This is a genomic window from Aequorivita sp. KMM 9714 (assembly GCF_011065475.1).
Classification (GTDB): domain Bacteria; phylum Bacteroidota; class Bacteroidia; order Flavobacteriales; family Flavobacteriaceae; genus Aequorivita; species Aequorivita sinensis.
Genome location: NZ_JAAGRO010000001.1, coordinates 1 through 57671, shown reverse-complemented (window position 1 = coordinate 57671; position 57671 = coordinate 1). Strand labels below are relative to the sequence as shown.

Below are 57671 nucleotides of genomic sequence, written 5' to 3'. Positions count from 1 at the left end.
AATGTTGGTCTGTCATTACCCATAGAACATCTGGGCCATTTCCAAACTCAGCTTCTGGTTCTTGTGTGTAAAAACCAATTAAACTTCCGATTTCTGCCAAAGCATTTTCAAATTTAGTATGCGGTATATCCTGACTAAAACTAAGATTTTCGAAAAGACTTTCAATATACATTTTAAAGTCTTGTGATGTTTCAAAGCGTTTAACAAAGTGAAGTATCTGTATAGCCTGTCCTTCGTTAGCTGTAATCTTGGTATAGCTATGTCCATTTTTAGATTGAAGCATATGGGAAGTTGTCTGCGCTGCTTTTAACTGTAAATCATTCGATTTAGGAGCGTTGTCAAGAAATAGATAATTTGCGGACTTCTCAAAATACCAACCGCGCTGTTTGGAAGTTAAATCAACCGAGTCAACAATATCATTTAAAATAAGATTGCTCGCACCCTCATAATCCCTTCTTCTAAATTGGTCGATAGCTCTTGATTCTACATCAGCAATTTCCAAATTTTTCAAAATACGGTCATCTGTTTTATCAACTTCGATTTTTGATAGAATATCTGAATGGTATTCTCGCCAACTCATATCTTGCACCAAGCATAGACTTGCTGTTTCTTTAATTGTTTTTAGAGCATTGTCCTTCGATTCTTCATCTAAAAGAGAAAGCCCCAATTTAAGCTGTTCTCTAGTAACAGGAGTGAAGTACTGAAGATTGGATTTGTTACCTACAAATTGCAATAAGTCTTTACCCATTAGAAAGACAGTACAGTAATCACTTCCAGACCTTACCGCCCTACCTAATCCTTGTTCTATTATCTGTGCTTTTAGTGATGCTTTTACAGATTCCAAACGTAGTTCTGCATATAGTTGTTCATAGGAGCTGAATGTCGGATAACCATCTAGAATAAGTACTCGACACATATCCCCGTTCAAATCAACGCCATCATACCTGTTTATTAATACATAAAACAGTCCCTTCTTTTTCTTTAACTTACCAATATCTTTATTTATACTTTCATTTTCGATTATTTCAGCACCGATATCTTTCCATTTGGTCGCCCTTTCTGAAGATGGTGTTAGTACCATAACATTGATTCCTGATTCAGAATATTCTTTTGCTAAGGCCATTATTTGCTCATCAGTTATTCTGGAATCGAATCTCTGTGGTGCAAGCACTAATCGTTGACCTACATCTTTACGGTCTCTAGGTATCAGGGCATTTTTAATACTATCTTTATCAATACCCAAATCTTTAATCAAATCAATTTGATCCTCAAATGTGGCTGAAAGAATATATCTATGTTTTGCTTCATTAAAAGCTCTTACATTGTGAAATGGTACATAAGATGGTGCGATTTCTATACCCCTAGGCCCTACATAGCAATCGTACGATTTTAGGTCGTCGGCAATTAATCCCCATTTAAAAAATAATTCGTTATCGTCGCTAAACTCGCCAATGAGCTCAATTAATTCCTCATTTCTTGAAAGCCAAGACCAATAAGGAACTTTCAATATTTTGGCATAGGGGTCACCTTGTATCAATCTGTGATAAGTACCGGGCGCTTGATATTTTAAATCCCCTTTAAATAATTTCAGTAATCTTTTGGCTAAATCGTGACCAAAGGGAATTAATAATGTTGTCGCATCCCTTGCTTTATCTAAGCACACGTGTGCATCATCAAGAACAATAGAACCTACGTCAATATTGTCCCTTTCAAAAATCGAACGCGAATTGAATAACTTTTGAAAAGTACATAGAAGTATTGCTTTTGAGTTTAAGAAGTCATTAGGAAATATACTTCGTTGTCCTGCATATTCTATTTCGCAAACAGGTATTCCATATAAATCTGCTTGAATTTTTGCTTGTTCTAAGAGTTGCTTATCAGGACATAAATATAAACTAGGTCCAACACCTTCAATCATTTTTGAATACAACATTAAAAGGCTAACTAACGTTTTTCCAGAACCCGTATTCATTTTGCAAAGTACATCACGCTGGTTTCTAATAGTATGCCAAGAATTTAAAACTTCTTCCTGTATTCCACGTAAATAAGCATATCCTTCTTTATGAAACAATGTTTGAAAAAGTTCTGTTGGTTCAAAATTGAGCTGTTTTGGAGTTGTATCTTCTAATTTTTTCTTAAATATATTCATTAACTGAGCGATTATTTATTGATTAACAAAATACTAAAATTTAATCAATGCTTATAAGTTATTTTAACATAAATATTTGCATAGTTAAATTAGGAATGAAATATTTAATTATCACTTTACACTATAGTAGACAAGTATATTCTATTTCATAACCCGTTCAGCCCATTCCCCTACATTTCGCGAAAGGCTCTATTTTCGGGAAAAGAGCTTCTCTAAATAGGTCTTGGACACCATCCCCAATTTCTACTTTCCATTCCGCTAACCCGATCCGCTGCGCTGGAACGGGACGCTTCATTTCATATCCGAAATCGTGAACGGAGTCCGCCAAATCGGAATTCCATTTAATCATTTGGTACCACTTCCAATGTTATTGTACTTCACAAAAGTCTTTAGAAATACTTCCGCACCCTCGCTGCCCTAACCTTTTTTTGCCAGCAAAATACCAACATTTTGAACTTGAACAGACTGCATAAACCGTTCTCGCTGCGCTTCACTTTTTATAAGTCCTTATCAATTCAAAATCTTGAAAATGTATCAGCAACAAAAAAAGGTAACAGCGAGGGCGCTATGGGAAGTAAATCTAAAATGAAACTTATGAAATCTTACAAAAACATAAAAAAGGAAGCGGCACCAAAAAAAACAAAAAAGGAAAACGCTCAAGATATAATAAGTAAATCACTTCAAAAAAATATAAACGCAAACTGTCTGAATGGTTCGGATAGCATTTTAATTAATCTTTAAATATTTTATTATGAGTACTTTAAAAAATCACGTACAGTTAATCGGAAACGTTGGACAAGAGCCAACCATTACAAACCTTGAAAGCGGTAAAAAAGTAGCCCGTTTTTCACTTGCAACTAACGAGTATTACAAGGATGCCAAAGGCGAAAAGCAAACAGAAACTAATTGGCATACAGTTGTAGCTTGGGGCAAGACTGCCGAAATCATTGAAAAATATGTTGATAAAGGCAAGGAAGTAGGTGTTACGGGAAAATTGAAATCCCGAAGCTACGAGGACAAAGAGGGTATCAAGCGATATGTTACCGAAATCGAAGCAAATGAAATCCTTTTACTTGGTAGTAAAGACAAGTAGAACTTAAAATGGAAGAGGGCGTTCCTCTTGAAAGTTACGCCCTCTTTTTCATTATTAACTCTTTAAAATCAAATTAAAATGAAAGCACAAGTTAACGAAATCAAAGAAGGATTGCAACATTTTCACGGTACGGAAATGTTCTATCAAATCCCATTATTAAGAACACGTTTTACGGACGGAATAAAATATCTTGCTAATGTGGCAGATTGTTTTTGGCTAATTACGGACACTTCCGTAATTGCAAAAAGTCTGATGAACCGAAGCGAATTTATAACCATAGATTTTAAAAGATTGTCCGAAGAAAAACAGGATTATTCGGGTTATGAAGCCGAGATAATTTACAGCGATGGCAACGACAATATTTTGGAAAAACACGGCTATCGGGCGACCGATTTTCCGCTCGATGAACTGCGGTTATTTTTTGTAAATGATACGCTGATGTTACCAAGTGAATACTAAAATTTAAAGCTATGGTTTATCTCAATTTTACAGACTTGAGCGAGAAGGCTCAAAACCGTCTTTTGGAAGATTCCAAAAAGGATGTGGAACGAAAATTTGGCGACGATATTCGCAAATACGTAAGAGAAAATTATACCTGTTTTGAAACGATGATAGAGGAAGAAGCATTACGAAATTTATATTCCTATACGTTTATTTTCAACATCTAATTTTCTAAACTTTATAGTCAAGCACCTCTAAATTTTTGGAGGTGTTTTTGTATACAATTAATTTCAAGTCGAGAAAAAAGCGTATCTTTATTTCGCTGTAATTCGGCACACATAAATTCATATAGTTATCCCATTTTTAACTTTCGCTGATAGCTGTATCCATCTATAATTTACATATAGGAATTTTCGAATTCCTAAAAGGGCAATTGGCTTTTTAGCCAGATTGTATGAAATTTTTGTCACGCTATGGCGTGACGAAAAGGAATAGCAAGAGGGTAACGGGCAGAGCCACGTTACATATTCCTTTTAACGCATAAACCCTTGAATTTCAAGCACTTGAAAATTATCGGATTATATAAATTTCTTCGATTTGCGTCAAATGCCTCCAAAGAGCCTGTAAACAGGGATGGATTTACGTCAAACACAAAAAAAAAGCGAAAGAAAATGGATTCATTCATCACCATCAGGTTCAAAAGGAAAACTGCCAAACGTTTTCAAGAATTTTCGAAAAAGCACTTCAAGACACATACGGAAACTATGGAGGCCATTCTTGATTTTTTCTTCTACAATGAGATATCGCCAAAAGAAAAATTAGGTCCGACAGGGCGAACCATAGAATCCAAGTTACTCAAAAGAATAAATGCAGTAATTGCTATAATGAGGGATGTTGAAAAGACCCAAACCAAGCCCACAGTTGCAATGTTGGAATCACTTTTTCAGATGGAAGAACCGAAAAAGAAAACGTTGATTTTGGAAAAGAAATTCGTGGAAGAAAAAAAGGAAGTGCGCTTTCGCGAAAAGCAAAATCTTAATAACGACCTCAAAAATTTTTAGCGATGTACATAACAATAACACCTCAAAAAATGGGAGGCAATTATTCTAAAAGTTCGGCTGATTTTGTTGGTTATCTGGAGAAGGAAAACCGGGGATTGGAACAGCAGGATATGGAACATTTCTTTAACCAATATGGCGACGAGATTTCAGCAGAAGAAGTGGTCAGGGAGATAGATGGTAATACTGCAAAACTTGAAAAGCACGAACCACGGTTTTATTCCATTACCGTAAGCCCATCTAAATACGAACTGAAACGTTTGCAGAATCATAGTCAAGATTTGCAAAAATACACCCGTGAAATTATGAAGGATTATGTGGCTTCATTTAATCGCGAAATCAATGGACGACCCATTACAATCGATGACATAAAATACTATGCAAAAATTGAACACCAAAGAACCTTCAAAGGAACGGACTTTCAGATAAAAGAAAACCAACCGTATGCCACAAAAATACTTCAGCTTAAAACTGAAATCCGAAATGTGCAAGATGGGCGAGCGGAAGGGAATGTGAAAAAATTGGAAAAAGAAATTGTGAAACTCGAAAGAGAAGCACCGCACCAACAGAACGGAAAACGAATTGTACAAGGAATGCCAAAAGCTGGAAACCAAAGTCATATCCATATTATTGTGAGCCGTAAGGATGCTTCCAATAAATTCAGCTTGTCCCCAGGAAGTAAATACAAAGCTTCTGATGTTGAATTAAATGGTAAAACCGTAAAACGGGGATTTGATAGAGATAGATTTTTTACAAGTGCAGAAAAGACGTTTGACAAGACTTTTGGCTATCAAAGAAACTTCGCCGAAACCTACAAGGCAAGAAAGGATTTCATCAAAAATCCGAAAATCTATTTTGCTTCACTAATGAAACTGCCCACCAACGAAAAAGCATTGGCGTTCAAAATAATGGGAAAAAGTGGCATCCCGATGATGCCAAGTATTCCTGTTACACAGGCACAATTGGCAATGAAAATTTTTAATAGGCTACGACGAGGTGCGGGAGTGGCCATAAAATCGAGTTCCATCGGAATCTAATTTAAAATTATGCAAATGGACAATCTCGTAACTGTACTTTTTATTATTGGTTTGGCCAGTAGTGCTTTCTATGGAATATTTCGGGTTAGCAGATATGCATTTGTCTTCAATTTTCTATTGATTGGCGCTTTTGTGTATTATTTAAATGAACAATTACCATTGGTGCAAATAGCACTTTATTTTGTTTGTCCTCTGATATTAATTAATATAGGATTGTATGTTTACCTTCATAAAACCGAAAGCCCAAAAAATGGCGATAGCAAGTATCAGGTCAACTTTGCAACGACCAAAGGAAACTTTAAACTCGACAACATCAAACGTGGAGCATCAATTATTGGTTCTGCCGGAAGCGGAAAGACCGAGAGTGTTGTGTATGGATTCCTGAAACATTTCCAAAAAGAAGGATTTTGTGGCATCATTCACGATTACAAAGATTTTGAACTGACCGAAATGGCTTATCCACTCTTTAAAGATGGAGGAATTCCATTTAAGGTCATTTCCTTCGATAAAATCATCCATAGGGTAAATCCTATAGCACCTCGCTATTTAGAGAACGAGGAAAGCGTAAATGAGGTTTCAAGGGTGGTAATCGAAAACCTTTTGGAGCAACGGGAATCTGGAACAACCGGAACAACAAAATTCTTCAATGATGCGGCTGAAGGATTGATAGGTGGGTTGATCTGGAAACTGAAAACTACATATCCAGAATTCTGTACGCTACCGCATTTAATAGCTATTTATCAGTATCTCGATACCGACAGTCTTATCAAGTTTTTGGAAACCAATACCACATCAAGAGCTATGGCAGATGCTTTTATTAGTGGCAAGGATTCTGAAAGGCAGACAGCGGGGGTAAAAAGTACCTTAGCGAATGCGCTTAAACGAATTAGTACACAGCGTATTTTTATGGCATTGTCCGCAGATGAAGTGCCACTCAATATAAATAGTCCAGAAAATCCTTGTGTAATTTCAATTGTAAATAATCCGAAATTTGAAACATCTTATTCGCCCGTTATCGCTACGATCATACATACTATAACTAAACAAATGAGTGTTCGAAATAGCAAACCATCTTTTCTATTGATGGAAGAAGCTCCGACTATTCGCTTATTGAATATGCACCGCATTCCTGCAACTCTCCGAAGCTATAATATTTCTACGATTTATGTGATGCAGGATAAGATACAAAATGATATGATGTATGGAGATAAAGCAAGTAAAGCGATATTAAGCAATCTTTCTTATCAATTTTTTGGAAAAGTCAACGATCCAGATACTGCAAAATATTATGAACGCTTTTTTGAAATTATTAAGGATCCTACCAAGAGTATAAGTCGAGGACATAACCTTGATTTTGATACCCGAATTACAATTGGAGAAAAGGAAAATCCAAAAATAAGGGCTGATGTTTTCTTTCGATTAAAGCAAGGAGAGTTTATCACATATGCGGATGGTAAGGATAAAAAAATTCAGTTCAAGTTAGCCAAAATAAAAAGAGAGTTTCCAAGAAGATCGAAGCAGTTTTTCCAAACTGATTTAGAGGCAAATTTTGAGAGAATTTATGAAGAAGCGAGGTCGATTTTCGATCAGTAAATGTCTTTGCTTTTTAAAACATTCAATTGTATCAGTAATATTTAGAGGGATAGCTTTATATTTATAGCTTATATAATAGGCGATGTGTAATATTAAAAAAATAGATTTTGTACATTATTAACTTTAGGGGATTACAAAAAGGAGATGTTATTTTAACACGATATAATACTCGTGAATGCCGCCTTATTCGTGCATCAACAAATTCGGAATATTCGCACGCTATTCTCTATGTTGGAGTTGGAAGTGCAATCGAATCAAATGGTTTAGGTGTTCAATCAATTAATGTATTACGTCAAATATTCAAAAATGATGACGATGTTGTTGTTTTGAGATTTAATCAAGATATGACGCAAAAACAAGTGAATGATATAGTCTTCTTTGCACGTGGAAAAATTGGGACGGAATATTCAACAAAAGAAGCAAGGCTTTCTCGTTTAAAAGAGATTTTAATTGCGAAAGAAGTTAACAGACAGTTTTGTACTCGTTTCGTGGCTCAAGCATATGAAAAGGCAGGTTTCAAAATTGTTGAGAATCCAGACTATTGTACACCGCAAGAAATTTTGGATTCACAGCAATTTACACGTGTAGAAAGATTAGTATTAAGTGCTAATGAAAAGGAGATTGAGTATGCAACCGAAGTTAATCATCTAATTGACCAACAAACAGAAATAACAAACGTAATATTAGAAAAAGCTCGAAATCTAACAAATGAAGATATTCAGACATTTGAGCAATTATCAAAATATGTTTTAGAAAATTTAGATAAGGAATCAACAATCACACAAATTATTAAAGATTCTGGTTATCTTGATATGTGGAAAAAAGATTGTGAGCGAAATCCCTGGCATTATGATTATGAAGAAGCTTTGACTCATTACAAAAATAAAAACCAAAGAAAAGAAGTGGGAGAATTTTTTTTCAATACAGAAAAGCAAACAAGACAACGATTTATAATATCATTAGATGCTATGGAATTTGGTTATAAATATTTCAATCAGGAATATTTCCAAATTCAAATAGAACTGTGCGAAAAACTAATAGAATTAAGTAAGCAAAGAGAGAAAGTTGGACTGCAATTAATCAGCGGATAAAAACAGACATAACAAATTTTAAATATGGTCATTTCAGGCTATCCCAAATTTTCTGTTTATTTCCGAAGACAACTGTATTAAGGAACGAAGTATAATAATTAATTATTCTATTTCGAAAATTTGGGCTTACTGAATAGTTTCTATTTAAAAAGGTAATAATTTATCTAAACAAATCCACAAGTACAGAATGGAATATATAGTCCTCGATACAAATATTTTTATTAAAGAGAATTTTCTTGAAGGAAAAAGAATTCGGCAACTTCTCAAATTTTCTGAAGAAGAGAAGATTAAGATTGTTATGACGAAAATAACGATTGGAGAGGTTAAAAGCCGATTTAAGAAATTTTCAGGAAAAGCAGTCCAAGACTTAAATGAGTTTAAAAATCAATTTGAGTCCCGTGTATTAAGAAACAATTCAGCAGGAAAGAAAATTTTTGAGCGAATCGTTAATGAAAACATTGAAAAGGAATTTAATGATGAATTTGATGCTATTCTTCTAAAATCAAAAGTCCTTGTAATTGATTATCGCGAATTAAATATAGAAACCGTTTTTGAGAAATATTTTAAAAATGAATTTCCGTTTAATGGTGGAGACAAGAAAAATGAATTTCCTGACGCATTTGCATTGGACTTAATTGAAAAATGGTGTATTGAGAAGAAATTAAAATGTACCGTATTTTCATCCGATAAAGATTTTTTAAACTTCGAGAGTGAACATTTCGAAATAACTAAAGACTACGAAAATTATCTCGATGAAAAACTAAAATATTATCTAACAGAAGAACATAGGATTTCAGTGCTTAATAAACTATTTGAGCAAAACTCAAATAAAATTGATGATGAGATTGAAAATTGGTATCGGTCTAAGTTAGATGATGATAGTTTGTATCATATGGTAGTTTGGAATGATATTCACGACATTGAAATAACGGAAGTGATTGTTAAAAACAAATTATTCCAAATTGTATCCATTGATAAAGAATCTATTGAAATTGAAATTGAGGCAGAGGTAACATTCAAAGTTGAATTAGTCATAGATGATGAAGATTTTTCCCATTATGATAATGAAGATAAAGTTACCTATTACTTCAAAACCAAAATTGAAGAAATAGAAAGGGACGTAACGGCAACTTTGTCAGTTCTTGCCTATATTATTGATAAGGACGATTACGAGGAGGAATTTGAAATCATCGAAATCAATAGAGATGAGAAGTTAAGAATTGAAGAACGGTATGATGACTACCGATAATTTATATTTTAAACGTGAATTGACTGTTTCCATATCAAAAGCCCTATAGAGTTAATAAAGTCGGTATTCCTTTAAAGTCTTACTTTTTAACCACAGATTCTCTTATTTAAAAGTCATTTCACAAAAGTTAAATACAGTGATAAATTAACATATCAGGTAAGAAGTATTTTTTGATAAATGAATACTTAATACATCAGAGTCTATAGGTAGAAGTATTGAAATGGGTACAAAACCATTTATCCATAAACTTGGAAATATTCCAAATATTAATGAAATCCTGATTATCAAATTCACAAAATCATTTGTACCTTTGAAAGATATTTAGTATATGATTAACTAATACGGATTTTAGACAATTTGCAAAATGATTGATTTTGATATAATAGAAAATTTAGGCTTGGAAAAGGCCGTATCTGTTATTTCAGAACCTAATCAAGTTTCTGAAAGTCAATTAGGTGTCATAAATCAAGTGAAGGATTTTGGTATTGATGAAATTTATTTCAGCACCGATGACAATCATAACAGTTATCCAGCGGTATTCTTAAAGGAAGTCCAAAAATTTGATGACTTGGTTCTTCGAGAAATTGCCACTGCACAAAAAAAAATATGGAACTTTAAAAAGGTCATCTTTCTTTACGTTTATTCTGAAACGGAAATACGAATCTACAATTGCGCCGAAAAACCCTTGTTGATAAAATCCAATGATTTTGACTATAATAAGGAACTTAAAAAGCTTGAAATAGAGTCTTACAAGTTTTCGGATAAAAATAAATTAAAAGAACTACAAAATCTTTTTTCCACCATTGCCATCGATACCGGTATTATTTGGACGTTGAAGGAAGCTGTCGAGATTCGAAAGAAGATTAGTCTTAAGCGAAGAGTCGATAAATATCTTGTAGATAGTCTTACCTATACTGCCAAACAATTACAGGACGATGGATTAGAGATTAACCTTATCCATAAAATAATAATGCGTTCTCTCTTTCTTCTATATTTGGAAGATAGGGGCGCAACCGATGCAAAATTCTATTCTGGAATCAAAGAAGGAGCTCAATCTTATTTCGACATTCTGGATGATGAAGATAAAACGTATTCGCTTTACCGCAAGTTGGAGGAATATTTTAATGGTAATGTTTTTACTGTTGATAACAATGAAACCATTTCGAGAGAGCATCTGCAAATAATCAAAAAATGTTTTATTAATGGCAATGATGATTCGCAGAAACAGAATCTCTTTGAAGATTTTCGACTTTTCGACTTTAGTATTATCCAAATTGAATTATTGAGTGAAATTTACGAGAATTTCCTTTCCGAAATAAACCCCACTCTAAAACAAGATACTGGTACATATTACACACCACCATCACTTGTTGAACTTATATTAAATGAAAAGTTACCAATTGCAAGGTCAGAGAAAAACTTCAACATTAAGATTTTGGACCCGACCTGTGGTTCCGGAATTTTTCTCGTAGAAAGCTTTAAACGTTTGGTAAAGCGTCACGAAAATGCAACCTCTAAAAAACTTACTGACTTTAATGAGTTGAAGAAGTTGCTGACGGATAATATTTTTGGGATTGAAATACATCCACAATCCATTAAGGTGGCAGCATTCAGTCTTTATTTGGCTTTGGTAGATAACTTAAATCCTAAAACGATTTGGCAGAATAAAGATTACCGATTGCCTTATTTGATAAACGATCCTTCAGACGGCTCATTGGTAGAGCAAGGCAATAATTTGTTTCGTAGTGATACTATAAAATCGAATCCAGAAGTAGAAGCCATTAAATTTGACTTGGTTGTTGGAAATCCGCCCTTTGGCACCAAGAAACTATCTCAAGCTATAAGAGATTATAGCGATAAATACGGTTTTGCCAAAGAAATGGTGCTACCGTTTTTGCACAAAGCAACAACGTTCTCTGAAAATGGAGAAATTGCCTTGATTTTCAATACCAAAATACTCACAAACACTAAAATTACGTATCAAAATTTTAGAAAGTGGCTTTTCAATGAATGCTATGTAGAAAAGATTTATAATTTCTCCATTTTACGGAATGCACCGAAAGATTTTGGCGGGCAATTGTTCGGTTCTGCAACGGGACCTATCAGTATTGTCTTTTATAGAAAAAACGCACCAAACAAGAAAACTGATACTATTGTTTATTATGCTCCCAAAACTTATATCAAATCCAATGTTATTGAAGGTGTTAGTATTGATGGGACAGATTTAAAATATCTTCCCCGAGAAGAATGCAAAAATCCGACTTCTAAAATTTGGAAAATTGCAATGTGGGGTGGAAATGGGGATATGAAATTGATTCATAAATTAAATTCTTTAGATAGTCTGGAGCAGTTTATTTCAGATGAAAAATTTGATAGAGGTTCAGGATTGCAATATTTGAATGATTCCACAAAGAACCCTAAAGTAGATACTGAAATTCCTAATAGATATATTGCACCGAAGAATATTCGGAGATACGCGTCAAATTCGTTTTCGGACTTAAATTCTGGGCTTTCTCTAAAATCTAAAGAAATATACGCTAAACATTATGGTGTGTCAGTAAGCGACATACCTACCATAGATGTTTTTAGACGTGTGGGAGCGAAAAAAACTTATTTTGCGCCGCATATTCTAATTAAAGAAGGTCTTTCCAATTGGAAAATTTGTGCTTCCTATGAAAATGAAGATTGCTCTTTCAATAGTAAAGTTTTAGGTGTCAGTCATAGTGATGCTAATTTACTCAAAGGCTTAACTTGTTTCATAAACTCAAAACTTGCTTATTATTATCTTTTTCTTTGTTCGGCATCCATCGGAATAGAAAGAGAGGAAATTAAACCAAACGAAGTTTACAAACTTCCTTTTTCTCTATCTAAAGAGAATTTATATTATTTAGCTGAAATATATGACAGAATGTGTAGTGAATCTGAAATTCTAAATAATAGTTTAAAAGAGCAAGAGAAGCAGATTGATGAATACATATTTAAGTGTTTTAACTTTTCAAAGGACGAGAATCTTATCGTAGATAGTTTTGTTGAATTTACTATCCCATTATTAATTAAGAGGTATCAATATGTTCTTGGTCCAACAAACCTTCAGGATATTCAAGATTATGCTGTGAAAGTATCAGAATATTTGAATGACTTTTTGCAAAATCAGAATCTGTATGCCAATTGTACAATATTTGTAAAAGTGAATCATTTTTCGCCTCTGATGATAACTAAAGTTACATTTGAAGATACTGAAAAAGCAGTCTTAAAATCAATTGTGCCGATTGATGACATACTGAAAGTTTTGGATAAGGAATTATGGAAAAAGAAGGCAACAAATATATATTTCAGAAAAAAATTAAATTACAAAACTGGTAACGACATTTTTATTATTCGTCCCAATCAGAAAAGATTCTGGACACAATCAATGGCAATTGAAGATGCTTCGGAATTAATTCTGGAAATTTTAAACGAAGTATAAGTAATGGGATTGAACAAAGTAATAGTTGCCAGCTTTAAGAGAGGTTTCGAAGATAAATGTTTTCAGCTGATAATGGAATCTTATGCAAAACTTTTGGTAACAAAGGTTATCCAGCTCAATTGGGATGAGAATGATATCACATCGGAACTGCATACACACATAAATCAAAATCCGCTACGATTAAAGTGGAATATCGTAACGAATGTTGAGCAACATTTACCTAAAAATGATACTAAAAAGGAAAAGGGTTTTGCCGCAAAGTTACCTCGTATAGACCTTCGATTGGTAACCATAAATTCCGACCTTGAATATGAATATCATATGGAAGCAAAAAATCTGAAGGAAACTGATTCTGGCCTAAAGCGACGATATATAGATACAGGCATCAACAATTTTGTCTCACATAAATATGAGAATGGTTGCTTACTTGGCTATGTACTTGAAGGAGATTTGGGTAAAACAGTTGAAGGAGTAAACAAACTTTTGAAAAAAGATAAGAGAGCTTCCGAATGTCTACACGCCAAGCCACATAATTTGCACTATGCTTATTACGAATCAGAACACATTAATAGCTTTACTTTAAAGCACTTTATGTTCGATTTTATACAACTTCATAGTGCTTGAGAAACCAATTTTGTTATAAGTGTCGTTTAGAATTCCCTGTTAATTTCACTCTCAATTAAAACAATTATTAAGGCACTACAAAGTTTTTTTTGCGATCTTCTGTATGATTTGAAAAGTTGATCCGTGAAAATTTAAAAAGGCCCCTTATCCCTCGGTCCATTATGCGTTACTTTCCATTGGCCATCTTCTTGAACCAGTTTAAAAACACCGGACTTTGGGTCGTAAGCCGTTGAATATTTAACCCAAGCCACCTCACCATCCATAGCTTCATCCACCACCTTAAAATGAGCTTCTGAATCTTTATCTTCAGTAAACATTGCTTGAATGCTGGAAAGGTTTGCATATCCTTCAGCGGTGGTATGTTTTTTTAATGTAGCTTCATCGCCGTGATAAAAACTTTCGGCAACAACTTTGGCAGTTTCAGAAGGGGAAAGATTCTTGTTTTCTGAACAGGAGAAGAACAACAGTAAGAACGAGCAAATGACTAAATTTTTCATAACGTTACTAATTTGGGTTATTGATATAACTATGTGATATTTTCAGTTCAATATTACGTTCGCCATCTTTTTCGCGTATTTCCAAAATTGCTCTACGGTCATTGGATAATGAAAACTTTGGTATTACATATACAAACCGTGCTGTTTCATTTTTTTTTATTTTGGAAGGCAGATTGTGTTTAAATAACGGTTCTTGATAGAGACGTTGTAACGATTTCTTTTTTCCTTTCTGTCTTGTTTCAACCGAGAGTTTTAAGAAATTCAAATCGTAATCCAAAGTAGAATTATTCTTAATTTGAATGACAAAGTAAAGTTCTTCCGTATCAAAAACAATGTTTTCGACGCTTAAAACTATACCTTCGGTTCGTTTTTTAATCCTACCTACACGCTGCTTTCTTTCAAGAAGATAAGAACTGAATTTCTTGTAATAATAATTTCTGTTATCAACATTACTTTCAGCAGTAGCAACCGAAATAGAATCATTCATTATTGGTCTTTCGTTCCCAATACTACTTGACTTCGGAATGAAATAATTGAACTTGGTTAAATTCTTTTTATACCTTACAATATACGAAAAAATTGAACCATCTCTATTGACTATCAGAAGATTGCTTTCTTTACCAGGCTTTGCTTGAAGCAAACCGAAATACTGCTCTTTTTCTCGGTTATACGTAAATATAAAATTGTCCGAACCGGTTATGCCTTGCCGAATAGGCTCTGGAAAAAACAGCGCAACATTTTTAGTGTCATTCGCATAGATGGTATCTTTTACGATTGTTTCTTGTGCTGTTACCTGCGCCCAACAAAGTCGAGGTACAAAAGTTGCAACAGCTATAAATAATGAAGTTATAATATATTTTTTCATAATAGTGAATTTTTGAGAACCTGTTAGATTCATAATTTTGGTTTTAGAATAAGCTTATAATTGTTCAACACGGTCACTTTAATGCTTCGATTTTTCCGTTTTAGGATTTTAGTAATACCACCAACTTCGGGAACACTCGGAATATTGATATCGCCTATAACATCGTCCAGAACCTCCGTGGTAATTTCTGACCTAAAATTGTTTTGTACATAGATGCCCTCACTACCATCCTGTATATCGAAAGCTTTGAGTTTGGTGGGATGGTGCTTGATATTCTCGATTTCTATTAAAGCACGATTGGGCTGAAAACTGATAAATCCAAAAACGAGTGTGTTTTTTGGCATTTGCTTATTGTTAATCATTGCATCCTTGGTAAGTCGCATCCGTAATCGGGAGTTTGCTTTTACTACTTGGTCGCCATCGACGACCACATAAATTGTTTCATCCGTATGCCCGATGATTGAAAAATCGTTTGGCTTGGGAGAAGCAGCAAAAAATAATTGATGTTCCAGGCCCAATTCTTTAGCTTCAATTTTCTGTTCTCTTTTTATATCTGCGGAATCTACTTCTTGAACTTTTTTTTGAGATGTTCTTCTGTTACCAAGATTCTGATAAGTCAAATCAGAATATTTGATTTTTCCTGCTGAATAGATGCTATCCACGATACGTTCTTTTTCACGTGTAGGCAAATCTGCACTATAAAAGCCAAGGGAATCAATCAGTTTTTCATCATAGATACTCGGAGCGTTGGTTTCGCGAACTTCCTTCAAATCATTGATAGCATCCAATTTTGAGTTGTATTGCTTTTGGTTTTCTTCCAAATCAGGTATCAATGTTTGCTCAAGGTTTTTACTTTCACTTTCATCACCACCCATTACCATTACAGAGTATGATATCAGGAAAATGAAGATTACTGCCAAAACCGCAGCAAAAACTATTTTATTCTTTTCTACTTTCATCTGTTGATATTTATTTGTTTTTAATTGTCAGATGTAATTCGCCAGCCAATATTTCGATTAGTATCAAAACAGTTATGGCTCATTTCATAATCGTGGTTTATAAATCCCGATTACCTGCACGACGGCAAGCGGGTCGGCTCAATTTTCATTGTTCAGCTTTTTTAAGGTGTTTTCAAAATAATCGGTTATCAATAATCCGTGTGGATTATTCGGGAAGTTCCGATTGACCATTATGAGGTTTCCAGTTGAAACCAGTTCGTAGGTGTCAATTATGGTACCTCTATTGATTTCAAAAATGGTAGTCGTAGTGAAACTATATGAATTATTATTTTCAAATATCCTTGAATCAATACTCAACACTTTTTGAACCAACGAATACTGTAGTAAGCGGTTGTAAACGCCATCCGCTTTTTTCTGGCGGTACAGATTGTCAACTGAACTATTGCCCAACCAAAGCGCTTTTTCCAAGTTCCATTCATAGTTGCTTGCATCGATGTTATAGAAGTAATTGTGGAACAGTTCCAAATGCGCCAAAGCTTCAACCTTGAAATTTTCTTTTTGGGTAACGAGTTTTAATGGAATGATGCTACCATCGGTGTTGATGGCAAAGGCACTATTAAGTGCATTTTTGTTAGTTCTAAATGCTATCCAAACGGAAAATGTACTCGCCAAAAAGGCAAATACTACGACTGCCAAAACGATGAACCTATTTAGTTTTAGGATGTTATAAATATTCTTATAAGGTGTTTTCATTCTGATTTTGCTTTAGTTGGAAAATAATCTTAACGTGAAGGACGTGGCGCGTCTATATAATTTGAATTTCAGGAAAACAATGAAGCCTACTGAACCAAGTTGTACTACAGGAGCAAAAAAACCTTGACCTACATCCGTACCAAAAAGGTTATTCCAAAAGTTTGTGTTGATTTCTGTGTATAGCGCATTAACAAATACATTGACCAAAAAGAAGGCTGGCACGAGCATATATACCGCTGCATATAGTTTAAAAAAATTATAAGCCAATGACCGGAATTTTTCAAATACAGCTAAACTGATGACCAACGGAAAAAATGCCTGCATAATACCCAAAAGGAAGAATCGTTCTGCTAAAAAGAGCGGATAAATAAACAGGTCTAAAATCCATAGGATAATCCCAATGATAAAGGCAAATATTTTGAACCCGTAAAGTGGCGTTACCAAAGCTTCATAAAGCAATGTCATTGCATTTTTTGCAGCATCAATTAGATTTACATCTTCCTCTATCGGAATGTCCTGCATTTGCAAAGGCAACAAAGCTGGTGCAGTTCCTCGGTATTGTGCTTCTATAGAAACCAAGATGCCATCGAAAAAACCTAATACCTGTGTCGAGAAAATGACCAAAAGTACAATTGCAAAATTCTTCGCCAGCTCTCCAGGACTCAATCCCCAAGTATAACCATCCTTATCTGCAACACCTTCATTGTACTTTTTAAGGATATTGACCAGAAAAAACAGAACAGCAAGCGTTTTCATTCCTGCAATAGTATATTGCGAGAAACTGCTGTTCTGTATGGTCTGAAAAACCGTGTCTATATATTCCAGTCCAATCCCTAAAATGATGGTTGCGGTCATCCTTAATATTCAGTTTCGCGGTTATTGATTTTATCTTGCATTTTTCTGAAGGAAATAATATCCTTGTAGCGTTTCGTTTTGGCTTTGACGTTAGAAACCATTTCCTTTGATTCCAGTTCTTTTTGTTTGAGGATTTCAGCACGTTCAGCATCGCTCATTTTCAGATAATCGCTGGATAGGATTTCATCTATGAAATTCATTGTATCCAAAGAATTTTCTACAATGGCAGTGAATGATTCAGAAACCCTTGCAACTTCTTCGGGCTTGATGTAAGGGCTATCAAGAATGTCCCTTAAATCATCCTGCATCACATCAATGAGTCGCTGATTGTTACGGCCAATCTCACGAACGGCATTCAATTGCCTAACCACATCGTTGACCTTTTCAATGTTTTCTTTTGCTGTTTTTAAGAACTTGACAGTCTTGATAATGTTTGCGGTTTGCTTCCCAGATTCTAATAGTTGTTTTATTAAACTAATAAAATTGGTATTGTCATAAACTGGCATTCCCTGTGCTTTAATGTTCAAGCTGAACAGCAATGCCATTGCGAGTACTAAAATTTTTGTTTTACTCATTGCTAAATATTTGTTTTGGTATTCGTGAATCTGCGATTTCATAATATTATGTTTTAGATGTGAATTGAATTATTGCTTTTTTCATATCGTGATGCTCTTCGTAGAGCTTCATTATTTCTTCGTTTTCCTTTCCATCGGTCAAATAAGCTGCATACACTTCCTTTGGAACTTCAAGACGGAAAATGTTGCTTCCCCTCCCGATTTTGATAAACATTTCGGTGTACTTCCGTGGTCCGGAAAGATTGTTTTTAATAGACTTTAATTGGTTTAAGTCGTGGGTTGAAAGGTTGAGCCTTTTAACCAGTTCGTCATAGCCTTTTTCATTGTTCAAGCTGTAAATAACCTGTGTGTTTTCCAGTATGCTGGCCGAAGTTGAATTGTTAGGAAGCTGATTGATGGATTGAAGAATAATCCCAATCGCACCGTTTTGTTTCCGTATGGCTTGATAGTAGAATTCCACACTTTCCAATACGTTTTCAAACTTTAGTTGCTTGGCGAACTCGTCAAATAGGATGATGCCTTTTTCAGCACGGTTTTTCCAAATTGTTCTTTGGATAGCTGACTTAATCAGCTTCAACATTACGGACAGTATTTCCTTATTGTCCTTCACTTCATCCAGTTCAAAAACAATCAATCGTTTGTCCTCAATTTTATAGGTCTGGTCTTCGCTAACTTCAAACAGAAAGCTATATAAACCATCGCCGACGTATTCAGATATTACGTGCAAAAAGCTTGTAACATTGAAGTAGTCGGGATGGATTTTTAAGGTGTTCAGAAGGTCTTTCTGATTCTTTTCTATAAAACTGTAAAACCCTTCCAAAGAATGATTTTCTGAAATGCTATCGTAATAATGGCGCAGTATTTTCTTGATGGAAACTGATTGGGCTTTGGTAACTTTCAAATCTGAAGCAAACAATTCAAAAAGGAACACCGATAAATCCTCAAGACGTTCTGGTGTCAGATCATTTTGGTTACTGATGTAAAATGGGTTGATACCTAAATTCTTTCCGCTCTCATAACGAAGTACGGTATATTGTTCAGGATAGAGCTTTGCGAATTTGGTGTACGATCCACCCAAATCGATAATGACCAGACGGACGCCACTTTCAAAATACTGGCGTAAAATATTATTGGCCAAAAAAGATTTGCCCTCGCCAGTTGGCGCGAAAATGGCAAAGTTTCGAGCTTTGATTCGCTTTTTACGTTCATCCCAAACATCCTTTAAAACTGGAATGTTATGTTCACGGTCATTAAAGATAATTCCGGTCGCATCAGACTTATAATTTGTGTTGTTGATGAACAGGCAAAGGGCGTGCTTTAAGTCGGTAACATATAAATCATTATTCGAAAAATTGGACGAGTAGCAACAATAACTGTTTAGGATATAATTTTTGCGTTCTTCGCCTCTTGGATAGTAGGGGATGATATCCAATTCTTTAAATTCAGTCTTTATCTTCGACGTTATTTTGTCAAGCTCTTTGGCTTCCTTTGCCCAATAGACAATATTAAGATGGCCACGAATAATTCGTGCATTGTCATCGGCATTGATTTGGTCGAGAATATGTTGAATCTTTCCAAGTACCACCTTATTTTGTGAGCCAAAGTTTGAACTTTTGTTCAGTTCCTCGATTTTCTTATCAAGTAGTTTGCGCCACTTCTGTTTGTCATCCAAATACAAGATTTGATTGACAATATGATTTTCATTAAGCGTAAGCCCTAAGCCATCAATAAACCCTTGATGAAACACAAAATCGTCAGAAGTGAATTTCTCATTGGTCTTGCTACTCTGTACACTTTCGCCAAAGCACAGTTCGCTATTGATGGCAAGGGCATCAAAATGGTTTTCGCCAATATTGACGCTTTTCTTATCCAATAAAATATCGGTGTCAAAACCTTCGTTGAAGCCATTAAAATAGCCACTTGTCAGTTTCTGAATCTCTTCCGATTTAAGTGGAAGGAATGCCATTTTTCGGCTATTATTAATGAAGGAAACAGAATCGCTTACCGAGTTGACGAAGCTTTTAATGTTGTCATCCAGTTTCTGTACAATTCCCTTTGAAACCTTTCGGAACGGATTGACATATTTTGGATTGTTGAGCGCTTTGTTTTTGGTCAAGATGAAAAACAAATAACATTTGTGTTCAATATGTCCACGACCTTTAAAATGCTCGTGTGTCGCCTTCTCTAAAAAAGTTTTATTCGGAAGCTGTTCAGAAGAATAGGATTTCTTCAGGTAGATATCTTGTTTGTGAACTACAGTACCAATCGGTAAAGATTTCAAAGCCTGAAACCAAGCACCGTGCATATCTTCAAAATCCTTTTCGGACAACGAATAAATTTCTGGTAAGTTACCTTTATAGCACAAAACGACATTACCATTATTGGCAAATACGATATTGTCCTGAATATCTGCAATGGGTTGATATGCTGAAAGATTAATCTTGTTCATAATCGAAGCCTGAATTTCTTTTGTTACTGATAATTTTCGGGAAGGCTTTCGCCATCTGAAATAATTGTGGATTGTTTGTGATTCGGATTAATGCAATGTAAAGCGCAGCATTAAAAATTAAGACGCCTATAATTATTCCGAAACTGAATGAAAAAATGATAATCATTAAGGATCCAAGTATGGACATCATCATTAAGGCAAACAGGGAAATGGGCAGCCCAAAAATGACTGCCTTTTTCCTAATATTTCTATAGACCTCGAATCGCTTCATTATACTACGATTCCAATTAGATAGGTAAATATCCCAACAACAGCACCCGCAATTAAGACGAATACCAAAACTCTGGTAATACCTTTTTTTAAATCTGCGTTCTCGCCAAAGAAGTGTCCTGCATTAAAAAGGAAACCAACTAAAAAAATAACACCGAGTAAAATTGGAAAGATTGTTCTTATGGTATCACCTACGTCATTTACAGAATCCTCAATGCCACCAATTTGTGCAAAAAGAGATGTTGAGATAAGTGAAATAAATACTGCGAAATAATTTGATTTTTTCATAACTGAAAAGTTTAAAAATTTGTGTTGTTTTTGTTATTGGAAAAATACATATATTTGTTTACAAATAACTGATAATCAAATATTTGTGAATAAAATATTATTTGATTTTGTTTGATTTCCGATGATATTATTTGGCATCAAATTCTATGATTTTTGGAAGTTGAATTGTTAATAACCCAAAATTTGAAAATGAAAAAAGTGCTCAAAAACGTCACTTTTGTGATTTTGCTCTTAAAAATGTGTATCATTTTTGGGCAGGAAAATGCAACTCAAAAACGAATAATAATTGATGTTGGACACGGTGGAAAAGATTCTGGTGCGATAGGTGTAAATGGAATTCAAGAAAAGGATGTTGTATTGGAAATCGCAAATGCGATTTTGAAGCTAAATAACAATTTGGCTAAACCATTAGATATTTACTTAACAAGGTATAATGACACTTTGATTTCGTTATCCGATAGACCGAAGCTCTCCAATGCTCTTAAAGCAGAGTTGTTTGTTTCATTACATTGTAATCATTCGGATAATCCGAATGCAAGAGGTGTGGAAGTGTATGTGAGCAATAAGCAATCAAAATATCAAGATGATTCCGTCTGGTTTGCTTTTCGAATGCAAGATGCGCTTAATAAGAAATTGGGTTTTGAGAGTAGGGGTGTGAAGTCTGCTGATTTTCAGGTGGTGCGGGAAACAATTAGCGATTGTCCTTCTGTGCTTTTGGAATTAGGTTTTTTGAGTAATTGGGATGAGAGCTTTTATCTAGGAAAACCTGAAACGCTCAGAACTATGGCATTGATTATTTTAATGGAATTGAATAACTATTTAAATGCTGGATTATGAAAGAATTTTTAGAAAAAATAATTACTACTATAAAACAAATTATCATCATACTATTTAAAGAACTTAGACCTAAAGCAAAGAAAAAGTAATATAGTATTTAATAAAAGTGATTTTTCAGAATAGTAGTCCTGTTGTGTTGAAATTCAATAGATGCTAATTCTGCAAAATTCTTAATTTTAATTCTGTCAGATTCGTCCATTTCGATATTATTATCCTCGTTCAACAAAACATCTATCCGGTCATAGACAAAATTTGGATTATCTCTTTCACTTCTGTCTATCCCTTGGTAAAGCAGGCTTATGTAATTTGCAACTAATTGTGATTGGCTTTGCATAAATAAATCAATAAGCCTTTTTCTACTATTCTTTACCATCCAATAATGCAAACCCCATTTTTTACGGGAATTACCATCGGTAAACTTTTTATATCCAGTTCCAAGTGAAAGGATTTCGAGCTGAGACATTTCGACTATAAAAGCCTTTAAGGCTTCTAGAACCGCTACTAATGTAGGGTTGTTTGCCATTATACCACCATCAACTTTGTTTACAAAGTCTTTTTGTGTGCCATTAAGGTCAATATATTCTGAGGTATATGGGTCGAAATATGTAGGTGCAGCAGAAGTGGCCATAGCAGCTTGATAAGCCGGAATGTGATAATCTCGCTCAAAAGCTGGATGATATTTGGTTTTTAACACACTTGGGTTGCCTTTTATCAAATCATAGATAGGAATACAAACATCTGTTTTGCAATCGCTAAGCCTTGGTTCAATTCCATTGTTTGCATCTCTGAACTTTTCACGAATAAGGTTTTCCAAAAATTCTCTTTCGTGTGCTGAATTAAGGATTTGACCAATGAAAAAAGGTTTTTTGCTGCCAAAAATTTTCTTGGCATTATCCAAATAAAGTTGATATATTTCTTTTGCAGGTATTCCCAAGGCTAATGCAATAGCAATAATGCCACCAGTTGATGTTCCTGTAATCAAGTCGAAATACTGATAAATTTTAGTTTTGCCATCAGAGCGATTTTTCAATTCGTCTTCTAAAAGTGTTAAGAACAATGCAGGGAAAACACCTTTAATGCCACCGCCATCAATCGACAATATTTTAAATTTTGTATTCTTCATTTATCAAGATATTTGTTTTGTTCTCATTAGGGTATTCATTATGACCACCGCCAAACCATTTGCCTTCGGGCAACCATAATTCATAGTAGTATAGCCACTCACTTATCCAAGGAATGATTGTATCAATAATGTAATTGTGCGCATTCCACTCTTTTTTAGATGGCGAATAAAGACATAGCTGCTGCTTTTGACAGTCATAAACGTGAGGCAGTTTTGTTCTGCTTTTTGCGATTTCCAATGTTTTATTGACAACAAAAATTTTTACCCATTTGTTTTCCATATAAACAACTTTTACATCATATAACTCGCTTATAGCAGTGGGTTGAATTTGAACAATGATTTCAAAATTATCCCATCCGCTTTTTAAGACCTTGATTTCTGGAAATACTTTTTTTATCCTCTTCAATTGTTCAGTAGAGAGAATACCTTTTACTTTTCTTTTCCTGTTTGTCTTAAAAAATTTGCTCATAAATTACCTTCAAAATTATGGTTTGGTATTGAAGTACCAACCGACCCTAAAAGACCTGTTCTTCCTGCCATTTTTCTCAAACCAGATTCCCTTAGAACTCGATTATTTTCGCCATAGTCGGCAAAAGCTTTATTTACGACCTTGTCGCCGTATTGTGCTGAAAAGGATTCATTCAACCGTTGTAGGCCGACTCCTTGGCTGTACTTGATTGTTTCGAGGTCTTCCTCCAATTTATCCAACCATTTATAGAAATATTCTTCTTTTTGGGGAACATCGCTCCACTTGTCCGCAAAATTTTCCTCATCATTGACAGGGTTACTTACCCATCTTTCGTAACGGCCTGTCTTCCGGTTCAGTTTCGTTTCTATAAAGCCACGCATTGTGCTCACAATATTAACATAAGCATCAACGATGTTCTCGCTTCTGTCATAAGCTCTGGCAGCTAAAGTGGTAATTATAATAGAAATGGGCCTGTTTTCACTATCAAGTTCATCTGAACAAAACATAATATCCCTATGGCGTTTTAATAACTGAATTACACGTTGCAAGGGCATCTTTTCTTTTTGGTATGGCTTCACAGGATCAACAGATTCGCTCAGAGCGAACATTTTTGTTGAACTGTATATGGCTCTTTGATAAAACCATTTGGCATAGCCGAAAGGATTACTTTTCATCCACCATTCTGTGTCCGTTTCGGTCGAATAGTGGTACTCTTCCTTATCGGTTATACGAATCGCCAGTTTATTAGCATCTATATGTTGGCTATTGTTAAAGGATTCGCTCAAAAGAACCGTAAAATTTTTATCTGAAATAGATGGCAAAATATCCATATGGTAGTTAGCATTGTCTGAATATTCAAGTGTCCAACATCTTCGACCACCATCTTTATCCTCAATCATTTCCTTATAGGTAGAATGGTCTTTGAGCCTATTTCCAACAGCATCTTTTAAATGTTTTTGTGTCCAATAAATTGGTTTGCCATTCAGTTTACAAACGAGGTCTATATCAATATCATCTTCATCGTTAATAGGCTTTATAATTGTGCCCAGCATAAAGGAACCTTGAGGAAGTATCCTTGGGTTATATGGATAAAGTGGCGAGCCTTCTTTAGACAGCCAATCACCAACTGCTTCGTAACTTTTTACAGCTTCATTATATTGAGTTTCAGAAATATCGAGTTGCTTTCCCAGATTTTCCAAAATTTCAATCACTTCTTTTTTGTATTCTTCAGTCATAATAATTTTTATTTTAAAATTTCAATTATTAAGCCATTCATATCTTGTGACAGATTGACCGTTTAATAAATTTTGATTGTGGTAATTCTGCATACAAAATCACCACAATCAATCTTCTAATTAGATTGCTCTAATATTGAAGCTATGCCACTTATAACAACGAGTGTTGCAATACCAAAGACTACGGCTTTTGCCATATCTCCACTTACATTAACACAATTGCCCTTGCGACATACACTCAGTTTTCCTTTAGAGAAATTAATACTATTCATAAAAATGAATTTTTAGGTTAAACAATATCCATTCAGAGCTGTGGATTTCCGCTCATTACTTTCCTTTACTGTCTTTCCGGTTACTTCTAATATGTTCCTTGATAGTAATAGTTTTTCCGCCTACTTTTCTTTTGTGCTCAGGAATTCTATTGAACTTTTTACCAGATGAATCTTTAGCCATAGTTTTAATTTTTAGTTGAACTTACTTTTTTTATATTTGATTTTCATTATTTACTTATAGCATTTTGTTGTTTAACCAAAGGTTTTATGAGTGCTGTCCACTCATATACCATTATAGATATATCCGTTTTGGTATATAGATGAATACAAGTACTAATCAGGACATAGATTTTGAAAAACTACCTAGCGTTGACCTGCTGGATTATATTTCTTTTAAAGATGAATTTCCAAAAGAGGCAGAAGCCGCTTTTGTGCAATTCTGTTATAGATTTGAGAAAGATTTGAAACGTAAGTCCGAGATTTACTGCAATAAGTATGGATATAACGAGGTGGTGGCTTTGGAAATAGCGCATTGTACTTTTGCCAGAGTTTGGAAATACCCAACATTTGACAAAGACAAGTCCAAAGCGAGAGATTTGGATAAGGGAATACTTATTTGGATGTATCGAATTTTATACACCCAAATAATTAAATATGGCGAAAAGAACACTTGTGCAGAGCCTACTGAAGAAGAAGATTTAAGCCTGGTTAGAAATGCAGATGAGTTGTTGGCAAAGTTTGACATACCAGACGACGCTGAGGCAAAAAGGGTAGTTGTGGCAAAACTTAAAACCATTGAAAGAGCTCTTACCCGATTATCTGAAAAGCATCGAATCATTTATTTTACTTATAGAGCTTATCGAAAGGAAGGTAAAAAAGTGCCAAGAACAATTACAAAACTGCTTAGAGATAAACTCTCTTTAACCCAAAAATCCGTGAACACCTATTACGGCGATGCGGATAGACACGTTACTAACTATTTAGACATTATGAATAATGGCCAAGCCTAAGAAAATAGAACTAATTGAAACAGCTCAATTGGACAGTTGGTTAGGTTCAACAGGGTTTTTATTCCCTAGTAATGAACTTGAACTAGATAGGTTCAATAAATTATATGAAGATTATGATTATAAGTTGGATGATAAATCTATTAACCCAATTGCCGTAATTAATAATACGTTTCATAGAGAGCCAAAAGTCATAACAATGTTTGAAGAAGATGTAGTTGAGGAAATTGAAAGCCTAAGAATGGTCGCAAGAAAAGGAAAGAAAGAATTGCCTCAACATATTATAGATAAGATGCGAAAAAAACACAATCAAGATTCTAGTGATTCGGAATAGACCAAGCATAAAGGAACTAGCAGAAAGTATTGCATTGGAATATGAAGAAAAGACAACGCCTCTTGACAAAATATTAGATGATGAAGGTCTATCGGTATTTTATGACAGCTACGGCAAGAACACCTTTGATGGAATGACTTTCTATGATAATGGAAAGTTTTATATTCACATAAATACCGATTTGGGTAATAGACCAGATTCTGCAAGAGGAAGGTTTACGTTAGCACACGAGCTGGGACACTACTACATTGACTCTCACAGGATAGGATTGAAAAAAGGACTGTTAGAACCACATCCGTCTAGAACTAACCAAAAGCAATTTAACCAAATTGAAAGAGAGGCGGATTTTTTTGCATCCTGTTTGCTGATGCCAGAAGAAAGGTTCTCAAAAGATTTTTATCGTAAAACCTTTAGTATTGAATTGGTAGATTATTTGAAGGACGAGTATAAAGTCAGCAGGACTGCCTGTGCATTCAGGTTTGCAGATATAGGAAATCACGATATTATGATTGTCTATGGCGAGAATGGAAAAATACGTTGGAAATATTGTAGCGAACATTTTCCCTACAAATACCTGTTATATGAAAACAAGGTGGCACCAAATACAGTAATGGGCGAATACTTTAAGAACATTACTGATAACCTGTTCAAAAAAGAAGAGATTTGGGCAGTTGATATTTTCAACTACGTTAAGGAAGGCAATATTCAAAGAAAATTTTTTGAGCATTGTATTACTTTTAAGGGTAGAGCTCTTAGCATCATTTGGGAAGAATAGTGTGTTCAAAAAAGCCTCAATAAATATGAGCTTTTAACGTGAAGTTATTGCCTTAAACCAATAAAAAAACGCTTCCGGATTGCTCTTTTTCAATTTATTTAGCTTGGTGAATTGAGGGTTCTCAATCAACCAATCTTTAACGTCAAGCGGATTTGTAAACCTTTCGATTTCGCTGTCACTATCAGCCTTAATCAGTTCAGATAAGTATGCAACTTTTGAAGTAGCTGTAATGGCTTCTTCAATATTGAACCTTACCAATGTAAAATTGGTAAAATTGCTTATTCCAGTTTGCAGATGTTTAAATTCCTCGGAATTTGTGTCACGGACGGAAATTATAAAACAGGCTTTTTGGGTGTCTTCCAAAACCTGTTCTGAGGTTATGTTTAGTTTTCTAAACGCTATTTCCTCTGCAACTACTTTTGTGTAGCTGTTACGGACGGTTGCCAAGTCCGAAATATTATCCATTAAAAACGCTACGTCGAATAACTGTTTGATAATCTCAACCGGTCTTCCCTTGCTGTATAAAATCCCTGTGGTTTTTGGTGCAAACGCAGTCAGTTTATCGCCTAAAATGGCATCAAAAGTTGGCATTTTTACTGTTGTGATTTTCCCTTGTGTTTGAAGCCAGTTGTGAGCAATCGGAATTTCTGTAAGTTCGGGATATGGATTTGGTGTGTGTAGGACATCCAGTAAAATTGGCTCGACACGTCCATCTACATTGCTTTTGTAGAACATCTTGAAATGACCAACTGGTGCATCAGGCGTGTGCTTTCTGTCATTGTCATCTTCCCAATGTGTAAACGCTTCAGTTTCCTTACTTATAGCTTCAAGAACAGATTCTATGTCGCTTTGGCTTTGCTCGGTAATAATATCGATGTCGATTGAAAACCTTTTAGGTTCTTTGGTGGCTAACAATAGGGCAGTTCCGCCTTTAAAAATAAAATCTAGCTCGTTGATTTTAAGTTGTTCCAAAAATAGTAAGGCATAGACAACCTTTTCAATAAGTTTTGGGTCATACTTTTTACCTAATCTTTTTTTGACTTCATAAATCCACTCTGGTTGATATGTAGTTTCTTTAATCATTAAAATTAATGTTTGGCAATAAAATTAGTTATTTGCCAAAGTTAAATTGCTTAATTGTTCAACTTCCGTCTCTCTATTACGCCTGTGGGCATAGCGTTTCATCTTACTTTTGCTTATTTCAAACTTTTCGAATGCAGATTGGTAAATAAATTTCAATTCACTTTGTTGTGCACCAAATAAATTAGTGTCTATAAGCATATCGACCAACAATTTTTCCAGCAATGGAATAACGATATTCTCGGTTTCGACTAAAGGTGCTTCAGATACCAACTGTTTTAGAATTATGACGTCATCACTATTATGAATGTACAGCTCGAAAGTTTCAGCATCTGGTTCTAAAAAAACGGTTTTGCCTTGGTCTTTCAACTTGTAAAAAACGGACTGTGCCACATCTTTTTCCAATTCAATTATGGTGTAAAATCTAAAGGGTTGATGGCGCATAAATTGGTTTAACCATAAAGTGTTCCACACACAGAATTCAATGAATGGATAATCTTTTTTTATTTTATTGTACAGTCGTTTTAATTTAGTATCAATAACTGGACTAAATCTATCTTTTCCACTTAAAGCGTATTTACCTCTGGATGGGTTTTTTAACACACCTTCTTTTTTAAGTTTAGACAAATACACAGTGATAGAACTTTTCTTTAAGTTTGGAAAATCTTTCTGAATAAGCTCTACCAGACTGGTTTTTGAAATAGCTTGCTGGTCAACAAAGTATGTTGGTATTTTATCTTTAATAGTTTGTTCCAGAACAACGATATTTTGAATTAAACTTTGGCAAAATACACATTTTTTGCCAAAGTTTAATAGTGAATAGCAATTACTTCCGTTTATCCGTAGCCTTGGTATCAAAAGCAATCAGGTTAAACAATTCCCGCATTCGGCTTCGAACACGGTTTCCATAGCGCTCTTCCAGTTCTTCAGCGTTGAGATTTGTGGTGGCGTGGGTTTTGATTTTTTTCTTCGTTTGCAGATATAATTCGTAACGAGACAAGAGCACTTCGCCCATTACGTTCAAATCTTTGCCGTAAAATCTTCCGACAGGCTCTATGCCTAAGTCGTCGAAACAGAAAAATTTAGTATTTCCATAGTCTTCAATAGTTTTATATCCGAGGTGATTAAAGCTGAAGGTAATATTTCTACACGGAACCATTTCGTATGGTCGCTGCATTGGAACGATATGTCGCAACAGTTTCATCAAAGTGGTCTTTCCACATCCAACTGGTCCGGAAAGAAGAATGCCCTTGTCAGGGTCGATATCATCTTTCAGACAATTTTCTTCATCCTTGATGAAATAATGGCATAATTTGCGGATGATAACCGTGTCTTCATCATAGATTTTAAATTGTTTTCCAAAGAGCAATTTTCCTTTGGCATCCAAGTAAATCAGGATTTTATCAAAATCGTAGAGAATGCTTTTGCCATCAAACTTTCCGAGCGAATATTCCACGCCACCTTCGGTAATTTTAGAGGGGTTGTCCATAGTCTTTGTTTTTAGTGGTTCGCAAGTTGTCCTTGATTTGGGACGGTCGTTTTTTGTTTGGTTTGTTTTCTTCGGCATATAACTCTGTTCTATCCATCCAGTTCGAGGCCAAAGCGCGCCAATCTCTAATTTCTTTTCCATCACTAGTTTGCCAGTTCCGATTTTTATAATGCTCGAAGAATCTTTTTCCTTCATCATCATTAAAACCTTTTTTAATAAAAAAATTAATAACGGCCTGCCAGCCCTTTGGCTGTTTAGTATTGTTTACTTGTTTGGTATTGTTTATAGTAGATACCAATGCTTGTCCACTCATGGGACGGTGCGCGTCCACAGCTTGTCCGTTTTTGGGATGGTGTTGGTACACTACTGGTTCATGTATGGGACGGTACTGTTCCGCAAGTTGTTCCAATATGGGATCATACTGTCCCGTAACAGGTTCATCACTTGTCCCGATAATGGACATTTTGATTTTACTTCCTTTGTATGGGTTATTGGAGGGAAAATAGCATAGGTAAAGCCACGAGTCTAAATCTGTAACGCATCGATGATACGTGGATTTTGAGCCTATTTTGGAACAGCGCATTAAATCTCTACGGTTTACGTAAAATACGTCTGCAAAGCGGCTACTGTTCCATTCTTGGAACAGCGCCATATACAAACTGATATGGGTAGGGTTTAGGCGGTCATCGAAATAGAACTTTTCAAAAGCCGCATTAAGTAGCTTTATGTAGTTCATCGCTTAAGAATTTAAACCGTGCTGTACACGGTTGGCTGTCATCACACTTTGGATTTCCTCGGCATCGTAATAGATAATACCACCTACCTTTGTGTAGGGTATTGTACCGTTGATACGTAGGTTCTGCAAAGTTCCTGGACTTATTTGTAGCAAGTCCATAACCTCGGAAGATTTAAGATATCTCTTGAGTTTACCTTTAGATTGTTTTGATAAAAGGTTTTTAATGTCATCGAGCAATTCCATTTTAAATTCTCGAAGATCGTCGGTGGTAATAATACTTGTAGGCATAATAGAACGGTTTTAAATGAAAAGGGCTATCAAAGATTTTAAAATTTTTAATTGATAGCCCTTAACCTGATTTAGCTCACGTACTTTAAAATTTTAATAAAAAAGTGTTCGTGAATCTTCGATTTGACTTTCGTTCTACAAATTTGAGGTACTTTGGTGATTATTTTTCAATAGTCAATCCAGAGGTGGGAAAGATTTTTCAAAATAAGATTTGAGGGATAATAGAGTGTAATGATTGTTATCATCTTGAATAGCTATACCAAATTGATATAAAATTAATGGGAAATTTCTCAAAAATTGATTTCCCAACTTGGGGAGAGGGTGGGGTTATGCATCCGATTCCTCGAACCGTTTTAATAGGGCTTCCTCCAATTTTTCCATAAATTTTGTCTTGCTGCCTTTTCTGGCTCGTATTTCTATAAAGGTGTGGTAATAATTCCCCAGTTCTATATTAAAAATCTGTTCAAAGAGAGTGGCTAGTTCCTTTATATCAGCCGTTCCGCTATTAATGGATCCACTGCTCTGTAAGGCATAGATCAGTTCGATCAATTCTGTTTTATTGCCTGTCCAAAAAAGTCTTGATGATTGCTTCATTAAATTTGTATTTTGGTTATCGTTGTTGTTCTCAAGTTTTTCTATTTCCTGCTGGAGATAAACAATCAGCATATCGTAGGCCATGATCGCGGCTACTGTACCATCTTGACAAGTAGAAAATTTTTCATCGACATAGAAATTAAAAAAATCTGTCGCTGTTCGAAGATCTGACTTACCTCTGATAAAATATTCCTCATCGAGGGAGGTTGCTCCCCGGCGATAATAATGGTAGAATTCCAGATTATCATTGAAGAAGACCTGTAACTTATTAATTTGACTGTTAAGGTATTTAATCTGGAATTTAGAACTACTTCTAGGTCGTTTGCTTTCAATTTGAAATAGTTTTGCAAAGTAGATTAGTTTGCTAAAGATTTGGGGTTTTATATGTTTGAAGAAAAATATCTCTTCAGTAGAGGAACTGAAACCGGTTTTGAGAACTTTCTTCCGAAGTGTCTTTAACCATCTTTCAGTATAGGTTATACTAGTTTCTGCCCTGTATAAAATATCTTCCGTACAAGTTTCCAAAGCTTCCAGATTGGTTTCGAATTCCGCTATTAATTTTTGATATTTCATAAATATGTTGCAGGTATTTCAGTAGATCAACTGGATTCCAGTATACCCATAAGCTCCAGTGTATAGTTATCGGCAGATTGTAAATAGGCGTAAATGTTATGTACCGAAGCTCCCAATTTGCGTTTTTCAAAAGATGCAGTCAGACCAAATGAGATATGGTCATAATCAAGTTCAAAAGCACGTTTAATAGTCTGATAAAGAAGCTGGCGATACACGTGAAACTCTTTAAGGGAATCATAGTCCAAGCCTACAAACGCAGGAATATAAGTTTTATGGCTATTTTTATAACATAACATTACGCCAATAATTTTGTTGGGACTCTCTTTGGTACTTAGAACAATAAACTCCCAATTGGAGTTCTTGGACATATTTTCGAATAATTTTGAAGGAAAGGAGAAGGTATTCAGCCCCAAATTATTTTGGTGCACATTTGAATACAGAGATTCAATTTGTGCCAATTGATCTTTTGAACAGTTATGCAGTATATTGATATTGAGCAATGGTTCTATGTTGAGAATTTCCTTTCTTAAATGTTTTCTATTTCTGGCTGAAAGTTTTGTCAAAAATGAAATAAAGTTTTCGTGGGGAACTAGATTAATTGCACAAGAGTCGGGCATACTCACCCTTACAAAACCTTGCCCCTGAAAATAATCGTGTAAGGTTTGATTCTCGCTGAAGTCGCGCAACACAATCATTTTTGCTTTAAGAGAATGTTCCAGTTTTTCCAAACTTTGCATAAGTAAATTCAGCGCCTCCTGTTTATATAAATGTGCATAATCCAAATATAAATGCTCTCCTTCCGTAAAGAGGGAACCAAGGCTCAGCACTTTTGAAGTTAGATAATACGGATTATTTTTGCGCTCTTCCTCAATAGTTTGAGAAGCTCCCACTGCAGCCAGCATATCGTCTTTCCATAATCCCACCGTCATAAAAGTGGCTAATATCGGCTTTTGTTCTTGGTCATAAATAATCAAATATCTGTACTCCCAATTATGTTCGATTTGGGAATTGCCACTAAAAGATTCTTCCAGAAATTTCAATCCCTCCCAATCGAATACGCCATGCTTTCCTAATAAACTGTTCCAAAGTTGCTTGTCAATCTTTTCAATCGAATCTTTCAACCGAATTTTTAATTCAGTTTTAAGCGAAGTTTTTAAGGGTTCATCTTTTTCTTTTGGCTCCAACTTAAAAGCATGAAACACCCGTTCAGTATTGGTATGGGTGTCTTTCAGTGCTTTTGGGAAATGATATTCCATCGCCGCTACAAGTTCTTTGATTTCCTCTTGTTGATTGTGCCTTGAAATGGTTATTCGCACACCGGTATTCTTAACAGGGACTGCAGGAAATATTCCAAGGTTAACATAGAAACCCTCGTTCATCAATCGGTTCACAAAATTGTAGCCTGTCTTTGGCATCCCAGTTCCGATATAAAACACTGGCGAAATATTCTTGTCTATCAGCGGGAGGTCAGTCTGTTGTAGCAGTTCATTAAAGTAGGCTACCCTTTCCCGCAGTTCCTGTTGCAGGATATAAATCTCTGGGGAAAGGTGTATATCAGCAGAGGCAGTCGCTGCTGCAATGGATGCCGGTTCTAATTGGGCGGAAAACGTCAATGGCCCTCCAAAGGTTTTTATCTCATGGTACATTTTTTTATTGGAACACACCAACACTGCACCACTCGCTCCAAAGGTTTTGCTAAGTGTGCCGAAGAGTAATATGTTTTCCGATAGCTCCCCAAGTTCGCTCAACACATACCCAGTACCGTTTTTACCTATCCAACTCATCCCATGTACATCATCAAAGTAAAAATTAAGCTGGGGATACTTTTGGCTTAGTGTCATCAGATCGGATAAGGGAGCGAAGTCACCGTACATCGAATAAATGCCATCGGCCATATACCAAATTTTCTTTCGCTGGTTTGAATATCGCTTTATTTTATCCTCGAGCATATTCAGGTCATTATGCCGTACCATATCAATGGGCACGCTTCTATTCTTTAAAATCTTCGCGGCACTCTGAACGCTCCAATGCACTTGATGGTCAAGGATTATAGCGTCCTGATCCTTTACCGCACTGGGAATTACACCCAAATGTCCCAAAGTGCTGTTTTTGGTAATGATAATGGGGTGGCCATACATCTCAGTAACCTTTTCTTCCAATTTTCTATACAGCGGATTGGAGATGTATGATTTTGATAACGGAAATTGGGTACCATATTTCCTAATAGCATCAATAGCGGCTTTCTTTAGCCTTATATCCTGTTCGAGCCCTAGGTATCCAGTAGTGCCAAAGTGAAAAAGACTCCGGTTTTTAACTCCAATAGTACGCCCATTAAAGGATTCCCCTTCAGCATAAAGGTGAAGCACGCCTTCCTGTTTTGCATCCGTAAATACTTCATTTACAGTGTCCAAAAAATTGTTGTGTTTGATTTTTGCCATGATTCTTTTTTTAGAGCATAGAATTTACTGGCATTTGATGGAAATTAAAAACCTAAGGATGTTATAATACCTTACGGATAAGAATTATTGCATAATAGGCAAGAGAAATATACTCTTTTAAATTGCTAGACTCTAAATGAAAGTGAAATTTGTTGATTATTTCGTAAATTTAAATTGAATTACCAGTTTTCTAATTATGTTGGACTACATTGAAAATGACTTTGCGTCATATCGATTTACTGACGGTATCGTATATATGCGATATCATATTGGAATATCCATAAATCTGGATGCTGCAATAATGATAGTGGAGGATCGCCTAAGAATACATGCAGGTCAATGTTTATTAGTAATATGTGATATTCGCGGTGTTAAGGAAATTAATAAGCCTGCAAGGGATTATTTGGCTAAGGAAGGATCAGTATTGATAAAAGCAGCAGCCTTTATTGTAGAGAAGCCTGTGTCAGAACTACTCTCCAGATTTTACATGTTAGCAAGTAAACCACCTATACCAACTGAGGCTTTTCAGTCAATCGAGGAAGCAAAATTTTTTTTGGAAAAATACATATAATATTTCCAGATCTATTATAATTTTTAAACCCCCAATTAATAAAAGGAATCGAAAACAACTAATTGTAAAGCCATGTCGAAAAAAAAACGCCTCAAAAAAATTAGTAACATGTTACTGAAAATGGGTGCTGGTAAATTTTTCTACCGTTTGGAGAGATCTCTCAAAAATGATGATGTTGAAGCCCTTGTTTTAGTTCTGAATATGATGTCTGAGGAAATAGAGGAGACATTGATCCATCAAGGGTATGTCAATGCAAATGAAACTATTAGACATATAGTTTTAATGAGTTTTCTAATTGATTCAGAAGGCTATATCGAAGCTGTAAATCATCAGGCATGTACAATACTTTTTTATTTATGTGAGGATATAGTAGGACAACCATTCCACTCTTTTTTGGATGAAGCTTCCGTTTCAAAATGGAAAGAGAATTGGAAAGTGTTTAATCAGAAAAAGTTGTTAGATTCTTCTCTTGAACTTAAATTTAGAACAAAGGAGAGCCTATTGGTTCCAGGTGCTTGTTATGTAAATAGAATGAGATGGAAGAATTTGGGAAAGGATACATTCTTGTTGACAGTCGTTAAGCATTCGAAAAAACAGGTAGAACTAGAATCTAACTTAAAGCAACAAATAGTTGGTTTTAATAAGGAGTCTAAGAATAAATTATTTGAAATTTCATCTTCGCAAACGAAGGAAAAAGTTCGATTAACCAATGAGGATATAAGAAAGATAGGTGAAGCCCGAGATCTTTTAATTAATAATCTCGATAAGGATTTCCCCTCCATAAAAGAGTTTGCACTTCAAATTGGAACCAATACTTTTAAACTTAAATATGGTTTTAAGGAACTTTATGGTGTTAGTGTGTATAGATTTTTAAGGAATGAACGACTGCGGAAAGCAAAAATGCTTATTCAATATGGTGACAGATCCTTTAAATCTATCGCGCATATCACAGGTTTTAAAAGTGTACCTCATTTTTCTCGTACTTTTAAAAAACAGTTTGGTTTTACTCCAACTGAGCTAAGAAAAAAGTCTTCTTTTGATGATGAATAGTGCTTTTTTTTAAAGATTTTAAAAGTAATACCTCTCAGGCAAGAACTACTCCGAAATGTACAAATTTTAATTCCGAATTTTATCATATCAAATCAAACGATATGATTTTCAGTCAAAAATACCGAGAACTTACAATAAATACAATTTGTGTATTATTTATTGTTTTGTTTGTTTATGCTGCTGTCAGCAAACTTTTGGATTTTGAAACATTTCAAATCCAATTGGCACAATCTCCATTTTTAGGTACCTATGCTGGGGTTCTTTCTGTACTGGTGCCGGGAGTTGAAATTCTATTATCGGTGTTAATAATTATTCCCCGATATCGGATAGCTGCTCTCATTGGCTGCTTTGCTCTAATGGTTATGTTTACCGTTTATATATTCATTATCCTTAATTTCTCTGACATTGTTCCTTGTTCTTGTGGGGGTGTACTTGAAAAACTGAGTTGGACGGAACACCTCTTTTTCAATATTTCCTTTATAATATTGGCAGTGGTGGGAATCCTACTCGAATCCCAACTTCTTAGATCTGGCAAGTTGATGACCTCAAATAAGGCCGTGTTTTTTGCTCTTTTAATTATTGCCGCTTCTGCAACACTTATGTTGACGGTTCTGTTTATAAGCTCTGAGAAGAAAATTTACAGGAATGAGGCCTTCCAGCGTAAATACCTCCCTCGGGCTGCGAAGTATTTAGGTGATTATGAGCTTGGCTCGAATACGTATTACCTCGCTGGTTTTAAGGATAGTGTTATTTATATTGGAAATTTTCACGCTCCTCTGTATCTAAAAACTATCGATGTTTCCTTGAGGCATATTGAGGATTTCCCGGTTACCATTAGTAACCTTGAGCTCCCGTACCGAAGGGCTCGTATAATGGTGGAGCCTCCTTTCTTTTTTGTGGGGGACGGTACCGTGCCCGTACTTTTTCGGGGAAAAACAAATGATTGGCAAGCAACCTTATTCAGTTATGATGAAGCCTACTTTAAACAATTTGAAATCGCGGATTCTACCCATATTGGCCTTGCGGGCATATCCGCTATCACTTCAACCACAAATCTTGGGCTCATTACTAAAGCGACTGCCCAGGACACCGTAATTTTTAACGATAAGATTATAACCAAACAGTTTGATGGAATATTTGATAGTGATGGCTCGCTGCTATGGAACCATGCACATAGAAAATTCATCTACACTTATTTTTATCGAAACAGTTATGAGGTAACGGATGAAAACTTGAACTATAAATATTCCGGAAAAACCATTGATACTGTAAGCAATGCAATTTTGGATATTGCCCATCACAATAAAAAAGATCAATACAAGAGGGGACGATCCGTAACTGTCAATAGACTTACTGCGACATACGGGGACTACCTTTATATCAATAGCGACCGTTTGGGAAGATTTGAAGATAAAACGGCTACTGATTCCGCGTCTATTATAGATGTCTACAATATTGTTACGAATAGCTATGAATTCAGTTTTTACCTCTACCACCAAGAAAATAAAAAACTTGAAGATTTTCGCATCTATGGAAACATTTTGATTGCCCTTGTTAACGGAAGATTATGGGTTTATAAGTTAAAACCAGAGTATTTTAACCCTGGTTCTAACACAACACATACTGGCCAGTATCAGGACTGAGACCGAACACCTGTAAAAAAAAGTAGGTCGGTAATTCATTAAAACTTTATATTATGAGAACAAAAATTTTAAAGTTCGGAATGCCAGTGATGGTATTTTTATTGACAATCGTGTTTGCTTTTGCAAATGTGAACAATACCCCGGTTGAGGATAATGCCTTGATTACTGGGTATATTTTAAGTACTGCAGGCTGTACCCCGGTTTCAACAGACTGCGTTATTGAGAGCGGGGGACCTGTTTGTAAATACGGGGAAAAAACAGTACATAGAAATCCAAACTGTACTGATTTCCTGTATGAATGGATGCCCTAATTTGTAAATAAGGTTTTCCCGTTTAATCTGAAACGGGAAAACCTTTTTCAATTTGATTGTTTTTGAGATGATTTTCCATCCATTGAAATATGGTCTCTGATAAATGAGTTTGATTCTCCGCTTTGTTTATTGCATGGCCTTCCTTATCGTATAAAATTAATTTTGCTTTCTTTTTCAACCTCTTTAATGCCAGAAACATTTGGACGCTTTGGCTCCAATTTACATTGGTATCAGTATTCCCTGTCCATAAGAGCAAGGGTGTTTCAATTTTTTCCACATGCTGTAAGGGCGAATTTCTGAAGAATGCATCCTTCATTTTGTAAAAGGAATTCCCAAAACGAAATTGTTGGTTCTCAAGACGCCACATTTGCTCGTATTTTGAATCCCAATGAACCTGATGGTAGTAATTTACCACATCAGTGATTGGCGCTCCAGCTACGGCTACCGCAAACAAATCTGTTTGGGTAATGATAAAAGCGGTTTCATAACCCCCAAAGGAATGACCAATTAGCCCTATCCGCTTCTTATCCACCAGCCCAGTTTCCAGTACTTTTTCTACGGCGGCACTAACCGATTTCAATGCTGAAACTCCAGGTTCTCCAATAGTATAGAAAATATCGGGATAGAGCACAAAATAATCATTCAGGGTAAACTTCAATAAATTGAAACCATCATACGATAAATTCGATGGCGGTTCAAAATTATTTATATCGCGGGACTCCTTTTCATAAATTTCCACAATAAGTGGATATTTTTTATTGGAATCATAATTGGCAGGATATATTAAAGAGCCGCGCAAGGAAGTACCATCTTCCAATCCATATTCAATAAACTCCGAAGTTCCAAGATCATAATCCATTAACTCCTTATTGGTTTGGTGGATAATCCTTTTTGTCTTTTTTTTTAAATCGTATGAGTGAATACTGATAGGTTGATCAAAACGTTGGTGTCTATAAACCAAAACTCTCGAATCCTGGTCTATGTGAACCTGGTCAATTTTTCCATTCTCAAGTAGGAGGGGCTGGATTTCAGAGTTTTCATTCCAGTAGGCAAAACCTGTTTTATAGCTTTTATAATCGAATAGTTCCAACAAGATTCCGTTATCGGAAGCAAATGTGGAACTCGAAAAATTGTGATTGATGGTTAGGAAATTAAATGGTTTTCTACCATCATCCCTGTTTATTCTGTATCGGATATTTTCCTCCCTCCCTCGGGTTATCCTTTTTTTTATTTTTCCGTCGGGGCTCATCAACCAAATATCGAACTGGTCATATAGCGCCAGATATTCTTCATTTTGTAGCCAGCCCGGATTGCCATAGGGAAAAGCATCGCCAGGAAGCTGGTGTTCTGAATTATAAAAGATTTGGTGGGATTCTTTTGTGATATTTACATTTTCATCAGTTTTAACATTGTATACCCACCAATCTGTACCCTTAAAATAGGTTATGTATTTTCCGGTTGGAGATATAGTTACATAATTTCCCCCGGTGTATTGGTTTTCACATATCAACCTTAATTCCCCAGTTTTTAGGTTTTTTAAATATAAATCTACATTAGGGAAATATTTATACAATGGCTCATACTGCAATTGATCATAAACCACGGCGAAATCATGGTTTATACTCATTGCGGATGTATGTAATTCTTTGGTCTCTATTTCTCTTAATGCCCCGCTCTCGGGATACCATACCGTTAAAAAATACTGAGCTTTTTGCTCTCGGTACATGGTCATTCTGGGCCCGATCCAAGGATCGGCAGTATCCCATACTTCGGCATCATGGATTTTTCCATCCTTAGGGATCATTGATTGTAGGTAAAAAATAATTTTTTTCCCATCTGCGGATATAAAAGGTTTTAATGCGCTAAGACGGAAATTTTTAAATCTTTTCTGTATCAAGGTGTCCGCCAGTACTTTCAAAGTGCCAGTAAGGTGATTGTAATAATTTAATTGTTGGACTCCATTATGGGAAGATAGAAAAACCATTTCCTCCCCAGTCTCACTAAATTCCAGATGTTCAATCGTCCCCTTGCTTTTTTGGAAAAGGTATTGGGTGAGCTCCTTATCTACCTCAAATCGAATTAACTGTGAACGTTCTGGAGTTTCCCGCGTGGCATAAAGAACATGTCTGGAGGGGTGCCAAAGGTATTTACTTGTATTCTTGAGAGTATGTACTACGCTTTTGCTTTTCAGGTCTATTACTAATACTTCCTTGCCTTTCCCAGGCTCTTCCCTTTGCGCAGCAATATAAGTGCCGTTTCCTGAATGGCTATAGGAAATTATATGGCTATAGCGCACTTCTTCCAGACTGTGCAAATCTATAATCAACAGTTCTTTTTCCTTGCTTATACACGTAAACAAGCTACTGTTTACCGAAAAATCCACCCAATCGCTTTCGGGCAGGAGAAATTGTTTTTCCCCCTGGGTTTCTTTAACTAAAAGATTTTTTTTATCATTTGGAAAGATCTCGGAAAAGGCTATCCACTTGCCATTCTTTGAAATCTTCAGAATGTTCGTGTCCGAGCTCCATAAGGAATCCAAACCAGAGGAGTATGGAGATTTATGGGGGCTTTGTGCCACCAACATGGCGTTTGATAATAATATTTGGTAGATTGCAGCTACAAGAATGATCCGAAGCATTCTGGCAACCCTATTTCTTTTTAGTTTCATAATAAAAGTTTAATAACCGGAATTCTGTGGATTTAGATTGGGATTCATCATAAGTTCTGCCTCTGGAATTGGGAGCAATATATCCGTAGGGTTCCAACCAGATTTGATAGGTGCGAGGATTTCATTCGCCAGATTAAGTCTTTTTATATCGAACCACCTATGCCCGAATTCAGAGAATAATTCGTGAAAACGTTCCTTAATGATGGCCTCAAATATTCCACTATCACTGTTTGCATCGGAATCAGGTAAACCCGCCCTGTTGCGAATAACATTAAGGTCTTCCAGGGCGCCTAGAAGATTGCCCTGTTTTCCTCGCGCCTCAGCACGAATTAAAAATTGCTCCGATATTCGAAAAATTTTACTGAATTCTAAGCTTGTTCCAGTATTGCTATTGTATTTATACTTGTAGGGAAAATACCATGTTTCGGTACCATCCGTAACCGCTCCAATCCATTGGTTTTTCCTGTTATCTCCTTCCTCCATGCCCTCAATGAATTCTGGATTTAACGCTACCAGAGGGGGAGGCCCGGATGTAAAAAGAAAGGTTGAAGCCTCCAAGGTATTTCCGCCATCATACTTAGGCCGTAATTGTAAGATTGTAGAGGTACTTTCTTTTAAAAATTCCTGGCTCACCTCCGGTTCCAAACGAAAAACAAAAACATTATTTATCAAGGTGCCCGCTTCCGTTTCCGCCAAACTCCACTGTTTTGTATATAAATATACCCGTGCAAGCAGTGCTGCTACCACCATTTGGTTTGCCCGTGTTCGTTCATCTAATAGGTAATTTGTGCTAAGCAAAGATTTTGCTTCTTTTAAATCAGTTATTATCATTTCATAGACCTTTGAGACGGGTACTTTTGGTAAATTTCGATTTGTCTCATATTTGGTACCGGTAGGATAGGGAATATCCCCGAAAAGATTCACAAGATAAAAATAGGCTAAGGAACGAATAAACATTGCTTCCCCTCGCAGTTGAGCCTTGGTCGCATTACTTAAGGTTTTGGAATTTTCCAGGCCTGCCAAGGTCGCGTTTGTCATATATATTAGGGAATATGATCCGTTCCAAAGGTTCTCTACAATCAAATCATCGGAGTATACTTGATGTTGGTAAAAACTATCCATGGGCTCTCCTCCAAATCCATAAAAATCCAACTCATCTGCGTAAATGCCCATTAAAGTACCCACCCCCTCAGGTCTCCCAGTCAATAATACTTCATCCCGTAATTTTCCATATAGGGTCATAACGGCAGCAGTGGCTGTAGTCTCATCTTCATATACTTCCGAACTTTCTATTTGTCCTAACGGCCCATCGACTTCTAAAAAATCTTCACAACTACAAATTAATAATGTGCAAAGGAGTAAGTAAATATATTTTTTGATTCTATGTTGTCTTGTTTTTTTCATCACTTTAGCTATTTAATTTTATAAATGAAATTGTGCTCCGAATGTTATTCTTCGGAGTGGTGGAATAAAGCCTTTTGCTTGTTCAGGATCCCCGCCTTCGAATCGGCTATATGTTAAAAGATTTATCCCTTGGAGATAGAGTCGGCAAGAAGCGCCACCTTCATTTCCCAATAGTAATCTATAGGCAACTTCTAGAGAGCGTAGCCTTATGAACGAAGCGTCCGAAATGGTACCACTGCTTTGGGTAAATCGTGAATAAGCCAAATACGCCTCATAATCCTCTCCCGTAGTAAAGCGTTGCATTGCAGCAATATCTCCAGGTTGTTGCCACCGATCCAAAACGCTTACGGGCTGATTGGAAAGTGTGCCGGCAGGGTCTGTATATCGATATTGGTTATATCCTTTTTTCTTTGCAAATTGTAAAAGAAAATCTAAGGACCATGCTTTATAAGTAATGGAATTTGACAGTCCTCCAAAATATTGAGGAGATAGGTCCGCAATATACTGTCTGTCTTTATCACTACTTATTACGCCATCCCCATTAAAATCCTTAAATTTAAAAATCCCTGTTTCAGGATTTACGCCTTCCAGTTCATAGAGCTTTACTATGGTTAGTGGCTTACCAACAACATAACGATTTGCATATGTTGAGTTCTCAAGGCCAGGAAAGGCCAGTAACTTGTTTCGAGGCAATGAAAGGTTTATGGAACTATCCCAGGAAAAATTCTTTCTATGTGCCAAGACCCCTTCTAATTTAAATTCAAGGCCGGAATTCTCAACTTCCGCCCCTAGATTGGATTGGATACTTGTAAATCCCGTTGTTCCCGGTAAGGCGTAATTCACTAGCTGATTTGAAGATGTGTTATTATAATAAGCTACTGAAAATGAGATGTTTTTATCAAAGAAATCCATCTCTACAGCTGCTTCGCGTTTGAGGATTTTTTCCCATTTAAAATTTGGATTGTAAAGCCGTGAGGGCACCAGACCTATACTTCCCTCATAAGGATAATCCTGAATGGTGTAAGTCTGCAAATACTGATAATCACCTATTTGGTCATTTCCAGTAATTCCGTAACTTCCTCGTAACTTTCCAAAACTTATCCAGGAATAATTATTTCTTTCCGTAAATATCCATGCCGCCCCAACAGCTCCAAAATTGCCATATTTGTTGCTTGGCCCAAATCTACTGGAGCCATCCCGTCTTCCCGTCACATTCAGAAAAAGCTGGTTCCTATAGGCATAGTTGATCCTGCCAAAAATGGAATGATATTTATATTCGGTTTTCTTTTCACCCAATATAAAATGGGTAGTGGCAGCACTCAAGTTGTTAATGAAGTTATTGGATGAAAATCCCATTCCCATCACGCCGTTTTGCTCATTTGCCGTTTCTTGAAATGAAGTGCCAAGTAATATATCCCATACATTTTCACCTATTTTTTTATGCCATCTCACTTGGGGCTCCGTTATCCAATAGGTCCGCCTTGCGTCAGTTGTAATAAGAGAGGAAAATCCACTATCCAGCCCAAAGGCCGGATCGTATATAGTATGCGGGGTGGTGGTCTGGCTTCTCAAGTGAGTGAACCCGTATCCAGCGTTAATCTTTATTTCAAAATTATCTAATAGGGAATAGGAAATTATTGTATTTGAAATGAGATTTTTGGAGTCTTGGCTGTATTTACTCTCCACTGCTGCCAAAGGATTGGCCCAAGTACTATCTTCCCAATTTAGATTTCCATTTTCGTCATATAAGGCAGGTGCGTTCGGGGCAAGACGTAAGGCATCGGAAGTAAAATCTATACTGGGTAAATTATTTCCCTCAAGGGAATAGCCTGCGCTGAAAACAATCTTGAATCGCTCATCCTTCCCTTGATGGTTGAGGTTCGTTTTTACACTGAGCCTATCGTAGGCGAAATTTCCTGCAAACACCGTGGTCTCTTCTTGATATTGCCCACCAAGTAGGAACTGGGTATCGGCATTCCCTCCAGAAGCCTGCGCGAATATTTTGCGGGCATTGACAGTCCTCCCTGTAAGTTCTTTTTGCCAATCAGTATTGCGATTTAAATCCCAGGTACCATTTACATCGTAGGCAGTGGCGGGATATTCGGTGATACCATCATTTGCGAAAGCTTCCCGTCTCATCTCCAAATATTGCGCAGTATTTAAAAGTTTAGCCATTCGATTTATATGGGCAATTCCCGTACTGCTACTTACGGTTATTTTGGTCTTTCCTTCCTTACCTCTTTTAGTGGTAATAAGCACCACCCCATTAGCGCCCCTGGAACCATAAATTGCCGTGGCATCTGCATCCTTAAGAATTTCAATTGATTCAATAGATTCTGGATTTATTGCATTTAGTACGCTAATCTCTGCCCCAGGTATAATTCCTCCTGCAGTGTTAGAAGAACCAAGTGTTTTTATATCATAAGGCACCCCATCAATAATATAGAGCGGTTCATTCCCCGCCATCAAACTGTTTTGACCTCGAATACGCACTTTAAATCCGCCGCCTGGAACTCCTGAATTTTGGACTACATCCACTCCAGTTACCCTTCCCTGTATCGCTTCTAGTGGATTGTTGATGGGCTGTTTGTCGATTTCAGCAGCAGTTACGCGACCTATACTTCCCGTGCGCTTTTTGTCTGTGGTATTATAATACCCCGCATTAATAACAACCTGATCCAACGCCGTAGCATCAGGTTGCAATGTAACATTCAGTATATTGCCACTACCAACCGCGACTTCTTGCGTCTTAAAACCCAGATAGCTAAAAACAAGCGTATCCGACCTTTGGGCAGATATTTCATAATGCCCATCCATATCACTCTGCGTACCGCGTGAGGTGTTTTTAACTAGAATATTTACGCCACCCAAAGGCTCGTTGGCATCCGTAATAATGCCTGAGATTGGAGGGGAGCCATTTTGGGAAGTTAGAGTTGTGCTAAGCGCCCATAGCAGGGCAAAAGATAAGGGCAGGGCATAGTAGCGCCTGTAATTATTTTTCATAATTTTGCATCAGTTAAGTTTAAATATTATTTTAACTACTGGCCTGCTCCGTGGTCCTTGAAAACTGGGAGCGGGTCATTTTTTTGTACTGAGACGAATGTCAGGTTGAGCGCAGTCGAAACCTCATTAGGAGTTGAAAACTCTCAATACTAACTACTCAATACTCAATACTATACAATTGCAAAACCTAACTAAACAAAAACTGAAACTGATGCTTTAAAAGAAAGTTGAGAAGAAAAAACCGACCAAGCCCAATACAAAAAGGCGTGGAACTCAACTTACTGCACTGGCGGTACTGGTATACCTTGGAACAATAAGAGAGCCCACGCCCGGGTCGTGAGCAATCTGCTTATCGTCTCGTTCCAAATGAAAATTACCAGTTTTCCAGCGCGAGATTCAAAGCGAATGCTTCTAGATTTTTGCTCTTAGAAGAATCGCAAATATATGTTATTAAGACAAATATAATAAAAATTTAAATAGTCACCTATGGGTTACCAAAATAATTTTAAATAATAAAGAAATTTATTGTTATGAAAACAATAGATTTTAGCCTTGAAAAAAAGAAGTTTGGCAAGCACGTACGAAAGCTTAGAAGGAGGCTAAAAAGTATAGACTATCCGAATAGATCGATTTCACAGCAGGAGCTTACAGATAAAACTTCCAATTTATCAAAAAAAACTTTAGGAGAGATTGAAAGGGGAGAAACTAATGCTCAGTTTGAATCTCTTTTAGTTCTTGCTCAAATTCTTGAAGTATCATTTTCGGAATTAATGAATTATAATTGAAAAAGAAATTCTTAATTATAGCTGCTATTCTCCATAAATAAAATACACTATTTTGCGGTTTTCCGTAAATGGTCAGTATGCGTTTGCTTTATATTTGGAATTTTACGGAGAAATTTTTATTAACTTGTGCTTAGCCAACACTATGAAAGGGTGAATGACAACAAAGTTGAAAGTATCAATATGTTGATAATAGTTTGGATAAAATACTTTGAATACAATACTTTAAAATGACAAATAGGAATTCAATCTTCACTTGCCAACCAATTCCCAATGGCCATTCTTGGACAATTGTTTCTAAATTAGGTAGAATATTAAAGGCTGCAGAGGAAAGGTATGGCGAAAGAGATAAATTATTTACTATTCTCGGTATCGAAATAAATCAATTGGAACACCCTCAAATATGGTTTCCAGGTGAAACCAATAATATTATTATACAATTGACTGCAGACTGCTTATATGATATGAATAGAGCCGTTTATCAATTAGCGCACGAAGTTATACATTGCTTAAATCCTGTTTTAGGAGGAAATACGAATTACTTGGAAGAAGGTTTAGCAACTCATTTTGCAGTTGAATATACTAAACTAAATGGTTACGGGAACTGGATAGTTTCTAGTCCCGATTATCTTAAGGCTTTAAATTTAATCGAACAAATCTTTCAAATTGAACCGCAAATAATATCAAAAATAAAATCAATGAAAGAAAATCTGTTCTTTGTCGAAAAGAAGGATTTATTAAGCATAAATGAGAATATTCCTGATTTCTTAGCAGAAGAATTAGTAAGAAAGTTTTAGCGTAAAAACTATTGCTAAGAAAGATGTAGGTTAAAAACTTATTTTTCTTAGTAATTTCGACAAAAACTTGTATTCATAGAGCAGTTCTCTCTTCGCGATTGCAAATGCCTGTTTCTATTTAAATTATTAATTCATTATATTTGGTATTCTCCCCGATTTAAAAAGCCCACTCTTATGGTTTTCCGTAATTGGTGAGTTCGCGTTTCTTCTATATAGTGTTTATGTAATTCTGCTTTGGAAAAACTAAAGTTTGTTTGCATAATCTTACTTTAAAATTGTAATGTAATCTTATTTTATAGGGCAATGTTGGAAAAATAAGGTGTGGAATGGGATATTAAAACGAGTAGTTATAAAAGGTCTATATGGTCAGTATCACCGTAATATCCAATTGTTGAAATCACCTTGAAAGTACTTCTTTAAATTGATAGAAAAAGCGTTCGATGAGCCTTAAATCTTCTGTAATAATTTCTGCGGTGCCGTCCATTTTTTGTTTAAATTCTATTTCTTTATTGTAAGAGGTTATTAATATTGAAGGTAACTTTACATCCACTCGGTAAAAACCTTCACTATCAGGAATGAGGGAAATGTTTTTTACTGTTCCAGTTAGATTAAATGAAAAGGTCTCTTAAATTGAGTTCACTCAGAAACCAAGCTCTCCACAATCACAAAGCACTCTAGATAATCCTTGCCTTTCCTGAAATCCTTTTTTCTCTCAAAGTGGACATGGGCAATTTTGCCAAAATTATATTCCTGTTCCAATCTATATAGAACTTGTTCAATCTTTTCATAGCTTCCTTCCAACGTAAATCTATACGAGGTAGTGGTAGCACCATCCCGTGAAAAGGTGTGCGGTTCCTTAAAATCGGAAATAGTAAATCCAACTGATTCAGATTTCGAGTTTAAAAACTCTAATAAGTTATTCTGAACCGAATTTCCTTTCATATTGTTGAAGCTTAATATAGAATCCACGAATTGCGCGCGTTGTTCAAGATTGACGGCAATTAAAGCAGTACTGTTAAATGACTTGGTTTTCATCTCCATATTATTTATCCTTTCCTTTATAGCAAAAGTTTTGGAAAATGCCAGTTTATAGGCAATGGCCATCGAGGTACAAAACCCTAATAATAGAATGATATTTTTAGTTCTTGGATTCATTTTTTATTGCAATCGTTATGGAAAAGGAATTTATGCCTTTACTCAAATTCCCATAATGTAAAACACTAACTTTTTCAACCCAATCCAGATTTTCCAAGTTAACAATCCATTTTGAAAAATCAGGTTTGTCCTTACTTTCTCCAGACACAATCATATTGTTTTGAGAATATTCAATTTGTTTATCTGGTCTAATAGATCTGTTTAAGGGGTGATATTGAATATCGGAAAAGCCAATACTTGATGGCTTTAGGGCGACAACGGAATTAAGATAATAAGAGCTTCTGGACGAACCGCTATTGAGTATATGGTCAACAAGCTTCTCTTTTTGGTTTACCCTTTCCAGCTTGCTTTTCATTCCCACTTGCTGTGATTCCATAAACACCAATTCTTCATTCAGCTGTTGTTCTTTTTTGAAATATGAATTGAAAAAAAATGTATTGACCAATAATGAAACTAGTAACAGCCCAATTCCCAAAAACATTCCATTTTTGAAAAATACTTTTTCTTGATGTAGTCTGAAGAGGTTCTTGTTTTCTTCCCCAAAATTATTTGAGGAGTTGGTATTCGCACCAGTATATCTAAACAGTATTGCGAGCGATACTAAAAATTCGGAAGCTACTTTAATATCCTCAAGTTCGTATATTGTCTCGCTATAATTCTCATTTGAAACAATATTCATAATATTTTTTTCTTCAACACTAATGAGGAAGCGGGGGAGATTAACTTTTTCCTTTTTGAACAAAGATGCCAATGATTGTAGGGAAGTAATTCCCAAATGAAAGCCCAAAACATTTATTTTTTGTTGTTCAAGTTCTTTTAGGATGTTATGGACATAATCCTTTCTGCATATAGCTACGATGCTGTTTTTGGGAGTTTTTAATATCTCATAATAAAAATCTGTAAGCGACAGTCCAGGGAATGCATTTGAAACAGTTTTAGGGTCATTCTCTTGACTGGGAACAGACTTAATAAGAACCTTATCAGAATTTATTGCTAGGAAGCAATGTCGCTGAACGGAAAGATTCTTATCTACATCTTTTAACGAAGGGAACTGCAAAAATTCTAGATCGGTAAATTCTCCCTGCTTCTTTTTTGCCGTAACTCCAAATAGTTTTTCTTTACCTTCAACAATGGTGATTTCGATACCGCAAAAGGTATTTCCGTAGTCCCAATATGATCTCAGTTTTGTAAGCATCAGTAGATTACGGTAGGTTTTATAAGAATGCTCAATTTCCGATTGCTGTCCTCCCGTCTCTTTTTACTAAAAAACCATTTGATGATAGGGATACGTGCCAACAATGGCACTCCTGATCCTGAATCGTCTTTGCGCACTTCCTCAATACCACCAAGAATGGCTACGTCTTGATCGCGCATACGGATAATAGAAGAAAATTCCCTACTGTTGATTCCCGGTGGGGCATCTTCGGCAATCCGCTCCCCATTAAAAGTAGACTGTATCACTTGAATATCTAGGGTTATTTCACCATCTCCCGCAACGATGGGCATAATCTCAAGAGCAAGCTCTGCATCAATGGGAACATAATTTTTTATCTCTGAAGTTTGAGGAATTTGCGATCCATAAAAACTTTGGGTGGTCACTGCATAATAGGTGGTCTGGCCACTGGAGAGATATGCCTTGTGTCCATTGAGGGTACTCAATTTCGGGGTAGAGAGCACTTTTATCTTTCCATTGCTTTCCATCGCCTTTATATCCAGATAAAATTCTGGCAGTACCTTCCCAAGGTTTAATGAGCCAAAACCATTAAAGCCCCCTATAATTTTATTGACCCTGTTAGCATCCAGGCGTAAATCGGTGGAAGGGAATATTCCGCCCTGAGTAGTAGTAGGTTTTTCACCCAGACCAAAAGATATCCCCGTTTCCACAATGGCGCTCCGGTTTACCTCCAATATCATCACTTCTATCAGGATTACTGGAACAGGTTTATCAATATACTTTATAAAATCCTTGAACTTTTCCACTTTTATACCAGGGCCACTGACGATAAAACTATTGAGCTCCGCATCAATTTTTATGTCGATACCACTCTTGATATCCTCAGGCAAAATATCCTCAATGGAAGAAAAACTTGAGCTACTGCTGCCAGTGTTACCTCTTCTATCGTTACTTCTATAATTTTGTGTTTGGTTTTGGTTGTTTTGTGGATTGGAATCATAATAAGTGTTTGAGTTAACCCCACTCGAATTTCTAGATGCCCTGCGCTGAACATTTCCTGAGGGATTTGAGAGTAATTGAACGGAACGGTACATCATCGAGACGAGTTCCGTTTGCTTTAGGGACAGTTGGTTTTCCGTTCCGAAATAATAGATGTCCCCATCTTTGGTATATGTAAAATTTTGTTCGTTGTTTTTTCTTTCATCTCCTCCCTGACCACCTTTTTGCGAACTCAAAGAGCTCTCAAAAATTTTGTCCAATAAAAGATCAAACGAAATATTCTCTGCCTTTACGGTAGCCACTCCTGCATTGTCCAGAGGCGAAGCAGTGAAAATATCCAATTGAAGATCATCCCCAATGGTATATATCACATCGGTAATGGGGGTATTCTGAAGATCGACGGATACTTTTCTTTGCAATGTATCGGTAATCTGATAATAAAAATTGGTTTTGCCCCTGCGAACAGGTCTGCTGGTTCCAGAGGAAGGATTGTCACTTTTTGAGATCACAAAAGCCGAATCAAAAACATAAAAACCGTCCCGTGATTTTGAGAAGAGTAGGTTGTTGGATTCGGCAAGTTTTTCCATTGCAAGATCAAATGGAACATCTTTTATGTAAATGGAAAGCGGATTTGATTCTATTTCAGGGGAATACAACAAGTTCTTTCCAGAAATGTCCATAATTTTTCTAAAGACCTTATCCAGTCTGTCATTCTTGAGATCGAGGCTTAGATTTCCATTTGCCAAAGAATAGGAGGCATTGATTTCTTTTTCTCTTACCTCCTTTTGAGGCTCGACATATTTTTTGATTGATAAAATGTTCCCTGTAAAATCGATGTCCAGTTGATATTCCTTGACAAGGAATATCAATACATCCCCGACCATAACATTGGAAAAGTTGTTGACGATAGAAATTGAGCTCAATTCTGGGGAAACATTTATGTTCAAACTGTGAACCTTGGCAATGGCGAGCAAAAAGTTAGACAAGGTTGTCTGTGTAATATTGATATTTATAGTTTCCTCAAGACCAGGGGCATCCAATTTTAATATTTCAAACTGGTTCCGTATCGAATTGATGCGGCTTTCGTCCTGGGCAAAACCAGTCCCAAAAAACAAAAACAGTAACAGTAGGCTTAACAGTATCTTCCTCATATTTATGTGTCAGTTTGCCAATAGTGAATAGGCCTCATCAATGGATGTATCACCCTTGTTTATCATTTCAATGGCATTTGTTTTGAGCGTGTTCAGATTATGGCTTGCAAGATAATCATCTATTTGTAATTCGTTGTGCTTGATCGCGGTTTCCAATTCTTTATTGATTGGGATGATCTCATATACCGCTTTCCTGCCGTCATAGCCAGTATAGTAACAGTGGTTGCAGCCTACTGCTTCATAATGTTTTTTAATGGAAGAGGTTTCCGAAAAACTTTCAGGGAACAATTCTTCCGATAACACACCCTCCTTTTTGCATTGCATACATAATTTTCGAACCAAGCGTTGCGCCACGCTCATATTAAGGGTGGTGGCTAAAAGATAAGGAGGTACCCCCATATCTATCAATCTTGAAATAGTAGCCCAAGCGGAATTTGTATGGATGGTGGATAGAACCAAATGTCCGGTTAGGGCTGCCTTGATGGCCATATTGGCCGTTTTTTCGTCCCGTATTTCACCAACCATAATAATATCCGGATCCTGACGTAAAAATGTGCGCAGGGCAGTGGGGAAGTCAAAACCAATATCCTCTTTCAGCTGCACTTGGTTTATTCCGTCAAGGGTATATTCAATAGGATCCTCTATAGTAAGGATATTTGTCTCTTCCTTGTTCAAAAGTTTTAGAGTTCCGTATAGGGTGGTTGTTTTTCCCGAACCTGTTGGACCTGAGATAAGTACAATTCCATTGGGCATCTTTACACCTTCCAAATAAAGTTTCAGTTCCCGTGGATTGAAACCGAGCTCCTTTAGTTCCACGGCCTGTGCATCACGCTTTAGGATACGTAGTACCACTTTTTCGCCATAGAGCGTGGGCATTGTGGAGACACGGATATCAAAATCATCGGAGGCCGCCTTAACCGTAATCCGTCCATCTTGAGATAAACGTTTCTGTGAGATATCAAGCCCTGCCTGTATTTTTATCTGGTTTATGAGCTGCGGATATTCGACCATTGGAATGGTGTACTGTTCCTTTAGTTTACCGTCCAACCTAAAGCGTACTCTACAATGTTCTTCATACGTCTCCAGATGGATATCACTACTATTGAAATCTTTGGCGGTCTGTAGCAAATGTTCCAAAAAATTGGAAACATGCAGTTCTTGGGATTCAGCAGTGACCTGCCGATAATTGTAAGTGAGATAAGACTGAATGATTTCACTGGATTCGCTGGCTAGACATATTTTGAAATTTAACAGGACTTCCAATTCCGATGCCAATGTCTTTATTTGAGGGTTGTCCGTCTTTAAAATCACAACACCCTCCTTTTGTTCTACCGGAACAATTCGATAGTGAAATGCTTGATTGGGTGTGATCAGCTGTTTTAAAGCAACGGGTATTTCAAATTGTTTCATTACAGTAGGTATAAGGAATCATAAAGGTTAAGCCAACTTACCAAATAAATAGATATTAAAAAAAGAGACATATAGCCGGCTAAGGGAACGTCACTGGTTTTATTCTTCAACAGCTTGGTTAGGGTCCAGTGAAGAACGAATGTAAACAAAATTGAGAAAACAAATAGATTTATAAAAGTTACCGTAGGAAAACAAAAGGCGAATGCGATAAAGAAAAGAATGTCACCCAAACCCATAGCTTCTTTTAAAAGATTTTTCTTTAAAACCAACTTTGCAATCAGGTAATTCATCAAAACTACAATTAAAACAACCCCAAAATTTATACAAATAGAAAATATATAATACTCAAGCGCTGAATTTAAAAAAAACACATAAGTGCCTAAAATTCCAAAAAGCGGAAACAGAAAAACATATACTTTTCTGTCTCTATAATCCTGAAAAAATATAAACATAAGGGAAAGAAACAATAAAATTTTGATCGCAACAAGCATCAGTCTTTTATCACTTCCTTTGGGTTGCCGTTCTCATCGATTTCCCAAACATTGAATACCCCGTCTCCGTCAAAATCTACAACTGCCTCTGCTCGCACCCTAAAGTTCCCGGTAGAAGCTTCAATGATTTCATATCTGTAATTTGCTGTTCCTCCCTCATTCACTGTTTTTGGAGCCTCAAAATCAAGTTCGTTAAATTCCATAGTGTATTTCGAATTGAGGTAACGATATTGGGTCTGAAGATTGGCTATGTATTTCAACTGAATTTTTGCCTCTTGTGCCTTCGTCTTCGAAATGAGGGGCATAAATGTAGGAAGGGCCAATAGCAAAAGAATGCCAATAATAGCCAATACCATTAGCATTTCGTTTAGGGTAAAGGCTTTTACTTTTTTAAATTTCATCTCAAATTACATCTTACTGATTCAATAATATCCAAATATATAATAAAGTATTAAAATTTTCATAACTAAAAATTCTTTCGAAAAAAATTTAAAAATTGAAATGGCTCCTAAAAAGAAAGAAAAATTTTATAAACAGTTTAAATACAGATATTTGTATCTTAAATTGAAATTTTGAACAAAAATCTACATTATTTATTAGGATGCATTTCATTGAAAAAATCTTCTTTTATTTGTTAATAAAATCTAAAAATTTATATATTTGGATTTATCCCCGAATTAATTAAAATTTTCGATTTTATTCTGGACGCTACATGTCTGGGAGTTAACTTTTGTTATAAAAACTAAAAAAGCCACTAATGAAAAGAAAATATTTACTACCCCATATCGCTATATTCTTTGCTGTATTCCTATGTAATTCCCAGAATCCCATTACCAATATGGACTCCTATCTTCCTGTAGTCCCTCAGGCTCCGAATACTGCGTCCCTTTTAAAATATGAGGAGGCTCCTGTCTCCAAAAATTCAGGCGTCCCACAGATCGGGGTACCTATCCATACTATTTCGGTGGATGGCATCAACATTCCAGTCGCGCTTAGCTATAATTCCTCGGGGATACGCGTCAATGAGATTGCCCCTTGGACAGGGCATGGCTGGAGCCTTATAGCAGGGGGGAGTATTACCCGGACCGTCCGCCATTTGCCTGATGATAACCAATATGGGTATATGTGGACTTCAATCACTACTAGTGAGATTTATGATAAGTGTATGACATATAACCCGCCACATCCGGATTGTACAGACTATACAAATACTAGAATAAGAAACCATACTCTGGATTTCGAGCCCGATATCTTCACTTATAATGTTCCTGGCACTTCCGGAAAGTTTATGTTTAATCAAATACATGGGGCTAATGAACCTGGTCAGGTAAAATCTTTTCCAATTTCCAACGACAAGATAACACCCATTTTCAATGCCCAAAAAAATATAATCGCCTGGACCATCTATGATACTCAGGGCAATAAATTTGAGTTCGAGGAAGGCAACACGCTCACTTCCAACAAAGGATATACTATAGAGTCAATGGGAAATCTCCCACAGGACTATCCAGTGGAACCTCTCAACCCCAATCTTAATTACTATACACAGACTTGGAACCTTTCAAGAATAACTACCTATAATGGAAACGTAATCAATTTCAGCTATTATGATGATTCGGCCAATGATTACGAAGAATGCAGTTTCTCCGGTCAGTCCCGAACCATGACCGATGAGATGAATAACATAAAGACAACCTATGTTGGAGTTAGGGGAAGATATACCGAGCTCAACAGCATTAGCGGATCATTTGGCGCAATAGTTTTCAACAAGGGAGGCCAAAGGGATGATTATCCTGAGGGTAGGTTTTTGAGTGAAATTTTGGTGGAAGCACCAGGTAATGTACTCAAGAAAAAGTTTGACCTTAAATACTCCTATACAATGGCTGATAGTTATCCCTCAAATATAATTTTTGGCTGTGGTGGAGAGGTCAAGCCGACACCGATTTGGAATACATTGTACCACCCAAATAATCCAACTGCTTATGACCCATATATGAAGCATATGTTCTTGGACGAAGTGGAGGTCTTTGATGCCTTGGGAAGTTCAAACGATACCCGCAAGTATAGCTTTGAATACTATAATGAATACAAGCTCCCGCATCGAAATTCCTATGCACAAGATTTTTGGGGTTATTATAATGGGGCCAACAACAATACGTTGCTATTTGATTATACATCCCGTTACACCAATACCCCCTACCGCCACGTGGAACCGGAATATGCGATAACAGGGTTGCTTAAAAAAATGTACTTTCCCACGGGCGGTCACAAAGAATTTACCTATGAAGGGAATTGGGCTACCACCGTTTGTGGCAATGCATTCGGATTCAGGCTTATTCCCTCGGATGAGAAGGTGTTAAACTTCAATTCTCAAATAGATGAATATACCATATCTGATGGTTCTGAATATAACCTTCAATCTTTCTGTGATTTCGTATACACATTCAGTAAACCTTTAATACTTAATAAGAGAACGTTTATATATTATTCTGAAATGAATCAAAGGGTTGCCAATTTTAATTTTGCAATTGAACAGTCAACATCAAATGGACAAACAATATGTGTTGTAGGAGAGAATAATTTACCTCAGGTAGGTGAATGCTCACTTTGGGTTACAGCTAGAAAAACAACCCTAGATCCCGAACTTTATGAAGACGAGAGCCAAATAGATTTAAGTAACCTCACTTTTGATACAAATTTTCAACTTTTCAGAAATGCAATCAATACCGAAGATACCAAGGGTGATGATTTTCCAATAGGAGTTTATGTTTTTGACTTTCATATTGCCGGTTATAATGATAATTTGAATATTTATGATGAATTTGATATTGAAAACGATCTTGCTATATTCAACATAACTATCCGAAAGGCCAAGGAGGATGTAAAATTCTACGATGATTACAGGGTAGTTGAAATTCCCATAGGCGGGATGCGAATAAAGAAGATAGAAGACTTTACATCGGAGAATGCCATTGCCAAGAGAAGGGAATTTAATTATGTGATGGAGGATTCTATCAGGACAAGTGGGCGTGTATTAAGAACGCCATATTTTATCTCTGGGGACCATTCAAGAATTGTGGAGTCATCTCTCTCGGCCGTACCGCTGATAACAACAAATGCCGGCAATGTCAATTATACCAGAGTCTCTGAGGATATAGTGGACTATAACTCCAGTACCAGAAAACTTTCCACAGTAAGTACATTTCGATATTATGATCTTCCATATATCTACAGAAACCCGATGATCCCATTTATCGAGGATTGGAGGTATGGGCAGGAGGTAAACACAGAGATACCCTCCAAGAAATTTATTTCCCGCGGATTTGATGATTTGTTCGTTCCGATCGACCACCAAGATCCATCTACCTACCACTATGCAATATTGCCGCCAACCATTAGCCTGCCTTATACATTTACAATTGAAGAGAATATGTCTGCATTGGACTTTGTCAACAATGGTGGCCAGTATATAGGAGAGGACTTCTATGAACTACAGTACGGACATTTGGTGCAGGATTATCAAGGCGAAAGAACCTACATTCATAATAATCCAGAAGAATATATAGAAAAGAAAATTCATTATTTTTATGATAATGATGATTATTTCCAACCAACGAGTGTCGAGACAATCGTGGAAGATGATAAAAAAATAAGGCAAAAGTTTTACTATCCCTATGATCTTATAGGAGTAGAGTCTTTTGCAGATACCCTGATGTACCATAACCGTTTTGCCTCACCGATGATCGAGGAAAGTTATATTGTAGAAAATAACCAGGAAAGTTTACTTTCCAAAACCAAGACAACCTTTAGCGCGGGAAGCGGAAAGATATTGCCACGGACAATTCTGACGGCAAAGGGTGAAAATGACCTAGAAACTCGTGTGGTATACAACGACTATGACGTCCACGGAAATCCTATCGATGTTTCGATTGTCGGGGGTACACACACGGCTTATATATGGGGCTATGGAGGTCAACATCTTGTCGCCAAGATTGAGAATCTGGCGCACTCTCAAATACCGTCACAACTGGTCTCCGATATTGAGGGCACGTCGAACGAGGGTACACTTCTAGGATACCTCCAACAGTTACGGAACCTTGCGATAGTCCAGGACTCGCAGGTGACCACCTTTACATATTTACCGCTTGTCGGCCTTAGTACCGTCACCGATCCAAAGGGATACAGAATGAGCTATTTCTACGATGATTTTGGGAGGCTCAAGTACGTAAAAGATATGGACAATAACGTCCTGAGCGAGAACCAGTACCACTATATAAACGACTAACCATCCAAATATGAGATATTTTTTGTACACCCTGCTATTTCTCTTTTTGTTTCCGTTGGTGGCCCTCGGGCAGACCAGCCCCACCCAGGACCAGAACTACGTCCGGCAGATAAGCTACCAGACCGAACTTAACGAAGCACAGGTTGTGGCTATCAACGCGGCAAATTCCCCTTCAAACAACGACAAGAAGATAGAGAACATCGTTTATTACGACG

At 36.2% G+C, this 57671-nt stretch carries 52 protein-coding genes and 1 pseudogene (1 of these 53 running past the window's edge); 23 read left to right on the top strand and 30 right to left on the bottom strand.

All coding sequences use genetic code 11. From position 1 onward, the window contains the following. On the bottom strand, positions 1–2149 hold the 5' portion of the coding sequence (locus G3A46_RS00245) for a DEAD/DEAH box helicase (protein WP_165144585.1). 371 nt of this gene lie to the left of the window's left edge; the window shows 2149 of its 2520 coding nt (coding positions 1–2149); its start codon is at positions 2147–2149; the stop codon falls past the left edge of the window. A 594-nt stretch (positions 2150–2743) separates the two neighbouring features. Between G3A46_RS00245 and G3A46_RS00240 the strand changes: the two genes are divergently transcribed. The 11 genes from G3A46_RS00240 to G3A46_RS00190 all read left to right on the top strand — a co-directional run bounded on the left by G3A46_RS00240 (position 2744) and on the right by G3A46_RS00190 (position 13801). Then, the gene (locus G3A46_RS00240) at positions 2744–2890 is read left to right on the top strand and encodes a hypothetical protein (protein ID WP_165144462.1); all 147 of its coding nucleotides are present in this window, start codon (positions 2744–2746) and stop codon (positions 2888–2890) included. Between the two features lie 10 nt (positions 2891–2900). Then, entirely contained in the window at positions 2901–3242 is a 342-nt protein-coding gene (gene ssb / locus G3A46_RS00235) for a single-stranded DNA-binding protein (protein WP_165144582.1), read from the top strand. A gap of 78 nt (positions 3243–3320) precedes the next feature. Then, on the top strand, positions 3321–3701 hold the full coding sequence (locus G3A46_RS00230; RefSeq protein ID WP_165144579.1) for a DUF6876 family protein: 381 nt from the start codon (positions 3321–3323) through the stop codon (positions 3699–3701). 11 nt (positions 3702–3712) lie between these two features. Next, positions 3713–3910 carry a hypothetical protein gene (locus G3A46_RS00225; RefSeq protein WP_165144576.1) on the top strand — a complete coding sequence of 66 codons (198 nt, stop codon included), beginning with the start codon at positions 3713–3715 and terminating at the stop codon, positions 3908–3910. A gap of 444 nt (positions 3911–4354) precedes the next feature. Beyond that, complete coding sequence (locus G3A46_RS00220) at positions 4355–4744, top strand: BfmA/BtgA family mobilization protein (RefSeq protein WP_165144573.1); 390 nt, start codon at positions 4355–4357, stop codon at positions 4742–4744. A gap of 2 nt (positions 4745–4746) precedes the next feature. Continuing rightward, complete coding sequence (gene mobB, locus G3A46_RS00215) at positions 4747–5778, top strand: MobB family relaxase (RefSeq protein WP_165144570.1); 1032 nt, start codon at positions 4747–4749, stop codon at positions 5776–5778. Between the two features lie 9 nt (positions 5779–5787). Continuing rightward, positions 5788–7371, top strand: a complete 1584-nt coding sequence (locus G3A46_RS00210; protein ID WP_165144567.1) for a type IV secretory system conjugative DNA transfer family protein — start codon at positions 5788–5790, stop codon at positions 7369–7371. A 107-nt stretch (positions 7372–7478) separates the two neighbouring features. Further along, positions 7479–8462 carry a YiiX/YebB-like N1pC/P60 family cysteine hydrolase gene (locus G3A46_RS00205; protein WP_165144564.1) on the top strand — a complete coding sequence of 328 codons (984 nt, stop codon included), beginning with the start codon at positions 7479–7481 and terminating at the stop codon, positions 8460–8462. A 187-nt stretch (positions 8463–8649) separates the two neighbouring features. After that, positions 8650–9711 carry a PIN domain-containing protein gene (locus tag G3A46_RS00200; RefSeq protein ID WP_165144561.1) on the top strand — a complete coding sequence of 354 codons (1062 nt, stop codon included), beginning with the start codon at positions 8650–8652 and terminating at the stop codon, positions 9709–9711. A gap of 364 nt (positions 9712–10075) precedes the next feature. After that, a complete protein-coding gene (locus tag G3A46_RS00195) occupies positions 10076–13177 on the top strand; it encodes an N-6 DNA methylase (RefSeq protein WP_165144558.1) in 3102 nt (1033 codons plus the stop codon). 3 nt (positions 13178–13180) lie between these two features. After that, the gene (locus tag G3A46_RS00190) at positions 13181–13801 is read left to right on the top strand and encodes a hypothetical protein (RefSeq protein ID WP_165144555.1); all 621 of its coding nucleotides are present in this window, start codon (positions 13181–13183) and stop codon (positions 13799–13801) included. Between the two features lie 131 nt (positions 13802–13932). Here G3A46_RS00190 and G3A46_RS00185 read toward each other — a convergent pair whose 3' ends face one another. The 9 genes from G3A46_RS00185 to G3A46_RS00150 form a co-directional block, all read right to left on the bottom strand. Further along, a complete protein-coding gene (locus G3A46_RS00185; RefSeq protein ID WP_165144552.1) occupies positions 13933–14298 on the bottom strand; it encodes a hypothetical protein in 366 nt (121 codons plus the stop codon). A 7-nt stretch (positions 14299–14305) separates the two neighbouring features. After that, the gene (locus G3A46_RS00180; RefSeq protein WP_165144549.1) at positions 14306–15163 is read right to left on the bottom strand and encodes a DUF4138 domain-containing protein; all 858 of its coding nucleotides are present in this window, start codon (positions 15161–15163) and stop codon (positions 14306–14308) included. Between the two features lie 29 nt (positions 15164–15192). Then, positions 15193–16122, bottom strand: coding sequence for a conjugative transposon protein TraM (gene traM, locus G3A46_RS00175; RefSeq protein WP_165144546.1), 930 nt, complete (start codon positions 16120–16122; stop codon positions 15193–15195). A 138-nt stretch (positions 16123–16260) separates the two neighbouring features. Beyond that, positions 16261–16875 carry a conjugal transfer protein TraK gene (locus tag G3A46_RS00170; RefSeq protein ID WP_165144543.1) on the bottom strand — a complete coding sequence of 205 codons (615 nt, stop codon included), beginning with the start codon at positions 16873–16875 and terminating at the stop codon, positions 16261–16263. 12 nt (positions 16876–16887) lie between these two features. Further along, positions 16888–17730, bottom strand: coding sequence for a hypothetical protein (locus G3A46_RS00165; protein WP_111877874.1), 843 nt, complete (start codon positions 17728–17730; stop codon positions 16888–16890). Between the two features lie 2 nt (positions 17731–17732). Beyond that, positions 17733–18347: a conjugal transfer protein gene (locus G3A46_RS00160; RefSeq protein ID WP_206735934.1), complete on the bottom strand. Its 615-nt coding sequence runs from the start codon at positions 18345–18347 to the stop codon at positions 17733–17735. A gap of 4 nt (positions 18348–18351) precedes the next feature. Further along, positions 18352–20754: a TraG family conjugative transposon ATPase gene (locus G3A46_RS00155; RefSeq protein WP_165144540.1), complete on the bottom strand. Its 2403-nt coding sequence runs from the start codon at positions 20752–20754 to the stop codon at positions 18352–18354. Beyond that, on the bottom strand, positions 20741–21025 hold the full coding sequence (locus G3A46_RS14305) for a hypothetical protein (protein ID WP_228122677.1): 285 nt from the start codon (positions 21023–21025) through the stop codon (positions 20741–20743). The genes G3A46_RS00155 and G3A46_RS14305 overlap by 14 nt, the downstream gene beginning before the upstream one ends. Continuing rightward, positions 21025–21312, bottom strand: coding sequence for a hypothetical protein (locus G3A46_RS00150; protein WP_153267915.1), 288 nt, complete (start codon positions 21310–21312; stop codon positions 21025–21027). The genes G3A46_RS14305 and G3A46_RS00150 overlap by 1 nt, the downstream gene beginning before the upstream one ends. A gap of 189 nt (positions 21313–21501) precedes the next feature. On the opposite strand from G3A46_RS00150, the gene G3A46_RS00145 reads away from it, so the two are divergent. After that, positions 21502–22149 (top strand): N-acetylmuramoyl-L-alanine amidase, encoded by a 648-nt coding sequence (locus tag G3A46_RS00145; RefSeq protein WP_165144537.1) that lies wholly within the window; start codon positions 21502–21504, stop codon positions 22147–22149. 97 nt (positions 22150–22246) lie between these two features. Here the strand turns inward: G3A46_RS00145 and G3A46_RS00140 are convergent, their stop codons facing one another. The 4 genes from G3A46_RS00140 to G3A46_RS14445 all read right to left on the bottom strand — a co-directional run bounded on the left by G3A46_RS00140 (position 22247) and on the right by G3A46_RS14445 (position 25429). Then, positions 22247–23272, bottom strand: a complete 1026-nt coding sequence (locus G3A46_RS00140; RefSeq protein WP_165144534.1) for a CBASS cGAMP-activated phospholipase — start codon at positions 23270–23272, stop codon at positions 22247–22249. Then, on the bottom strand, positions 23253–23741 hold the full coding sequence (locus G3A46_RS00135) for a hypothetical protein (protein WP_165144531.1): 489 nt from the start codon (positions 23739–23741) through the stop codon (positions 23253–23255). Before G3A46_RS00135 ends, G3A46_RS00140 begins: the two co-directional genes overlap by 20 nt. Further along, complete coding sequence (locus G3A46_RS00130) at positions 23738–24976, bottom strand: nucleotidyltransferase (RefSeq protein ID WP_153267919.1); 1239 nt, start codon at positions 24974–24976, stop codon at positions 23738–23740. Before G3A46_RS00130 ends, G3A46_RS00135 begins: the two co-directional genes overlap by 4 nt. A gap of 327 nt (positions 24977–25303) precedes the next feature. Beyond that, complete coding sequence (locus tag G3A46_RS14445) at positions 25304–25429, bottom strand: hypothetical protein (protein ID WP_277875369.1); 126 nt, start codon at positions 25427–25429, stop codon at positions 25304–25306. A 139-nt stretch (positions 25430–25568) separates the two neighbouring features. Between G3A46_RS14445 and G3A46_RS00125 the strand changes: the two genes are divergently transcribed. From G3A46_RS00125 to G3A46_RS00115, 3 genes are read left to right on the top strand one after another with little or no spacing between them, the layout of a single operon-like run. Continuing rightward, positions 25569–26258: a sigma-70 family RNA polymerase sigma factor gene (locus G3A46_RS00125; protein ID WP_165144528.1), complete on the top strand. Its 690-nt coding sequence runs from the start codon at positions 25569–25571 to the stop codon at positions 26256–26258. Continuing rightward, positions 26245–26589 (top strand): hypothetical protein, encoded by a 345-nt coding sequence (locus G3A46_RS00120; RefSeq protein WP_165144525.1) that lies wholly within the window; start codon positions 26245–26247, stop codon positions 26587–26589. The genes G3A46_RS00125 and G3A46_RS00120 overlap by 14 nt, the downstream gene beginning before the upstream one ends. Continuing rightward, a complete protein-coding gene (locus G3A46_RS00115; protein WP_241836844.1) occupies positions 26576–27364 on the top strand; it encodes an ImmA/IrrE family metallo-endopeptidase in 789 nt (262 codons plus the stop codon). The genes G3A46_RS00120 and G3A46_RS00115 overlap by 14 nt, the downstream gene beginning before the upstream one ends. Positions 27365–27397: 33 nt before the next feature. On the opposite strand, the gene G3A46_RS00110 is transcribed toward G3A46_RS00115, so the two are convergent. The 7 genes from G3A46_RS00110 to G3A46_RS00080 all read right to left on the bottom strand — a co-directional run bounded on the left by G3A46_RS00110 (position 27398) and on the right by G3A46_RS00080 (position 34562). Next, on the bottom strand, positions 27398–28447 hold the full coding sequence (locus G3A46_RS00110) for a nucleotidyl transferase AbiEii/AbiGii toxin family protein (protein WP_165144522.1): 1050 nt from the start codon (positions 28445–28447) through the stop codon (positions 27398–27400). 24 nt (positions 28448–28471) lie between these two features. Beyond that, positions 28472–29308, bottom strand: coding sequence for a DUF6577 family protein (locus G3A46_RS00105; protein WP_241836843.1), 837 nt, complete (start codon positions 29306–29308; stop codon positions 28472–28474). Further along, on the bottom strand, positions 29271–29933 hold the full coding sequence (locus G3A46_RS00100) for an ATPase (protein WP_165144519.1): 663 nt from the start codon (positions 29931–29933) through the stop codon (positions 29271–29273). Before G3A46_RS00100 ends, G3A46_RS00105 begins: the two co-directional genes overlap by 38 nt. Then, complete coding sequence (locus G3A46_RS00095) at positions 29917–30669, bottom strand: hypothetical protein (RefSeq protein WP_165144516.1); 753 nt, start codon at positions 30667–30669, stop codon at positions 29917–29919. The genes G3A46_RS00100 and G3A46_RS00095 overlap by 17 nt, the downstream gene beginning before the upstream one ends. A 3-nt stretch (positions 30670–30672) precedes the next feature. Continuing rightward, entirely contained in the window at positions 30673–30957 is a 285-nt protein-coding gene (locus G3A46_RS00090) for a helix-turn-helix domain-containing protein (RefSeq protein WP_165144513.1), read from the bottom strand. 327 nt (positions 30958–31284) lie between these two features. Continuing rightward, positions 31285–32124: an RteC domain-containing protein gene (locus G3A46_RS00085; protein ID WP_165144510.1), complete on the bottom strand. Its 840-nt coding sequence runs from the start codon at positions 32122–32124 to the stop codon at positions 31285–31287. Positions 32125–32150: 26 nt separating this feature from the next. Then, positions 32151–34562 carry an aminotransferase class I/II-fold pyridoxal phosphate-dependent enzyme gene (locus G3A46_RS00080; RefSeq protein ID WP_165144507.1) on the bottom strand — a complete coding sequence of 804 codons (2412 nt, stop codon included), beginning with the start codon at positions 34560–34562 and terminating at the stop codon, positions 32151–32153. A gap of 196 nt (positions 34563–34758) precedes the next feature. Here G3A46_RS00080 and G3A46_RS00075 point away from each other — a divergent pair, with 196 nt between their 5' ends. The 4 genes from G3A46_RS00075 (at position 34759) to G3A46_RS00060 (ending at position 38137) form a co-directional block, all read left to right on the top strand. After that, positions 34759–35133 carry a hypothetical protein gene (locus G3A46_RS00075; protein WP_165144504.1) on the top strand — a complete coding sequence of 125 codons (375 nt, stop codon included), beginning with the start codon at positions 34759–34761 and terminating at the stop codon, positions 35131–35133. Positions 35134–35205: 72 nt separating this feature from the next. Further along, complete coding sequence (locus G3A46_RS00070; protein WP_165144501.1) at positions 35206–36183, top strand: helix-turn-helix domain-containing protein; 978 nt, start codon at positions 35206–35208, stop codon at positions 36181–36183. Between the two features lie 101 nt (positions 36184–36284). Next, entirely contained in the window at positions 36285–37826 is a 1542-nt protein-coding gene (locus G3A46_RS14245) for a MauE/DoxX family redox-associated membrane protein (RefSeq protein WP_206735933.1), read from the top strand. A 53-nt stretch (positions 37827–37879) separates the two neighbouring features. Then, positions 37880–38137, top strand: coding sequence for a DUF6520 family protein (locus G3A46_RS00060; protein ID WP_165144498.1), 258 nt, complete (start codon positions 37880–37882; stop codon positions 38135–38137). Between the two features lie 22 nt (positions 38138–38159). Here G3A46_RS00060 and G3A46_RS14580 read toward each other — a convergent pair whose 3' ends face one another. The 3 genes from G3A46_RS14580 to G3A46_RS00045 form a co-directional block, all read right to left on the bottom strand. After that, a complete protein-coding gene (locus G3A46_RS14580) occupies positions 38160–40715 on the bottom strand; it encodes a prolyl oligopeptidase family serine peptidase (RefSeq protein ID WP_165144495.1) in 2556 nt (851 codons plus the stop codon). A gap of 99 nt (positions 40716–40814) precedes the next feature. Then, positions 40815–42209: a RagB/SusD family nutrient uptake outer membrane protein gene (locus G3A46_RS00050; protein WP_165144492.1), complete on the bottom strand. Its 1395-nt coding sequence runs from the start codon at positions 42207–42209 to the stop codon at positions 40815–40817. Between the two features lie 18 nt (positions 42210–42227). Beyond that, a complete protein-coding gene (locus G3A46_RS00045; protein ID WP_165144489.1) occupies positions 42228–45212 on the bottom strand; it encodes a SusC/RagA family TonB-linked outer membrane protein in 2985 nt (994 codons plus the stop codon). Positions 45213–45742: 530 nt separating this feature from the next. Between G3A46_RS00045 and G3A46_RS00040 the strand changes: the two genes are divergently transcribed. Together G3A46_RS00040 and G3A46_RS00035 are read left to right on the top strand one after the other, a co-directional pair. Continuing rightward, entirely contained in the window at positions 45743–45997 is a 255-nt protein-coding gene (locus G3A46_RS00040; protein WP_165144486.1) for a helix-turn-helix transcriptional regulator, read from the top strand. A gap of 227 nt (positions 45998–46224) precedes the next feature. Then, positions 46225–46791: a hypothetical protein gene (locus tag G3A46_RS00035; protein WP_165144483.1), complete on the top strand. Its 567-nt coding sequence runs from the start codon at positions 46225–46227 to the stop codon at positions 46789–46791. Between the two features lie 636 nt (positions 46792–47427). Here G3A46_RS00035 and G3A46_RS00030 read toward each other — a convergent pair. The 6 genes and pseudogenes from G3A46_RS00030 to G3A46_RS14575 all read right to left on the bottom strand — a co-directional run. Then, the gene (locus G3A46_RS00030; protein WP_165144480.1) at positions 47428–47946 is read right to left on the bottom strand and encodes a hypothetical protein; all 519 of its coding nucleotides are present in this window, start codon (positions 47944–47946) and stop codon (positions 47428–47430) included. Further along, the gene (locus G3A46_RS00025; RefSeq protein WP_165144477.1) at positions 47930–49141 is read right to left on the bottom strand and encodes a hypothetical protein; all 1212 of its coding nucleotides are present in this window, start codon (positions 49139–49141) and stop codon (positions 47930–47932) included. Before G3A46_RS00025 ends, G3A46_RS00030 begins: the two co-directional genes overlap by 17 nt. Beyond that, the gene (locus tag G3A46_RS00020) at positions 49141–51270 is read right to left on the bottom strand and encodes a type II and III secretion system protein (RefSeq protein WP_165144474.1); all 2130 of its coding nucleotides are present in this window, start codon (positions 51268–51270) and stop codon (positions 49141–49143) included. Before G3A46_RS00020 ends, G3A46_RS00025 begins: the two co-directional genes overlap by 1 nt. A gap of 9 nt (positions 51271–51279) precedes the next feature. Beyond that, on the bottom strand, positions 51280–52680 hold the full coding sequence (locus tag G3A46_RS00015; RefSeq protein WP_165144471.1) for a GspE/PulE family protein: 1401 nt from the start codon (positions 52678–52680) through the stop codon (positions 51280–51282). A 490-nt stretch (positions 52681–53170) separates the two neighbouring features. Further along, positions 53171–53476, bottom strand: coding sequence for a hypothetical protein (locus G3A46_RS00010; protein ID WP_347237685.1), 306 nt, complete (start codon positions 53474–53476; stop codon positions 53171–53173). 15 nt (positions 53477–53491) lie between these two features. After that, positions 53492–53572, bottom strand: a pseudogene (locus tag G3A46_RS14575) (prepilin-type N-terminal cleavage/methylation domain-containing protein); the annotation flags it as partial. 356 nt (positions 53573–53928) lie between these two features. Between G3A46_RS14575 and G3A46_RS00005 the strand changes: the two are divergent. Beyond that, a complete protein-coding gene (locus G3A46_RS00005; RefSeq protein ID WP_165144465.1) occupies positions 53929–57456 on the top strand; it encodes a hypothetical protein in 3528 nt (1175 codons plus the stop codon). A 10-nt stretch (positions 57457–57466) separates the two neighbouring features. After that, a partial coding sequence (locus tag G3A46_RS14240) for a hypothetical protein (protein ID WP_206735932.1) occupies positions 57467–57671 on the top strand: 205 nt, incomplete at its 3' end.

What these genes read in the sequence shown, in the direction of transcription:
- G3A46_RS00035 (WP_165144483.1), top strand. Translation starts at nt 46,225, where the DNA reads ATGACAAATAGGAATTCAATCTTCACTTGCCAACCAATTCCCAATGGC.
- G3A46_RS14445 (WP_277875369.1), bottom strand. Translation starts at nt 25,429, where the DNA reads ATGGCTAAAGATTCATCTGGTAAAAAGTTCAATAGAATTCCTGAGCAC.
- G3A46_RS00185 (WP_165144552.1), bottom strand. Translation starts at nt 14,298, where the DNA reads ATGAAAAATTTAGTCATTTGCTCGTTCTTACTGTTGTTCTTCTCCTGT.
- ssb (WP_165144582.1), top strand. Translation starts at nt 2,901, where the DNA reads ATGAGTACTTTAAAAAATCACGTACAGTTAATCGGAAACGTTGGACAA.
- G3A46_RS00125 (WP_165144528.1), top strand. Translation starts at nt 25,569, where the DNA reads ATGAATACAAGTACTAATCAGGACATAGATTTTGAAAAACTACCTAGC.
- G3A46_RS00070 (WP_165144501.1), top strand. Translation starts at nt 35,206, where the DNA reads ATGTCGAAAAAAAAACGCCTCAAAAAAATTAGTAACATGTTACTGAAA.
- G3A46_RS00040 (WP_165144486.1), top strand. Translation starts at nt 45,743, where the DNA reads ATGAAAACAATAGATTTTAGCCTTGAAAAAAAGAAGTTTGGCAAGCAC.
- G3A46_RS00085 (WP_165144510.1), bottom strand. Translation starts at nt 32,124, where the DNA reads ATGAAATATCAAAAATTAATAGCGGAATTCGAAACCAATCTGGAAGCT.
- G3A46_RS00240 (WP_165144462.1), top strand. Translation starts at nt 2,744, where the DNA reads ATGAAATCTTACAAAAACATAAAAAAGGAAGCGGCACCAAAAAAAACA.
- G3A46_RS00060 (WP_165144498.1), top strand. Translation starts at nt 37,880, where the DNA reads ATGAGAACAAAAATTTTAAAGTTCGGAATGCCAGTGATGGTATTTTTA.
- G3A46_RS00135 (WP_165144531.1), bottom strand. Translation starts at nt 23,741, where the DNA reads ATGAGCAAATTTTTTAAGACAAACAGGAAAAGAAAAGTAAAAGGTATT.
- G3A46_RS14305 (WP_228122677.1), bottom strand. Translation starts at nt 21,025, where the DNA reads ATGAAGCGATTCGAGGTCTATAGAAATATTAGGAAAAAGGCAGTCATT.
- G3A46_RS00100 (WP_165144519.1), bottom strand. Translation starts at nt 29,933, where the DNA reads ATGGACAACCCCTCTAAAATTACCGAAGGTGGCGTGGAATATTCGCTC.
- traM (WP_165144546.1), bottom strand. Translation starts at nt 16,122, where the DNA reads ATGAAAGTAGAAAAGAATAAAATAGTTTTTGCTGCGGTTTTGGCAGTA.
- mobB (WP_165144570.1), top strand. Translation starts at nt 4,747, where the DNA reads ATGTACATAACAATAACACCTCAAAAAATGGGAGGCAATTATTCTAAA.
- G3A46_RS00180 (WP_165144549.1), bottom strand. Translation starts at nt 15,163, where the DNA reads ATGAAAAAATATATTATAACTTCATTATTTATAGCTGTTGCAACTTTT.
- G3A46_RS00170 (WP_165144543.1), bottom strand. Translation starts at nt 16,875, where the DNA reads ATGAAAACACCTTATAAGAATATTTATAACATCCTAAAACTAAATAGG.
- G3A46_RS00150 (WP_153267915.1), bottom strand. Translation starts at nt 21,312, where the DNA reads ATGAAAAAATCAAATTATTTCGCAGTATTTATTTCACTTATCTCAACA.
- G3A46_RS00010 (WP_347237685.1), bottom strand. Translation starts at nt 53,476, where the DNA reads ATGCCCCTCATTTCGAAGACGAAGGCACAAGAGGCAAAAATTCAGTTG.
- G3A46_RS00145 (WP_165144537.1), top strand. Translation starts at nt 21,502, where the DNA reads ATGAAAAAAGTGCTCAAAAACGTCACTTTTGTGATTTTGCTCTTAAAA.
- G3A46_RS00005 (WP_165144465.1), top strand. Translation starts at nt 53,929, where the DNA reads ATGAAAAGAAAATATTTACTACCCCATATCGCTATATTCTTTGCTGTA.
- G3A46_RS14245 (WP_206735933.1), top strand. Translation starts at nt 36,285, where the DNA reads ATGATTTTCAGTCAAAAATACCGAGAACTTACAATAAATACAATTTGT.
- G3A46_RS00020 (WP_165144474.1), bottom strand. Translation starts at nt 51,270, where the DNA reads ATGAGGAAGATACTGTTAAGCCTACTGTTACTGTTTTTGTTTTTTGGG.
- G3A46_RS00195 (WP_165144558.1), top strand. Translation starts at nt 10,076, where the DNA reads ATGATTGATTTTGATATAATAGAAAATTTAGGCTTGGAAAAGGCCGTA.
- G3A46_RS00090 (WP_165144513.1), bottom strand. Translation starts at nt 30,957, where the DNA reads ATGCCTACAAGTATTATTACCACCGACGATCTTCGAGAATTTAAAATG.
- G3A46_RS00225 (WP_165144576.1), top strand. Translation starts at nt 3,713, where the DNA reads ATGGTTTATCTCAATTTTACAGACTTGAGCGAGAAGGCTCAAAACCGT.
- G3A46_RS00050 (WP_165144492.1), bottom strand. Translation starts at nt 42,209, where the DNA reads ATGAAAAAAACAAGACAACATAGAATCAAAAAATATATTTACTTACTC.
- G3A46_RS00140 (WP_165144534.1), bottom strand. Translation starts at nt 23,272, where the DNA reads ATGAAGAATACAAAATTTAAAATATTGTCGATTGATGGCGGTGGCATT.
- G3A46_RS00165 (WP_111877874.1), bottom strand. Translation starts at nt 17,730, where the DNA reads ATGACCGCAACCATCATTTTAGGGATTGGACTGGAATATATAGACACG.
- G3A46_RS00095 (WP_165144516.1), bottom strand. Translation starts at nt 30,669, where the DNA reads ATGAACTACATAAAGCTACTTAATGCGGCTTTTGAAAAGTTCTATTTC.
- G3A46_RS00220 (WP_165144573.1), top strand. Translation starts at nt 4,355, where the DNA reads ATGGATTCATTCATCACCATCAGGTTCAAAAGGAAAACTGCCAAACGT.
- G3A46_RS00030 (WP_165144480.1), bottom strand. Translation starts at nt 47,946, where the DNA reads ATGAATCCAAGAACTAAAAATATCATTCTATTATTAGGGTTTTGTACC.
- G3A46_RS00075 (WP_165144504.1), top strand. Translation starts at nt 34,759, where the DNA reads ATGTTGGACTACATTGAAAATGACTTTGCGTCATATCGATTTACTGAC.
- G3A46_RS00025 (WP_165144477.1), bottom strand. Translation starts at nt 49,141, where the DNA reads ATGCTTACAAAACTGAGATCATATTGGGACTACGGAAATACCTTTTGC.
- G3A46_RS00200 (WP_165144561.1), top strand. Translation starts at nt 8,650, where the DNA reads ATGGAATATATAGTCCTCGATACAAATATTTTTATTAAAGAGAATTTT.
- G3A46_RS00160 (WP_206735934.1), bottom strand. Translation starts at nt 18,347, where the DNA reads ATGAAATCGCAGATTCACGAATACCAAAACAAATATTTAGCAATGAGT.
- G3A46_RS00015 (WP_165144471.1), bottom strand. Translation starts at nt 52,680, where the DNA reads ATGAAACAATTTGAAATACCCGTTGCTTTAAAACAGCTGATCACACCC.
- G3A46_RS00110 (WP_165144522.1), bottom strand. Translation starts at nt 28,447, where the DNA reads ATGATTAAAGAAACTACATATCAACCAGAGTGGATTTATGAAGTCAAA.
- G3A46_RS00120 (WP_165144525.1), top strand. Translation starts at nt 26,245, where the DNA reads ATGGCCAAGCCTAAGAAAATAGAACTAATTGAAACAGCTCAATTGGAC.
- G3A46_RS00210 (WP_165144567.1), top strand. Translation starts at nt 5,788, where the DNA reads ATGCAAATGGACAATCTCGTAACTGTACTTTTTATTATTGGTTTGGCC.
- G3A46_RS00155 (WP_165144540.1), bottom strand. Translation starts at nt 20,754, where the DNA reads ATGAACAAGATTAATCTTTCAGCATATCAACCCATTGCAGATATTCAG.
- G3A46_RS00190 (WP_165144555.1), top strand. Translation starts at nt 13,181, where the DNA reads ATGGGATTGAACAAAGTAATAGTTGCCAGCTTTAAGAGAGGTTTCGAA.
- G3A46_RS00130 (WP_153267919.1), bottom strand. Translation starts at nt 24,976, where the DNA reads ATGACTGAAGAATACAAAAAAGAAGTGATTGAAATTTTGGAAAATCTG.
- G3A46_RS00080 (WP_165144507.1), bottom strand. Translation starts at nt 34,562, where the DNA reads ATGGCAAAAATCAAACACAACAATTTTTTGGACACTGTAAATGAAGTA.
- G3A46_RS00045 (WP_165144489.1), bottom strand. Translation starts at nt 45,212, where the DNA reads ATGAAAAATAATTACAGGCGCTACTATGCCCTGCCCTTATCTTTTGCC.
- G3A46_RS00230 (WP_165144579.1), top strand. Translation starts at nt 3,321, where the DNA reads ATGAAAGCACAAGTTAACGAAATCAAAGAAGGATTGCAACATTTTCAC.